The 56,809-nt window shown below is 53.6% G+C and carries 56 protein-coding genes, 1 other RNA gene and 1 riboswitch (2 of these 58 cut by a window edge); of the genes, 44 read left to right on the top strand and 13 right to left on the bottom strand.

All coding sequences use genetic code 11. The features are described from left to right. The 13 genes from G5332_RS04920 to G5332_RS04860 form a co-directional block, all read left to right on the top strand. Positions 1-707, top strand: the 3' portion of a protein-coding gene (locus tag G5332_RS04920; protein WP_216951762.1) for a PTS system mannose/fructose/sorbose family transporter subunit IID. It extends 196 nt beyond the left edge of the window; only the last 707 of its 903 coding nucleotides appear in the window; its start codon lies off the left edge, out of view; its stop codon occupies positions 705-707. Between the two features lie 61 nt (positions 708-768). Then, on the top strand, positions 769-1,209 hold the full coding sequence (agaF, locus tag G5332_RS04915) for a PTS galactosamine/N-acetylgalactosamine transporter subunit IIA (RefSeq protein WP_167566946.1): 441 nt from the start codon (positions 769-771) through the stop codon (positions 1,207-1,209). Between the two features lie 169 nt (positions 1,210-1,378). After that, positions 1,379-2,209 carry a 5-dehydro-4-deoxy-D-glucuronate isomerase gene (kduI, locus tag G5332_RS04910; protein WP_421230732.1) on the top strand — a complete coding sequence of 277 codons (831 nt, stop codon included), beginning with the start codon at positions 1,379-1,381 and terminating at the stop codon, positions 2,207-2,209. 65 nt (positions 2,210-2,274) lie between these two features. Then, complete coding sequence (gene kduD / locus G5332_RS04905) at positions 2,275-3,030, top strand: 2-dehydro-3-deoxy-D-gluconate 5-dehydrogenase KduD (protein ID WP_213393752.1); 756 nt, start codon at positions 2,275-2,277, stop codon at positions 3,028-3,030. Positions 3,031-3,045: 15 nt separating this feature from the next. Continuing rightward, a complete protein-coding gene (locus tag G5332_RS04900) occupies positions 3,046-4,092 on the top strand; it encodes a glycoside hydrolase family 88/105 protein (protein WP_421230731.1) in 1,047 nt (348 codons plus the stop codon). A 180-nt stretch (positions 4,093-4,272) separates the two neighbouring features. Further along, on the top strand, positions 4,273-5,508 hold the full coding sequence (locus G5332_RS04895) for an anaerobic sulfatase maturase (RefSeq protein WP_421230730.1): 1,236 nt from the start codon (positions 4,273-4,275) through the stop codon (positions 5,506-5,508). Between the two features lie 97 nt (positions 5,509-5,605). Beyond that, positions 5,606-7,078, top strand: a complete 1,473-nt coding sequence (locus tag G5332_RS04890) for a DUF2264 domain-containing protein (RefSeq protein WP_421230729.1) — start codon at positions 5,606-5,608, stop codon at positions 7,076-7,078. Positions 7,079-7,332: 254 nt separating this feature from the next. Continuing rightward, positions 7,333-8,286: a sugar kinase gene (locus G5332_RS04885; protein WP_216951757.1), complete on the top strand. Its 954-nt coding sequence runs from the start codon at positions 7,333-7,335 to the stop codon at positions 8,284-8,286. Then, positions 8,283-8,924, top strand: a complete 642-nt coding sequence (locus G5332_RS04880; protein ID WP_421249115.1) for a bifunctional 4-hydroxy-2-oxoglutarate aldolase/2-dehydro-3-deoxy-phosphogluconate aldolase — start codon at positions 8,283-8,285, stop codon at positions 8,922-8,924. Before G5332_RS04885 ends, G5332_RS04880 begins: the two co-directional genes overlap by 4 nt. After that, positions 8,921-9,517 (top strand): DJ-1/PfpI family protein, encoded by a 597-nt coding sequence (locus G5332_RS04875; RefSeq protein WP_216951756.1) that lies wholly within the window; start codon positions 8,921-8,923, stop codon positions 9,515-9,517. Before G5332_RS04880 ends, G5332_RS04875 begins: the two co-directional genes overlap by 4 nt. A 289-nt stretch (positions 9,518-9,806) precedes the next feature. Further along, a complete protein-coding gene (locus tag G5332_RS04870; RefSeq protein WP_421249116.1) occupies positions 9,807-11,360 on the top strand; it encodes a sulfatase-like hydrolase/transferase in 1,554 nt (517 codons plus the stop codon). Positions 11,361-11,400: 40 nt separating this feature from the next. Further along, positions 11,401-12,120 carry an oligogalacturonate-specific porin KdgM family protein gene (locus G5332_RS04865; protein ID WP_101150273.1) on the top strand — a complete coding sequence of 240 codons (720 nt, stop codon included), beginning with the start codon at positions 11,401-11,403 and terminating at the stop codon, positions 12,118-12,120. 70 nt (positions 12,121-12,190) lie between these two features. Then, on the top strand, positions 12,191-14,647 hold the full coding sequence (locus G5332_RS04860; protein ID WP_421249117.1) for a polysaccharide lyase 8 family protein: 2,457 nt from the start codon (positions 12,191-12,193) through the stop codon (positions 14,645-14,647). A gap of 145 nt (positions 14,648-14,792) precedes the next feature. Here G5332_RS04860 and fdhF read toward each other — a convergent pair whose 3' ends face one another. Next, positions 14,793-18,959 (bottom strand): formate dehydrogenase subunit alpha, encoded by a 4,167-nt coding sequence (fdhF, locus tag G5332_RS04855; protein WP_421249118.1) that lies wholly within the window; start codon positions 18,957-18,959, stop codon positions 14,793-14,795. A gap of 481 nt (positions 18,960-19,440) precedes the next feature. Next, a complete protein-coding gene (locus G5332_RS04850) occupies positions 19,441-19,875 on the bottom strand; it encodes a hypothetical protein (RefSeq protein ID WP_216951753.1) in 435 nt (144 codons plus the stop codon). A gap of 361 nt (positions 19,876-20,236) precedes the next feature. On the opposite strand from G5332_RS04850, the gene G5332_RS04845 reads away from it, so the two are divergent. The 9 genes from G5332_RS04845 (at position 20,237) to G5332_RS04805 (ending at position 26,321) form a co-directional block, all read left to right on the top strand. Continuing rightward, positions 20,237-20,827, top strand: coding sequence for a class I SAM-dependent methyltransferase (locus tag G5332_RS04845; protein ID WP_421230726.1), 591 nt, complete (start codon positions 20,237-20,239; stop codon positions 20,825-20,827). After that, positions 20,811-21,254 carry a hypothetical protein gene (locus tag G5332_RS04840; RefSeq protein WP_421230725.1) on the top strand — a complete coding sequence of 148 codons (444 nt, stop codon included), beginning with the start codon at positions 20,811-20,813 and terminating at the stop codon, positions 21,252-21,254. The genes G5332_RS04845 and G5332_RS04840 overlap by 17 nt, the downstream gene beginning before the upstream one ends. Positions 21,255-21,365: 111 nt before the next feature. Then, entirely contained in the window at positions 21,366-21,872 is a 507-nt protein-coding gene (locus G5332_RS04835; RefSeq protein ID WP_421249119.1) for an HNH endonuclease, read from the top strand. Between the two features lie 302 nt (positions 21,873-22,174). Beyond that, the gene (locus tag G5332_RS04830) at positions 22,175-23,314 is read left to right on the top strand and encodes an SDH family Clp fold serine proteinase (RefSeq protein WP_421311152.1); all 1,140 of its coding nucleotides are present in this window, start codon (positions 22,175-22,177) and stop codon (positions 23,312-23,314) included. A gap of 263 nt (positions 23,315-23,577) precedes the next feature. After that, the gene (locus tag G5332_RS04825) at positions 23,578-23,796 is read left to right on the top strand and encodes a S8 family serine peptidase (protein WP_421311151.1); all 219 of its coding nucleotides are present in this window, start codon (positions 23,578-23,580) and stop codon (positions 23,794-23,796) included. A 277-nt stretch (positions 23,797-24,073) separates the two neighbouring features. Next, positions 24,074-24,655: a recombinase family protein gene (locus G5332_RS04820; protein ID WP_236663618.1), complete on the top strand. Its 582-nt coding sequence runs from the start codon at positions 24,074-24,076 to the stop codon at positions 24,653-24,655. Positions 24,656-24,792: 137 nt separating this feature from the next. Further along, a complete protein-coding gene (locus G5332_RS04815; RefSeq protein WP_236663880.1) occupies positions 24,793-25,113 on the top strand; it encodes a hypothetical protein in 321 nt (106 codons plus the stop codon). Then, on the top strand, positions 25,110-25,601 hold the full coding sequence (locus tag G5332_RS04810) for a hypothetical protein (protein ID WP_076495482.1): 492 nt from the start codon (positions 25,110-25,112) through the stop codon (positions 25,599-25,601). The genes G5332_RS04815 and G5332_RS04810 overlap by 4 nt, the downstream gene beginning before the upstream one ends. 165 nt (positions 25,602-25,766) lie before the next feature. After that, on the top strand, positions 25,767-26,321 hold the full coding sequence (locus tag G5332_RS04805; RefSeq protein WP_128835309.1) for a hypothetical protein: 555 nt from the start codon (positions 25,767-25,769) through the stop codon (positions 26,319-26,321). Between the two features lies 1 nt (position 26,322). On the opposite strand, the gene G5332_RS04800 is transcribed toward G5332_RS04805, so the two are convergent. Continuing rightward, positions 26,323-26,535 carry a hypothetical protein gene (locus G5332_RS04800; protein WP_076495488.1) on the bottom strand — a complete coding sequence of 71 codons (213 nt, stop codon included), beginning with the start codon at positions 26,533-26,535 and terminating at the stop codon, positions 26,323-26,325. A 56-nt stretch (positions 26,536-26,591) separates the two neighbouring features. Here G5332_RS04800 and G5332_RS04795 point away from each other — a divergent pair, with 56 nt between their 5' ends. Beyond that, entirely contained in the window at positions 26,592-27,746 is a 1,155-nt protein-coding gene (locus tag G5332_RS04795) for a hypothetical protein (RefSeq protein WP_412780726.1), read from the top strand. Positions 27,747-27,838: 92 nt separating this feature from the next. On the opposite strand, the gene G5332_RS04790 is transcribed toward G5332_RS04795, so the two are convergent. From G5332_RS04790 to smpB, 4 genes are all read right to left on the bottom strand, one after another. Then, complete coding sequence (locus tag G5332_RS04790) at positions 27,839-28,159, bottom strand: hypothetical protein (protein WP_412780725.1); 321 nt, start codon at positions 28,157-28,159, stop codon at positions 27,839-27,841. Beyond that, positions 28,156-29,889 (bottom strand): tyrosine-type recombinase/integrase, encoded by a 1,734-nt coding sequence (locus G5332_RS04785; protein WP_421311150.1) that lies wholly within the window; start codon positions 29,887-29,889, stop codon positions 28,156-28,158. Before G5332_RS04785 ends, G5332_RS04790 begins: the two co-directional genes overlap by 4 nt. A 73-nt stretch (positions 29,890-29,962) precedes the next feature. Further along, positions 29,963-30,322, bottom strand: a transfer-messenger RNA (tmRNA) gene (gene ssrA / locus G5332_RS04780). A gap of 166 nt (positions 30,323-30,488) precedes the next feature. Next, entirely contained in the window at positions 30,489-30,977 is a 489-nt protein-coding gene (gene smpB, locus G5332_RS04775) for an SsrA-binding protein SmpB (protein WP_005334498.1), read from the bottom strand. Between the two features lie 169 nt (positions 30,978-31,146). On the opposite strand from smpB, the gene G5332_RS04770 reads away from it, so the two are divergent. After that, on the top strand, positions 31,147-31,581 hold the full coding sequence (locus G5332_RS04770) for an SRPBCC family protein (RefSeq protein ID WP_005334496.1): 435 nt from the start codon (positions 31,147-31,149) through the stop codon (positions 31,579-31,581). After that, on the top strand, positions 31,574-31,921 hold the full coding sequence (locus G5332_RS04765) for an RnfH family protein (protein ID WP_005334494.1): 348 nt from the start codon (positions 31,574-31,576) through the stop codon (positions 31,919-31,921). Before G5332_RS04770 ends, G5332_RS04765 begins: the two co-directional genes overlap by 8 nt. An 81-nt stretch (positions 31,922-32,002) precedes the next feature. On the opposite strand, the gene G5332_RS04760 is transcribed toward G5332_RS04765, so the two are convergent. Together G5332_RS04760 and fadE are read right to left on the bottom strand one after the other, a co-directional pair. Further along, on the bottom strand, positions 32,003-33,277 hold the full coding sequence (locus G5332_RS04760; RefSeq protein WP_236371193.1) for an amidohydrolase: 1,275 nt from the start codon (positions 33,275-33,277) through the stop codon (positions 32,003-32,005). A gap of 179 nt (positions 33,278-33,456) precedes the next feature. Further along, the gene (gene fadE, locus G5332_RS04755) at positions 33,457-35,913 is read right to left on the bottom strand and encodes an acyl-CoA dehydrogenase FadE (protein ID WP_421311149.1); all 2,457 of its coding nucleotides are present in this window, start codon (positions 35,911-35,913) and stop codon (positions 33,457-33,459) included. A 255-nt stretch (positions 35,914-36,168) separates the two neighbouring features. On the opposite strand from fadE, the gene lpcA reads away from it, so the two are divergent. From lpcA to G5332_RS04740, 3 genes are all read left to right on the top strand, one after another. Beyond that, entirely contained in the window at positions 36,169-36,747 is a 579-nt protein-coding gene (gene lpcA, locus G5332_RS04750; protein WP_421249123.1) for a D-sedoheptulose 7-phosphate isomerase, read from the top strand. A 164-nt stretch (positions 36,748-36,911) separates the two neighbouring features. Next, a complete protein-coding gene (locus G5332_RS04745) occupies positions 36,912-37,721 on the top strand; it encodes a class II glutamine amidotransferase (RefSeq protein ID WP_421249124.1) in 810 nt (269 codons plus the stop codon). A 291-nt stretch (positions 37,722-38,012) separates the two neighbouring features. Further along, a complete protein-coding gene (locus tag G5332_RS04740; RefSeq protein WP_005353511.1) occupies positions 38,013-38,348 on the top strand; it encodes an Hpt domain-containing protein in 336 nt (111 codons plus the stop codon). A 39-nt stretch (positions 38,349-38,387) separates the two neighbouring features. On the opposite strand, the gene G5332_RS04735 is transcribed toward G5332_RS04740, so the two are convergent. Next, positions 38,388-39,302, bottom strand: coding sequence for a gluconeogenesis factor YvcK family protein (locus tag G5332_RS04735; RefSeq protein WP_216951738.1), 915 nt, complete (start codon positions 39,300-39,302; stop codon positions 38,388-38,390). 113 nt (positions 39,303-39,415) lie between these two features. On the opposite strand from G5332_RS04735, the gene G5332_RS04730 reads away from it, so the two are divergent. Both G5332_RS04730 and G5332_RS04725 read left to right on the top strand, forming a co-directional pair. Beyond that, positions 39,416-40,600, top strand: a complete 1,185-nt coding sequence (locus G5332_RS04730) for an FIST signal transduction protein (protein WP_421172030.1) — start codon at positions 39,416-39,418, stop codon at positions 40,598-40,600. A gap of 17 nt (positions 40,601-40,617) precedes the next feature. Further along, positions 40,618-42,714: an ATP-binding protein gene (locus G5332_RS04725; protein WP_421249125.1), complete on the top strand. Its 2,097-nt coding sequence runs from the start codon at positions 40,618-40,620 to the stop codon at positions 42,712-42,714. A gap of 249 nt (positions 42,715-42,963) precedes the next feature. Here G5332_RS04725 and G5332_RS04720 read toward each other — a convergent pair whose 3' ends face one another. The 3 genes from G5332_RS04720 to narQ all read right to left on the bottom strand — a co-directional run bounded on the left by G5332_RS04720 (position 42,964) and on the right by narQ (position 45,993). Beyond that, on the bottom strand, positions 42,964-43,539 hold the full coding sequence (locus G5332_RS04720; protein WP_005334473.1) for an LON peptidase substrate-binding domain-containing protein: 576 nt from the start codon (positions 43,537-43,539) through the stop codon (positions 42,964-42,966). 103 nt (positions 43,540-43,642) lie between these two features. After that, positions 43,643-44,281 carry a two-component system response regulator NarL gene (gene narL / locus G5332_RS04715; protein WP_204420481.1) on the bottom strand — a complete coding sequence of 213 codons (639 nt, stop codon included), beginning with the start codon at positions 44,279-44,281 and terminating at the stop codon, positions 43,643-43,645. Then, complete coding sequence (gene narQ, locus G5332_RS04710) at positions 44,281-45,993, bottom strand: nitrate/nitrite two-component system sensor histidine kinase NarQ (protein WP_201937096.1); 1,713 nt, start codon at positions 45,991-45,993, stop codon at positions 44,281-44,283. The genes narL and narQ overlap by 1 nt, the downstream gene beginning before the upstream one ends. 78 nt (positions 45,994-46,071) lie before the next feature. Continuing rightward, a riboswitch (molybdenum cofactor riboswitch) is annotated at positions 46,072-46,212 on the top strand. Between narQ and moaA the strand changes: the two genes are divergently transcribed. The 14 genes from moaA to modB form a co-directional block, all read left to right on the top strand. Then, positions 46,200-47,195 (top strand): GTP 3',8-cyclase MoaA, encoded by a 996-nt coding sequence (gene moaA / locus G5332_RS04705; protein ID WP_041202199.1) that lies wholly within the window; start codon positions 46,200-46,202, stop codon positions 47,193-47,195. (Overlaps the previous riboswitch by 13 nt.) 238 nt (positions 47,196-47,433) lie before the next feature. After that, positions 47,434-47,976: a ferredoxin-type protein NapF gene (napF, locus tag G5332_RS04700; protein ID WP_139430237.1), complete on the top strand. Its 543-nt coding sequence runs from the start codon at positions 47,434-47,436 to the stop codon at positions 47,974-47,976. A gap of 29 nt (positions 47,977-48,005) precedes the next feature. Further along, the gene (locus G5332_RS04695) at positions 48,006-48,260 is read left to right on the top strand and encodes a chaperone NapD (protein WP_031227438.1); all 255 of its coding nucleotides are present in this window, start codon (positions 48,006-48,008) and stop codon (positions 48,258-48,260) included. 101 nt (positions 48,261-48,361) lie between these two features. Next, positions 48,362-50,851, top strand: coding sequence for a nitrate reductase catalytic subunit NapA (gene napA, locus G5332_RS04690; protein ID WP_064336553.1), 2,490 nt, complete (start codon positions 48,362-48,364; stop codon positions 50,849-50,851). 16 nt (positions 50,852-50,867) lie between these two features. After that, positions 50,868-51,602, top strand: coding sequence for a ferredoxin-type protein NapG (gene napG, locus G5332_RS04685; protein ID WP_421311148.1), 735 nt, complete (start codon positions 50,868-50,870; stop codon positions 51,600-51,602). Beyond that, positions 51,599-52,474 carry a quinol dehydrogenase ferredoxin subunit NapH gene (napH, locus tag G5332_RS04680; protein WP_213386468.1) on the top strand — a complete coding sequence of 292 codons (876 nt, stop codon included), beginning with the start codon at positions 51,599-51,601 and terminating at the stop codon, positions 52,472-52,474. The genes napG and napH overlap by 4 nt, the downstream gene beginning before the upstream one ends. Then, on the top strand, positions 52,474-52,929 hold the full coding sequence (locus tag G5332_RS04675) for a nitrate reductase cytochrome c-type subunit (protein WP_005334452.1): 456 nt from the start codon (positions 52,474-52,476) through the stop codon (positions 52,927-52,929). Before napH ends, G5332_RS04675 begins: the two co-directional genes overlap by 1 nt. Before the next feature lie 11 nt (positions 52,930-52,940). Then, on the top strand, positions 52,941-53,531 hold the full coding sequence (locus G5332_RS04670) for a cytochrome c3 family protein (RefSeq protein WP_005353459.1): 591 nt from the start codon (positions 52,941-52,943) through the stop codon (positions 53,529-53,531). Between the two features lie 242 nt (positions 53,532-53,773). Then, on the top strand, positions 53,774-54,280 hold the full coding sequence (gene moaB, locus G5332_RS04665) for a molybdenum cofactor biosynthesis protein B (RefSeq protein ID WP_064340970.1): 507 nt from the start codon (positions 53,774-53,776) through the stop codon (positions 54,278-54,280). Positions 54,281-54,289: 9 nt separating this feature from the next. Continuing rightward, a complete protein-coding gene (gene moaC, locus G5332_RS04660) occupies positions 54,290-54,814 on the top strand; it encodes a cyclic pyranopterin monophosphate synthase MoaC (protein WP_421207955.1) in 525 nt (174 codons plus the stop codon). Next, complete coding sequence (moaD, locus tag G5332_RS04655; RefSeq protein ID WP_323913156.1) at positions 54,811-55,056, top strand: molybdopterin synthase sulfur carrier subunit; 246 nt, start codon at positions 54,811-54,813, stop codon at positions 55,054-55,056. The genes moaC and moaD overlap by 4 nt, the downstream gene beginning before the upstream one ends. 2 nt (positions 55,057-55,058) lie before the next feature. Continuing rightward, positions 55,059-55,532 carry a molybdopterin synthase catalytic subunit MoaE gene (gene moaE / locus G5332_RS04650; protein WP_076495514.1) on the top strand — a complete coding sequence of 158 codons (474 nt, stop codon included), beginning with the start codon at positions 55,059-55,061 and terminating at the stop codon, positions 55,530-55,532. A gap of 87 nt (positions 55,533-55,619) precedes the next feature. After that, on the top strand, positions 55,620-56,348 hold the full coding sequence (gene modA, locus G5332_RS04645; protein WP_421311147.1) for a molybdate ABC transporter substrate-binding protein: 729 nt from the start codon (positions 55,620-55,622) through the stop codon (positions 56,346-56,348). Between the two features lie 111 nt (positions 56,349-56,459). Further along, positions 56,460-56,809: the 5' portion of a molybdate ABC transporter permease subunit gene (gene modB, locus G5332_RS04640; protein ID WP_005361814.1), read on the top strand. It continues 331 nt past the right edge of the window; only the first 350 of its 681 coding nucleotides appear in the window; the start codon lies at positions 56,460-56,462; its stop codon lies off the right edge, out of view.

Raw genomic sequence — 56,809 nt, 5'->3', positions numbered from 1 at the left:
GTGGTGGTTTTGCGTACTCCATTATTCCTGCTTTAAAAAAGATTCATGGTAATAATAGAAATGATCTAGCCAAAGCATTGAAAAATCATCTGCAGTTCTTCAATGCAAGTCCGAAATTATTTACCTTCCTGCTAGGTACAGCTATCGCAATGGAAGAGAATAAAGAAAAACCGTCTACTGTCAACGTAATGAAAGTGGCTGGTATGGGCCCTACCGGTGGTATTGGCGATGCGATCGACCACATGACGTTGATGCCATTGACATTAGCACTGGGGGCGTCGATTGCCATTGAAGGATCGATTGCTGGTCCGTTTGTTTTCTTCCTGCTGTATCAGATTGTGCACTTTTTTGTTTATTTTGGTTTGATGTTCATGGGATACCGTGCTGGTACTGCAGCGATGGTAAACATGAGTGATGCAACAGAAAAGTTGGCAAAAGCTGCCAATATCATGGGTATTTTCGTAATCGGCGCACTATCGGCAACATTTATCAAGTTACAGACGACAGCATCCTTAGAGCTCGGTGGTAAAACGGTAGAGCTTCAAGCTTCGTTGTTTGACAAAATCATGCCTAATCTATTGCCGTTAGCATTGGTATTTTTTATGTTCAAGATGGTTAAGGGGACCGGGTTCTGGGCGAAGCCACCAGTGCTTATTTTCTCAACCTTGGCCGCTGGGGTAGTCGGGCATTACCTTGGGATTATTTAAATACGCTGATAAATACTAATGGGGTGGGATATCCCCCACCTATTTAAGAGGGATAAATTACATGATCGGTATTGTAGTGTCTGGACATATCAACTTTGCATCCGGAATGCAGTCTGCAATGAAAGCGATTGTGGGGGAGCCGGAGCAGATGCGCTTCGTCGACTTTGTCGAGTCCATGTCGACGGATGATTTGGAGACTGCTCTGAGAAATGCAGCTCAGGAAGTTAACTCTGACGATGGCGTACTGTTTTTAACAGATATTCCTGGCGGTTCACCAGCAAATCGAGCATCCGTCATTTTAATGGATTCTGATCAGGTAGAGGTATTGTCTGGGGTTAACTTACCAATGATTGCAAATGCCGCATTTGAACGTGACGGTGCATCATTGCATGAGCTGGTCGATATTCTTCAAGATATTGGTAAAAGTACAATTCAGGATATGAGAAAGGCACTGGAGGCTGCCATTGTTGAGGAGTGCATTAGTGAGGAAGAGGGTCTTTAATAATGCTCTTCATTCATTATTACGTGGGAGTCTTATAAGGTGTTTGCCCCTGCATTATAAGGAATTAGTTTTCACGACTTCTTTGTCATGAATGAACAGTCAGTAATGCACTGATGGCTAGTTATTTTCATCGATGTCAGTGGCTGTGGTTATAACTTGAGGTTTTAAAATGGAAATTCGTCAACCCATACACAGTGAACATGCGAAACACTTAGATACAAGTGGCCTGCGTCGCCATTTTCTGATCGAAGAGATGTTCCAGCAGAATAAAATCAATCTTACCTATAGTCACATAGACCGTATCATCGTTGGTGCCGCTGTACCGCTTGGTGAGCCTCTTTCCCTGGAAGGTGGGAAGGAGATCGGGGTTGAGTTCTTTCTACAACGTCGTGAGTTGGGTGTGATCAACATCGGTGAGCCAGGTTTGGTGACTGTTGATGGTAAGACTTTTGAGATTGGTGCTCGTGAGGCTCTCTATGTTGGCATGGGGGCGCGTGAAATTGTATTTTCTAGCGTAAAACCGGAGCATCCTGCACGTTTTTATCTTAATTGTGCTCCGGCTCATCATGCTTATCCGACACGCAAAATTTCTCGTGAAGAGGCTGCTCCGGAATCTTTGGGAAGTCAGGGAAATTGTAACGTTCGCACCATCTATAAATACTTGCATCCTTCGGTACTGCCGACTTGCCAGTTGCTGATGGGAATGACAGAACTCGCTCCAGGCAATCTGTGGAATACCATGCCTTGTCATACCCACGAACGCCGCATGGAGGTTTATCTCTATTTTGATATGAGTGAGAACAACCTGGTTTTCCACTACATGGGGGAACCTCAGGAGACTCGGCATCTGGTGGTACGTAATGAACAGGCGGTAATCAGTCCGAGTTGGTCTATCCACTCTGGTGTCGGTACTTCGGCTTACACCTTCATTTGGGGCATGGTCGGTGAAAACCAGACTTTCCACGATATGGATCATGTTGCCATGAGTGATTTGAAGTAAACCCTACCAATTAATTTATGCGGGTTGCTTGACGCAAGCCAATCCGCCTTGTCGCAGGAAGAAATATGAACATGTTTGATCTCATGGGTAAAGTCGCTATGGTGACCGGCTGTAATACCGGTCTTGGACAGGGCATGGCATTGGGTCTTGCGCAGGCTGGGGCTGATATCGTTGGTGTCGGTTACGAACCTGCTGCTGAGACACAGGCAGCCATTGAAGCAATGGGCCGGAAATTTCACTACATCACAGCAAATTTGATGCAACAGGACTTGCTGGGTGCAATTGTCTCAGAAGCTGTCGAAGTAATGGGTGGTGTAGATATTCTAGTGAATAATGCTGGTATTATTCGCCGTCAGGATATTCTCGAGTTTACAAATAAGGATTGGGATGACGTGATTAATATCAACCAAAAGACGGTATTTTTCTTGTCACAGGCGGTAGCCAAGCAATTTGTTAAACAAGGTCGGGGTGGCAAGATCATCAATATTGCCTCAATGCTCTCGTTCCAGGGCGGTGTGAGAGTTCCTTCCTATACAGCCAGTAAGTCTGCGGTAATGGGTCTGACGAGAGCTCTGGCCACTGAACTTGCTCATCACGGCATTAATGTTAATGCCATTGCGCCAGGCTATATGGCAACAGATAACACAGCTGCTTTACGTGCAGACGAGGCTCGTAACAACGCAATATTGGAACGGATCCCAGCGAATCGTTGGGGTGCACCATCTGATCTGGCTGGCCCTGCGGTATTCTTGGCATCTGCTGCCAGTGACTATGTGAACGGCTACACATTGGCCGTTGATGGCGGCTGGCTGGCTCGTTGATAAGGAGAGCTGACTATGTCATCAGTAGCTAGAGCTGAGGTGCTGGCAGCGATGAAGCGTGTATATCGCTATCAAGCGGCCCATCAGACCCGTAGTGTGATTCGTCGTAGTGGCAAGGTTCGATTTATTAAAGATACAGATTGGGAGCGGGGGGTATTTTGGTCTTGTGTTGCGAATGCATGGCAAGCAACGGATGACACGGAGTACCTGGACGGGGTGATGAACTACACCCTGCATACCGGCTTTCGGGCCGGCCCCAACCCACGATTTGCTGATGATCACGTGTGCTGCCAGGCCTACCTGGATGTCTATCCATTGGTCAACCAGATTGAAGCGCTGGAGCCGACCATCAAGGCCCTCGATTTGATGCTGGAGTCACCTGCTCCTGGCCGTCAGGATTGGTGGTGGTGTGACTCTTTATTTATGGCCCCCCCCGTGTTTGCTGGGCTCTCCCAACTGACAGGTGATCACAAGTATCTGGATTATATGGAGCCTGCATTTTGGGATGCGGTGGATCATTTATTTGATCCACAAACCGGCCTTTTCTTTCGTGATCATCGCTATATCCCTGATGGAAAAGGGGGGGAGTTGCGTGAAGCAAATGGAGAGCTGGTTTTCTGGAGTCGAGGGGTGGGTTGGGTACTGGCCAGTATCCCTCGCTTGCTAGCACGAATGCCTGATGACCATCCCTCACGGGAACGTTACTTGACACTGTTTTGCGGCTTGGCCAAGACAATATGTCGTTATCAACAGCCGGATGGATTTTGGCGTACCAGTTTGCTTGATCCGGAGCATTTCCCCGCTCCAGAAAGCAGTGCAACGTCATTGTTTTGTTATGGTTTGGCCTGGGGGATCAATCAGGGGATTCTGGCTCGTGATGAGTACCTCCCATCTGTACTTTCATCCTGGCAAGCATTACTCGGTTGCATTCATGAAAATGGCATGATGGGTTGGGTGCAGTTGCCTGCATTTAATCCCCGTGATGTTCAGCGAGACCATAATATTGACTATGGTGCTGGCGTATTTTTGCTTGCTGCCACAGAGGTGATGCAACTCATATAGTGTCGTGGCGTACATAAGTCGCAATGATATGAAAACCCAGTTCAGTTGGCTGGGTTTTTTCTTTTATGTGTTTTCATTTTCTTTTTGCCCGTTGTGTTAATTGTGAGTCGACACAACAAATACTTTCATATGGTTTCGTATACTACGGTTACAGCTTCAATTTTTAAAGTATCGGTATCAATGAGCATTATTCAAAAGAGTCAAACAGCATTTCATATGATGGCGAAGCCAACAGGCTATCGCTGTAATCTCAAGTGTGAGTACTGTTTTTATCTGGAGAAAGAACACACCATTCATCAGGATAGTCCCACTGCATCACAGACTATGTCAGATGCGACCCTGAAGCGTTACATCCGGGAATATATCCGCTCTCAACATAGCCAGCAGATAGACTTCTCATGGCAGGGGGGAGAACCGACTCTCGCAGGCTTGGATTTTTATCGCAATGTGGTTGCGTATCAACAGCAATATGCGGATGGAAAGCATATTACCAACAGCTTTCAAACCAATGCGATCGGGATTAATCGCCAATGGGCCGATTTTTTTGCCAAGCATAATTTCTTGGTTGGTGTGTCAGTAGATGGACTACAAAGTGTGCACGACGCATATCGTGTTTCAGTGAATGGTAACCCAACATTTGAGCGGGTACAGCATGCGATAGAATTACTGACGGAGTTTGGCGTAGAGTTTAACACCCTGACTGTAATTAATGATAAAAATTGGGATAAGGGGCGTGACACCTATCTTGCGCTGAAAAAACTGGGGGCAAATTTCATGCAATTTATTCCTTTGGTTGAGTTGTCACCTGCTAGTCAGGCTGATAATAATGGCCATTATACACCTATGCCAAATCCAAAATTAATGGATTTCTCTGTGCCTGCACATGGATATGGTCGCTTTATGAATGATGTATTTGATGAGTGGTGTAGGGCTGATATTGGTAAAGTTTTTATTCGCATATTTGACAGTATATTAGCTGTATGGATGGGATATCCCGCTTCTCTATGCATTCACTCAAAAGAGTGTGGGCAGGCAATCGTCATTGAGGCCAATGGTGATCTTTATTCTTGTGATCATTATGTATATCCGGCCAACAAACTGGGCAATATCCATCTACATTCACTTGTCAGTATGGCTACGGGCAAGATGCAAAAAAGATTTGGTACCGCAAAGTCACAGAAATTGACCGAGCAATGCAAGCGATGTGAGGTCTATTCACTTTGTTATGGTGGATGTCCAAAACATCGAGTGTTATCGATATCCGGAGAGCGGTATCGTCATAATTATCTCTGCACATCATATCGCCAAATATTTTATCATACTGCTCCCAAAATGCAGATGATGGCTGAGGAGATACAACGTGGTGGAATTGCAGCGAATGTTATGCATAGGCATTGGGTAATGCTAGAGACATAATTAAAGCATTGCTTTACCTCAGCATTGATAATATGAGTATACATAATATTTTATCTGTTAGATAGCCATGTAATTATTTGAATATGAGAGGGTTTAAATGAGTGACATTAAAATAACTAAACGACCAATTGTCCCGTATGAAAATCCGGACTGGGCCATGTATTTTCATCTTTTTCAAGAAAACTTACTAAGATTTTTTCACAAAAAACGTTCATATACACACAATGATAATCATATAGCAAAGGTTTTCTCGATACCTCAGGCTGGATTAAAATATCAGTGTAATGAGTTAGTAAAATATGTGGCTGAGGCGTTTGATCATTATGCTGTTTGGGATTATACCCATGCTTATTATCCCGGACGACCAAGCCAGCAGAGTGCTCGAACTGATGCCATGGAGGGGGCTAGCCGGTTGTTACCTACTTTGGCTGCCTGGTTATATTCAAAGGGGCCAAATGAAAGCAATTTAGCCTTGGCAGATGGTCGGCAGTTATCGCCGGCAGATATCATTCATGCAGCTTTTCTTGCTGGAACAGACCCAAATCACCCAGGCTTTTGGGGAGTGATGCATGACTGCGATCAACGTATCTGTGAAAGTGCGGATTTAGCATTGACTCTATGGTTGAGCAGGGAACATGTTTGGATAAGATTTAATCATGATGAACAAGCTAGAATAGTAGCTTGGTTTAGTCAGGTAAATACATTAATTACTGTTGATAATAATTGGCATTTATTTCCACTGACCGTTCAGTTTGTCCTGAAATCGTTAGCTGGTGTGGATCATGTAGACCATGATAAATACGAAAGGATTAAAGAGTTTCATGTTGGCGCTGGGTGGTTTCGCGATGGTGCATTAGGTAACTATGACTATTATAATGCGTGGGGTTTTCATTACTCATTTTATTGGCTAGACCAAATCCTTCCTGATTTTGACCCTGAGTTTATTCGTGGCACTCTAGCTGAATTTGTTGCTTCCTATCGTTATTTTTTCACTACGCAGGGATTACCCTTTTTTGGCCGTAGTGCTTGCTATCGACTAGCTGCAGCAGCCCCTCTGATTGCAGCTGCAGATCACGGCATCTTGCCACCAGGTGAAGTGAAGCATGCTTTTAGTTCTTCGCTTTCTTATTTTATTTCGAATGGGGCATTGGAAGCAGGCCTTCCAACCCAAGGAGTATTTGGGTGTGATGATAGGTTAATAGATAACTACAGTGGCCCAGCAAGTAGCCTCTGGTCTTTGCGGGCCTTGAATATGGCTCTCTATTGCGGGGATCGAAGTGGTCTCTGGGAGGCGAAACCATTACCACTACCGGTCGAGCAAGGTGATTTTACTCTTGCGATACCTGCTATTGGACTCCAGCTGCAGGGTGTAAGGGAAACAAATGAAGTGGTTGCGCTGTTTCGTTTTGATTATACCGCGCAGCAGAGTCCTTTGACGCGACGTTTGGAGCAGCAACGCTGGTGGAATCGTTGTAAAGAATGGGTCATAGGAAGGGCAGAAAGACCGAAAAACAATCTGCTTCGAAAGGGAGTTACCTGTTACACCTCAAAAATGTTTCATTTTTTCTAGTGTAACTTACGATTCTTTTTTATTTTATGTGATCAAGATCTTTGCGATTGTCATTTCGTTTCGTTATTCTTCCATTGTAGTTTAAATCGAAACTATTGGGGCATGATGTGTTCCAGTGCCAGTAAGATACTTGCAACATGGAACGTGTTTGCTCGTTGCAAACTTATGAACTGGGTATGCGGGAATGCGTCAACTCTTTCACTGATAGTAAATGGTGACTCATATGTACCTTACGATTAAGGTGAATAACTCAAATGGATAAACAACCTGATGGTATCGCGCTTCTCGGTGAGTGCATGGTTGAATTGAGCGGACCTGCATTCGGCATTCAGCAGCAAGCGTTTGGGGGCGATACCCTGAATACCGCTATTTATCTCTCTAGATTATTACCAGATCTATTTCCTCGTTATGTTACTGTACTGGGCCATGATCATTACAGCAATGGTATGTTGGAACGTTGGAAAGAAGAGCAGATAGATTGCTCTATGATATTGCGAGATCAGAAGCGGCTTCCTGGCCTGTATGCCATCGAGATAGATAAGCAGGGGGAGCGTTGTTTCCATTATTGGCGTAATGAATCCGCAGCACGTTTTCTCTGTCAGCATGAGAAATTTACATCATGTATGGATAAACTACATAGTTTAGAGTTGCTTTACCTCTCTGGGATCAGTATCGCTATTTTACCTGAAGAGGATAAGGAGATATTGATTTTGGCTTTACAGTCACTTAAAGCCGCTGGTGTCACGATTGTATTTGACTCAAATTATCGTCCTCGTCTCTGGAATAATCATGCTCATGCGGCAATGTGGATTAATCGGTTATATCAACTGTGTGATATTGCGTTGGTAACTGCAGATGATGAAAGTTTGCTGCTGGATGAACCTCAGAGTTCAGAGATGATTATTGAGCGTTTGCACCATCTTGGTGTTAGCCAAGTTATTATCAAATTGGGTAAAGAAGGTGCTATGTGGTCCGTACTGAATGTTGGCTGTGGATTGAGTCGAGGTGAACAGGTCCAGAATGTGATCGATACGACAGCTGCTGGTGATTCGTTTAACGCGGGGTTTTTGGCTGCTCGACATCATAAGCTATCGGTAGCGGAGTGTTGCCGATGGGGTAACAAGGTCGCTGCAGAAGTTATACAGCATCGAGGCGCCATCATTGGCCGCCACTATATTGAGACGTTAACGAAGGAGTTGAAATCATGATGAGCAGGTGGCAAGAGCGGTTGGGGAAATTAAAAGTAGTCCCAGTGATTCAGATCGACAATGCCATGGATGCAGCCATGTTGGGTTCAACTTTGGTTGAAAATGGTTTGCCTGCTGCCGAGATCACCTTTCGCACTCCAGCAGCAGCAGAAGCTATTCGTCAAATAAAGGCAACAATCCCTGATATTATTCTTTGCGCTGGAACAGTATTGACACGGGAGCAAGCGGATCAAGCTATTAGTGCCGGTGCTGACTTTGTGATCAGTCCCGGATTGAATCCAAATATTGTTAAATACTGTCAGGATGCAGAGATCGGGATTATTCCAGGTGTAAATAATCCTAGCCAAATAGAACAGGGGTTGGAGCTGGGACTTCAACTATTGAAATTCTTTCCCGCAGAAGCCTCTGGTGGTGTAGCTATGCTGAAGTCGCTGGCAGGACCATATCCCCAAGTTAGATTTATGCCTACCGGAGGAATTAACTTGAGTAATTTGCTGAGCTATCTGGCATTGCCGCAAGTATTAGCCTGCGGTGGTACTTGGATTGCCACTCCGTCAGCTATTAATGGTCATGATTGGGACTCTATTGGTCTTAATGTGAAAAATACTATCAGTTTGATTTCTAAGGGTTCCGTATGAATGGTTTTAAACATGTGGCGGTGCTATTGGCTGATGGATTCGAAGAGGCTGAAGCGGTCGTATTTATCGATATAATGCGAAGGCTGGATATTAAAGTAGATGTACTCTCATGCATGGCAATAACAAAAATATCAACATATTTCGGTACCAGAATTGAGGCTGATGCTCTTCTGGATGAAAGGGTAGATTTTCTGTATGACGCCATTATGATGCCTGGTGGCCCCAAAGGAACCGACAATCTTTTTGGTTCTTTATATGTTCACAAGTTCATTACAAATCATATTGCTAACAATAAATTAATTTGTGCGCTTTGTTCTTCAGGTGCAAAGGTTCTTGCTGCACATAACTTGTTACAACATCATCAATATACCTGTGGCAGCGGATTGGAGAAGAAGTTTTCTGATGGTGCATATGTTGATAAAAAAGTTGTTGTGGATGGGCAGTTCATCACAGGCAAGGGCCTCGGTGTCAGTTTTGAATTTGCATTTACTGTTGCCCATCACTTATTAAGTGACAATCAAGCTAAGGTAGATTGGCAAGCACAACATATCTATTTTGAACATTGGCCGCTGTCTGAATTGGATAATGGTTAGTTTTGGCAAGGTGCTGATGGTTTATTGGGAATGTAAAAGTCATCTCTTCGGGGATGATTTTTTACATCTATTCTCACTTCACTTCACTTCACTTCACTTCACTTCACTTCACTTCACTTCACCTGATCTGCCACTGTCTTTTTTTGAAATAAAAAGCACACACCTGCGCTTTCATTTTGTTTGTGTGATCTTGGGCACTATGCCTTTCCTTTCTTTTGGTTATCATTCAACTGTTGGCAAGAGTTGAAAGCAAAGGTATCGAAATTTTCTATCATTTCTGGAGTGAAACATGTCCATCTCTCGGCGTGATTTGCTGAAGGGACTAGCGGCAACCGGCGCGGTCGCTATGACTTCATCAATTTCAGGGTGTCAAACATCACTAAGTGGAGGCGCATCCACTGGGCGTATCAATGGAAAAACAAATCTATTAGTTGTATTTCCAGATGAGATGAGAGCTCATGCTCTTGGATTTATGGGGCAAGACCCATCATATACCCCTAATATAAATAGATTTGCGAAAGAGAGTGTTGTTCTTCGGCAAGCTGTATCCAATTTTCCGCTTTGTACCCCATTTCGTGGTATGTTGATGACGGGGCAATATCCATATCGTAATGGTATACAAGGTAACAGCCATACTGGTATGCCTGGCCAGTTTGGCGGAAAAGACTTTGGTATTGAGTTGAAAAAAGGCTCGGTGACTTGGTCAGATATTCTGAGCCAGCAAGGCTACTCAATGGGGTATATTGGTAAATGGCACCTCGATGCCCCCAGTGCGCCTTTTATTCCAAGTTATAATAACCCAATGGAGGGGCGTTATTGGAATGATTGGACGGCACCGGATCGTCGACATGGTTTTGATTTTTGGTATTCATATGGTACGTATGATAAGCATATGTCACCTATGTATTGGGCCAATAATACTCCTCGTGATAATCCGATAAAAGTAAATCAGTGGAGTCCTGAACATGAGGCCGATATTGCGATAAAATATCTCCGTAATGAAAATGGGTCTTATCGCGATAAAGATAAGCCATTTGCACTTGTAGTATCAATGAATCCCCCCCACTCCCCATACGATGAGATACCCAAAAAATATCTAGATAAGTTTGATGGGAAGACATCGAAAGAATTGAATAGTAGGCCAAATGTTCAATGGAATAAAGAGTATCTAGAAGGATATGGTCCCCAGTATTTCAAAGAATACATGGCTATGGTTCATGGTGTTGATGAACAATTCGGAAGAATATTGGATGAGTTGGATAGCCTAGGGTTGAAAAATGATACATTAGTTGTATTTTTTTCAGATCACGGTAGTTGTATGGGTTCAAATGGTGAACCGACAAAAAATGTTCATTATGAGGAATCGATGAGGATTCCAATGATTTTTAGGTTGCCAGGGAAACTAAAACCAAAACAAGATGACTTACTTTTTTCTGCTCCTGACATATATCCAACAATATTCGGGTTACTCGATTTTGAAGCATTAATACCCGATACGGTAGAAGGGAATAATTATGTTAAAACCCTGAGGGGGGAAGCTGGTGATGTTGTGCCGACATCACAGTTTTATACTTTCATGCCATATGGTGCGCAATCATATGGCCGACGTGGAATTAGAACTGAACGCTATACGATGGTTATCGATCGGAAGATAGGTAAGTCGTTGACATATATTTTGCATGATAATCATAACGATCCTTATCAATTGCATAATATTGCTAGTAATAACATGGATTTGATTAATCAATTAACAGAAAACGAACTAATCCCATGGTTAGAGCATACTGGTGATCCATGGCGTCCAACAGAGGTGCCTGTTGGCGTATTGAAAGCATATTCATAACATATTGTAAAAATAATAATTGGAAACAGGAGTTATTTAAATGAAAGGCTATGTCAAATTTTTACCTATTGCTTTGCTTTCTCTTTCGATTAGTCAGGCATGGGCAAATGATTATAAGACAACGGTGGAATATCGTCATGGTTATGCTGATGGCTCGAAAAAACATGACGATAGGTTTAAGGTTTATGTTGATACGGGGAAAAATATAGGATTTGAGCTTGATGCTCGATATGGTAACAGTAATCCATCCCAAGTTTTTGATTCTACATATCTTGACGGCTCTGAGTTATGTGCATTTTATTATAAAGCCTTAAATAAAAATTTGACGGGCTTGGTTGGCTCTTCATTCGATGTATCATCAAATGGTGCTGTTCATATTCCATTTGTAAGGTTGAATTATAGCTTCGATAATGGTTTTAGAGTTCAAGGTCGTTATAAATGGAAGTTTTGGGATTATGAAACGATAAATCCAGTCACAAATTATGGGTATCGTTCTAAAATACAAGAATTTGATGCATGGGTTGGTTATAAATATAATGATTTTGACTTTGAATATCAGCTCGATTTGTTTAAGCAAATGGCGAGTGGTGCAATGCCAGAATTTAATGGGAAGGAGTATGATACTCAGCATAATATTAAAGTTAGTTATGCAATAGATAAAAATTGGAAACCATTTTTTGAGGTTGGCAATCTTAGAGAAGATCGTTATTCAGATAACCGGCAAACTCGCTATCGTATTGGTATAAAATATACATGGTAAGGTGATTAATATGCATAAATAAAGCTGGTGGTTAATTTCTTCAGCTTTATTTTTAATTGAAAGGAGTAAGATGATGGGTTCTATAAAAAAAATTGCACTGCTTACATTTTTTATGAGTAATCTAACCGCAGCTCATGAGTTGGCACCGGATTATAAGGTTTTGGCTGATAAATGGACTGAGGCCATTATTGGTGTGTCAGGTCAAGAGTATGATAGCTATCAACTTGGCATGATCAATAAAATTAATCAGGATGCGGTAAAGTACCTCAATTCCTTGATTGTAACTGATACTAGGAATTCGCTTTGGAGCGATCTTCCATTCGATTATGCTAATGGTGGCAAGGTTGTTGGCCCGAATATTAGAGCATCAATGCTCAGATTGCTCACTATGGCAAAGGCATATCACTTCCCAGGTGAATTACAAGGAAATAGTATTTTGCTATCAAGCATTATCAGTTCCTTGGATTATTTGGTTAAGGAACACTATAAAGTTGGAGCGTTGGAATATGGCAACTGGTGGGATTGGGAGATTGGTATACCAAAAACGACAAATGATATATTGACCTTGATTTATCCTGATCTTACATCTGAACAAATTAAAAATTATACAGAGGCCAGTAGATATTTTTCGCCATTGCCAGACCGGAATGGTGTTAGTGAAGGGGCTAGCGCTTCCAGCAATCCTGTTAATCGTGAAGCTACAGGTGGCAACCGTACTGATATGGTACAAATTGTACTTGTGCGTGGAATAATTTCGGAAAGAGAAGACGAGATTAAAAACGCACTAAATGTATTACCTCAAGTTCTGGATCCTGTAACAACGGATGATGGATTTTATCATGATGGATCCTTTATCCAGCATGGTGATATTCCATACACTGGTACTTATGGTAATGTTTTACTTGAAGGTGTTGGTAAGGTGATGAATCTAATGGCTAATTCAAAATGGCCTGCAGACGATCCAAAGCTATTAAGAGTGTATAATATTCTGTATAAAAGTTTTTTCCCTTTTATGTATTCTGGACAAATGCTGGATATGCAAAATGGTCGAGCTATTGCCAGAGGTGAGCGGCAAAATCATGTAGAAGGTCATGCAGTTTTGGCATCTATGTTTAGATTCATTGATGCAGCAACCATAAATGATAGAAATAAAATATCAGAATTTATAAAAGGGCAAATCATTTCAGATAATACAAAGGGTTTTTTGCAAGGGCAGCAAGATTTCGTTATTTATAATAAAGCAAAAAAATTAATTGAAGATACAAGCATACATCCTGTAGTTCAATCTCCTCAGGCATCTTATTTTCCAGACATGGACCGATTTGTTTATCAAGGAAACGGTTATACTTTTGCCCTGGCATTGCATTCTGCCAGAGTCGGAAATTTTGAGTGTATGAATAATGAGAATAGAAAAGGTTGGTTTACTGGTGATGGTGCGACCTATCTATATAATGCAGATCTTCTGCAATATACTGACTATTGGCCTTTGATTAACCCATACCGGGTTTCTGGTACTACCATTGATTTAACCGAATCGTTGGGTGATTGCACAAATAATAATAAAGTCGCATCGAGAGTTGGTAAAAACAAGCAGGTTAATATGCAGAGAGTTGGTGGTGCTGCATACAAAACATTAGCTGCTATTGGTGCTGACTTCCATAATCATAATGATAGTATCAGTGCATTGAAGTCTTGGTTTGTTCTTAATAACAAAATTATAGCTGTTGGCTCAGATATTCGCAGCAATGAGAATGTCGAGATGGGAACGATAATTGACAGTAGGAAATTAAATGCAAATGGAACTAATAAAGTAGAGGTAAATGGTGTTTCTATTTCGCCTGATGTAAAGGAAGAGTATAACAATGTAACTTCATTTCTTGTTGAAGGGAATGTTCATGGGGCTAATGTAGGTTATTGGTTCCCGAAAGGGACAGACATTGTAATGGAGAAAAAACGCGTCTCTGCTAATTGGTCGGATATAGGTACAACAAAAAAAGCGGTCAATGGGTATACGTTAGCGTCATTTATTCCACAGGACGAGCATGTGTCTGGCTACCAGTATGTTATTTTAAATGGAGTCAATAGCCATGAGTTAAATGAGTATGCCAATAATCCAGATATTAGAGTGACTCGCTCAGATAATAAAGCACATATTGTAGAGGATACCAATCGGGAAAACATATTAGCCAATTTGTGGGGTAATGATGAGGTTTCTGTTGGAGGTATTAAAATATCATCTCCAGTATCTATTATATTAAATAAAGACTTTGATACATTGACACTAAGCCTTAGTGATCCAACAAGAACATTAACACAAGTTGAATTAATCACAGATGCTAACTTTAATGTTAAAGTTGATCCGGAAGGACGAATTAGTGTTAAAGGTGATACTGTGACTGTTAATCTTGAGTCGTTAAGCGGAAGCACTTACCATTTTGCACTTGAGCGTGATAATAGTACCTATATTGACAGCTATCGAAGTGATGATAAGAGTGGTGGTGCAACCGTCGATGCTCTCACCAAGTAGTTCCTTGGCATATTTGGATTATGGAGTATGCACTAGGAACAATTAGTTATGTGAGTGTAAATGGATCTTGATTTATGTAGAGAGCCACCCTTTGGGTGGCTCTTTTTATTGTGATTTATCCAGCTGATTGCGTAGTTTATTCCGGTCAGATGGTCTCCATCTCATGTTTGTCTGCTGAGGACAGGTGGCACTTTACCTTGTCGATGCGCACCGCTGCGACCTTGAACTCGGGGATTTTGGCGTGGGGGTCGGTGGCATTGATGGTGAGCCGGTTGGCCGGGGCTTCGGCAAAGTGGAACGGGATAAAGACCACGCCCGGTTGCATCCGCTTGGTGACGAAGGCGGGCAGTTCGATATGGCCGCGGCGGCTGGCGACCTTCACCCGCTCGCTGTTGCTGATCCCCAACCGCTGCGCATCCACCACGCTCATCATCACCCGTGGCCCAGCCAGCTTGTCGAGCCCCTTGGTCTTGCGGGTCATGGTGCCGGTGTGGAACTGCTCCAGCAGGCGGCCGGTGGTGAGCACGATGGGATAGGTCTCATCGGGCAGTTCGGCGGCATAGCGGAACGGGGTCGCGACCATCTCCCCCTTGCCACGGGTGAACTGCTTGCCGTGGAGCAGGCGAGTGCCTTCGGGCGCCGCGTCGTTGCAGGGCCACTGTAGCCCTTGTGCTCCCACCTTGTCCCACTGGATGCCGGCGTATTGCGGGGTGACTTGGCAGATCTCGGCGGTGATCTCCTGCGGGTGTTGATAGCGCCAGTCGCCGCCCATTGCATTGGCAATCTGCTGGATGATCCACCAATCCTCCCGTGCTTCCCCCGGCGCCTTGAGGGCGGGGGAGATGCGCTGTACCCGCCGCTCGGTATTGGTGAAGTGGCCGCTCTTCTCGGCAAAGGAGCAGGAGGGGAGCACCACATCGGCTAGCTGGGCAGTTTCCGAGAGGAAGATATCCTGCACCACCAGAAACTCCAGCTGCTTGAGCCCCTCGATGACGTGATGCTGATCCGGATCGCTCAGCACCGGGTTTTCACCCATCACATAGAGCCCCTTGATGCTGCCCGCGCAGGCGGCATCGATGGTCTCGGTGAGGGTAAGGCCGGGCGTGCGCGGCAAGTCTGGCTGCTGCCAGGCTGCCACGAAGCGGGCATGCACCTCGGGGCTGGCCACCTTCTGATAGCCGGGCAGGCAGTTGGGCAGCGCCCCCATGTCACAGGCGCCCTGCACGTTGGATTGGCCCCGCAGCGGGTTGATGCCACCCCCTTCGATGCCGATGTTGCCGCACAGCAGTTGCAGGTTGGCGATGGCCCGCACGTTGTCGTGGCCGGTAGTGTGCTGGGTGATCCCCATCGAGTAGTAGATGGCGGTGCGTTCGGCGGTGCCGATAAGGCGCGCGAGCTCGATCACCTGCTCGGCCGGTACGCCGGTGACGAGGGCGACCTTGTCCGGTGCATAGGCGGGGGAGAGCACCTCCGCTTGCAGCGCTTCGAACCCTTCTACTCGTGCGGCGATATAGGCCTTGTCGTGCCAGTCGTGCTGGATGATCTGCTGCATCAGGCCGTTGAGCAGCATCACGTCGGTGCCGGGTCGGTGAGCCAGATAGAGGCTGGCATGGTCCGCCATCTCGATCCGCTTCGGATCGGCCACTACCAGCCGCGCCTTGCCCGTGGTGACGGCTCGCTTGATATGGGAGCCGATGATGGGGTGGGCGGCCGAGGTGTCGGAGCCGATGATGAAGATGAGATCCGAGTGGTCGATGCTCGGGATGTCGTTGGTCATGGCGCCACTGCCTAGCGACGCCTCCAGCCCGGTAACGGTGGAGGCGTGGCAGAGCCGCGCGCAGTGATCCACGTTGTTGGTACCAAGCTCCCGGCGCATGAACTTCTGGAACAGGTAGTTCTCTTCGTTGGTGGTTTTGGCCGACGAGAAACCTGCCAGCGCATCGCTGCCATAGCGCTGGCGCAGGGCGGTGAAGCGCTCGGCGACCAGAGCGATGGCCTCCTGCCAGCTGGCAGGCACCAGCTCGCCATTTTTACGGACAAGCGGGGTAGTGAGGCGCTCCTCGCTCTGGATAAAGTCAAAGCCGAAGCGCCCCTTGACGCAGAGCAGCCCCTGATTGACCGGTGAGTTGCGGTTCCCCTCCACATAGCGGATACGGTTGCGCGCCTCATCGACATAGAGGGTGACACCGCAGCCGACCCCGCAGTAGGTGCAGATGGTATTGACCGGCGTGAGCAGCTCGGTGCGCCCCTGTGACTTGTCGCGGGCATCCACCAGGGCGCCGGTGGGGCAGACCTGTACACAGGCGCCGCACTGCACGCAGTGGGAGTCGCCCATTGCCAGCCCGGCATCAAACTGCGGGCGGTTTGAGAGGGTGCCATCGCTGTTTTTGGCAAAGTGCAGCACCCCTTGTACCGCCTGTTCGCCACAGGTCTGCACGCACTGGCCGCAGCCGATGCAGCGGTTGGCATCGAACACGATAAATTCGCTGCTGTTATCCACTGCAAACTTCTGGCACTGGCTGGTATCGAGGGCGCGCTGGTCGACCTTGTATTCAGTGGCGTAGTCGCGCAGGGCACAATCGGTGTTGGCCTGACAGCCGCACTCCAGGCAGCGGCTGGCTTCGCTGCGGGCATCCTGGTCACTGATGCCGCGCTCTACCTCGGCAAAGCTGCCCTCGCGATCCTTATCTGCCAAATGAGGCATGATGCTGCGGGCGACTTTTTTCAGGTGAGCAAACTGGGCGGGATCCACCTGCTTGAGTTTGGGTGCCTTGCAGGCGTTGAAGGGGTGCACCGGATCGACCATATCCCCATGGAGGAACTGGTCGATGGCCAGTGCGGCCTTGCGGCCATCGGCGACCGCCTCGATGGCGGTCGCCGGTCCACGGCGCAGATCGCCGATGGCAAACAGGTTGCCGTGACCGCTGTGCATGGTCTCGGGATGGGACTCCAGCGTCTGCCAGCGGGTGAAGGGGAGGGTGAGGGGCTCCCCCTCCATAAAGCTGAGATCCGGTTGTTGGGAGACCGCCGCAATCACGGTATCGAACTCTTCGACAAGGTACTCGCCGGTGGGCTCCGGGCGGCGGCGACCGGAGGCATCCGGTTCGCCGAGGGCCATCTTCTCGAGACGCACCTGACAGACGCGACCACGGCTGTCCGGCAGATTCTCCACCGGATTGGTCAGCATCATGAAGCGCACCCCTTCGTGCTCCGCCTCGTCGATCTCGTACGCTTCGGCGGGCATCTCGGCGCGGGTGCGACGATAGATAAGGGTGGTTTCCGCTCCCAGCCGAATGGCGGTACGGGCGCAGTCGATGGCGGTGTTGCCACCACCGATCACCGCCACCCTCTTGCCGGTGGTGAGCCGCTTGGCCAGCATCCGATCCTTGAGGTAATCGACCCCGAGATAGCAACCGGCCAGGGTGCTGCCCGGGTAATCCATCGGCACCGCCTTGGAAGCGCCAACCGCCAGACAGACCGCATCATAGTCGCGGCACAGCTCCGAGAGGGTGATTTGGTGGCCCAGTCGCTGCCTGGTGTGGATCCGCATGCCACTTTGGCACATCAGGTCGATCTCCTGATCGAGGATCGCCTTGGGCAGCCGGTATTCAGGGATGCCGTAGCGCAGCCAGCCACCCGCTTCGGGCATCGCCTCGAACAGATCGACCTCGAACCCTTCGTAACCCAGATAATAGCCGCAGGTGAGACCGCCCGGGCCGCTGCCGATAATGGCCACCCGCTTGCCCTTGGCGGGCTTCTTTGCCGGTTGATAGGGGGCAACCTCGGCCAGATCGAGATCGGCGGCATGGCGCTTGAGCTGACGAATGGCCAGCGGCTCATCCACCAGCGCACGGCGGCACTCCGCTTCACAAAAAGCGGGGCAGATCCGGCCAATGGAGAGGGGCATCGGCAGGGTCTGCTTGATGACGGCCATCGCCGCCTCGTGCTCCCCCATGGCGAGGTGGTGCAGATAGGATTGAATGTCCACCCCGGCCGGACAGGCGCGTTGGCAGGGGGCTTCGCAATCGGCGTAGTGATCTGCGAGGATGCGGCCGAGCGCCTGCTGACGGTGCGCGCGCAGGGCATCGCTTTGGGTCGTGACCATCATCCCTGCCTTGGGGCGCGTCTCGCAGGCGCACCGGATGCCGAGCCCGGCAATCTCGACCACGCAGAGATCGCACGGCGTTTTGGGAGCGCTGGTGTTGTCACTGCACAGGGAGGGGATATCGATCTGGTGCTGTTTGGCTATCTGGAGCAGGGTTCTGGTCGGGTCAACCGTCAACTGAGCCCCATCGAGGGTGATGGTGATCATGGCGTCATAAACTCGCTTTCAAGGCGCAGAAAATGCTGCATCTGGCAGAGCCAGCAGGGGAAGCGACAGGGAGGATCGCTTGGTATCTTCTCACCATACCAAAGACGGCATTCAACTTTATTTGATTTAACTCAGGTTCTTTGCCTAAAAAGAAAACGATTTCAATGGTGGTGATATCCGTGGAGGACGCTCTGGACTTTGACTACCTATGTTGAGTTAAAACATCGCATTTCCTGCACTTTTATGGCCATTAAAGCAACCGTAAGCTGTATGTGATATGGAGATTACTCATGATGGCACGATGAGGGATATCCTAAAATATGCAACTTTTGTTTCGGTTTGTGGCGCAGGGCAAGCGACATTGGAAATAGCCGAACTGGCTGCACCTTGCGATCGGCAAAATGAATACAGATATGGCTCTGGATGGGCCATCTGATGAAAATTGCCGCTGGTCACCGTTTTGCTGTACTGAGACCTGATGTTACAACTCCAACTCAATGATTGGGATCTCCCAGCGCTCGATGCATATCTGGGGTTGATACTCTTCTTTCTCCTGTTCTTTACGTCGTTCCACCAGAGCAATCACTCGGGCTTCACGGATGCTATTCATGTCGAATTTCCAGGTCTCTTCGCCGAGCAGGGAGAGGCGAGCTATTTCGTGATTCTGGTGATACACATGAAGCTTGTTGTTTTTATCGGGAGCGATACGCACGGCATCGCCAACCTTTATCTGACTGAGCAGGCGGTGGATAGGATGAGTCTCGCTACTGCGTCCGGCATAGCCCAACACCAGTTGCGACATACCCATCATGGCGAAGCGGCGTAGTCTGTCCGGTCGGGTTGCGTTAGGTCTCTGCACGTAGCAGTGGGAGGCGATCAGTGGAATATGGGGGTTACGTTGATCGTGGCGAGCCATGAGAACCAGCCTTTCGATAGCACGAGTCATCCCCAAACAGGGCCACGACATCAGTCGAGTTCATTAATAGCCATCTCCATCTGGCGTTGACCTCTCATGGCGATAATAAGTGCCAAGAGATCAGTGAGTTGGACAAATATTACCCGAAATGTTGAGCGGTGGCATCATTCAGAGCCCTCTGGCCGCGCTTCTTTTGGCTGGCATCCCGTTTTTGTAAATGCCTCTGCCCCCTTAATCGTTCATGTGTGGAAAGTGTCGTCCTTGTCATGGTCAACCCACTGATCTTGTTGGACTATTTCTCTTACTTCTCCGATCGGAACGCATAGTGTCCCTCGATTACTAGCAGCGCCACGCCACCGAATTGGCGACCCGTTACCAGCAGGTATCTGCGCGCACTGTTCATTGCGACTGGCTCACTCTGCTGGAGCCTTGGCTTTTGGCTGCACCGCGCAGGGTGTTTGATGTGGGGGCTGGCAGTGGTCGGGATGCCGCGTTTTTAGCGGGGCTCCATCAGGGCAACACTGTGGTCGCTGCCGAGCCCTGTCAGTCACTCGCTCTACAAGGTCAATGTCATACCTGTGAGGCTGCAGTTGCGTGGGTCAATGACGCTATGCCGGCTCTCTCTCGCGTGACCGGTACTTTTGATCTGATTTTGCTCAGTGCTGTCTGGATGCATCTCCCCCCGGAGTCTCGTCCCTTGGCGCTGGCACGTCTTCATGAGCTGCTCTCACCAGATGGTTATCTGGTATTGAGTCTTCGTTTGGTTATCTCGGAGCAGGATATGCGGGAGCGAGCCATGTATCCGGTAGCTGTCGATGAGGTGGAGCGGCTTGCATTGGAGGAGGGGATGACACTGCTCCATGTGTCAGAACCACAGGAGGATGCCTTGGCGCGTAGCGGCTTGAGTTGGCAGAGTCTGATCCTTGGGGGTGAACATGCACGCCTCCCCTGAGCAACAACTCGCTTTTATTGCCTATCTGCAACGCATCTTTACCGAAGGCGATTTTGTGGCCACTTACAAGTGCGCCTTGCTTCACGGGATTGCAGATATCGCGATTGAACGCAGTACCGAGACCCATGATCTGACCGCGGCGCGCACTATTACGCTGGACGAACTGGCCACCAAGTTTGTGGAGCTTTATTGGCAGCACAGTCTGCCCTACTCGGCGACGGGAGAAACGGCTACCTTGCTCAAACAGAGCAGCGGTCGTCAGGCCATCATGCTGACGGAGTTGTCCCGGCTGCGTGCAGAGGGGGTCCGCTCGGTAACTGCACTGCGTCGTCACGACGCCTGGCGGCCTCTTCTTGCCCGAGTTCGGCGCATCCTTGTTGAGGGGCCCTTGTGGCGTCTGCAGATATTGGGTGGGCGAGAGGAGTGACACCTCTATCCTCATCAAAGGGGCGCGGATCATATCTGCCTGAACCCCGGCATTCTCTACTGTCTCCACCGCTTTTACGATCTGGTGGTCTCCCTCTCCCGACAGCATTGGTTGCAGCTTATCTGCGACATCAAGGGGAATCAGCCACTGATTGGCCCCAGTGTAGGGCTGGAGAATTTTCTCTTTGGTTCAAGCCGTCAGGCGCTGGGGCGAGTGGGGGAGGTTTTGAGGGACTTGCAGGCGGGAACCTGTTTTTACTGTAACAAGGCGATACACGGGAATGGCGAGGTAGACCATTTCATCTCCTGGCGTCGTTATCCAATCGATTTGGGCCACAACTTCGTACTGGCACACGCCAACTGTAACCGGAGCAAACGGGATTTTCTCGCCGCTCCCGAGCACAGGGATGCCTGGTACGAGCAGAATATCCTGACTCACGGGGCGTACCTCACTGACGAGCTGGCCCCTCTGGTGAGCGTCGACGCCGTGCGTTCTACCGCCATCGCCACTTGGGCCTATCAGCAAGCACTCCGTGAGCATGCTAGGTTGTGGCGTGGTATTGACCAGTTTGTTGACGTCACAGCCCCCAGTGTGAATATTCCCCTGCGCTTTCTGTGAGACGTTGAGGCTTTCACGCTAGATAAACTCGATAAAAAAGGGCCACCTCTTGCGAGGTGGCCCTTTCCAAACGTTTGGTGGAGCTGGGGTGAGTGACAACCAATTTTTAGTTTGTCATTTAAGATCAATCAGTTAGATGACCTGTTCCAGCGAATCATTTCTGTGACCCTTCGGTATGACACCAAAATTTTGACTCCGGTTCAACTTCCAAATGAGACTTTTATATAATGAGATGCCAATCTCTGATCCTGACTCTTAATTTATGTATATTCGTACAGATTAAGATTCTTTAGGAGCTGAAGATGAAGAATTCTCGTGGGGTGCTTGATATCTCACTCAAGGTGAAAGACATGACTCTGGATGAGTCTTGCGAGCAGGGTGACATTGATGCCCAACCTGTTCCGATTCCACAGCGGCTTGGTGAGTTAGCTTTAGAGATAGAGCGCCAGCTTGAGGCTGATGTAGTTGTATATTCTGGGGGGATAGGTTCTCCTGCTGATGTCAATTTTCGCAATATTATTAACCAATTCAGTAAGAATGATCATGTCATTCTCTGGGTGTCAACATACGGGGGAATCCCTGATAGCGCCTACAGAATGGGGAAAGCACTTCAAAACGCCTACAACCGAGTAACGGTGTTTGTTGATGGTTACTGTAAAAGTTCTGGCACACTTTTGGCGTTATGTGCGAATGAGATTTGGATGACTGATAGTGGGGAGTTTGGACCGCTAGATATCCAGTTGATGAATAAAGAGGAGTATTACGAAAGAAACTCAGGTCTAGATTCATTTCAAGCACTGAGTACTCTCGCTGAGCGTAGTAACGAGCTCATGAGAACCCAATTTATGGACTTACGAATGGGGGCTAGGTTAAGTACTAAGCAAGCACTAGAAGCTGCAACCAAGGTGACAATTGGACTTCTGAGCCCGATCTATGAACAGCTAGAACCAATGCGTCTAGGGGAAGTTAGTCGTTCCATGGAGATTGCATTTGAGTACGGTAAGAGACTGAACAAAGGGATCTTAAAACATGGGGCAATAGAACATCTGATCGCTAAGTATCCCTCACATTCATATGTGGTTGATCGCTCGGAAGCGGAAGATCGACTGTTCAATAATGTCAAAGAACCCCACGAACTATTGCTAGATTTAACTGGCATATTGGGACAGTTTGTTGCCGAGCGTATCTCTGGCTCAGAACCCCTTCTGCTTCACCTCAATCAATTCTTACCTGCTGAATCGCTAGGCGATGAGCAGCTGAGTCACTCTGGTCATGATTGTGGTGCCTCAGAGGGTCTCACCATTAAAGATCATCCAGAACCTGAGTCTGAAGATGATGTCAATGGAGTGGACGATGCCGAGCAGGTTGAGGAGCAGGCTGGTAACACTACTGATGATGAAGCAGAGCATCATGAAGGTGAAGTCACCGCATTAAAAGCATGATGGTTCTCGTTTGCGGCTTGATTTGTGTGCTTGAGATGTTATTGTCACAACATAATAGAAACAATGCTAAGCCGTCAAAAAGCAGTGAGCACATGAATGTAATATCCCGTTTCAGCCAGCCATAACCTTAGGAGCGTAACGGGATTAACCTATAAAATAGGTACTTATGACGGTGTTTTTTGTGCATCATTAGCAAGGACTTTACTTGGCGCACAATATGCATGCTTATATAAGCGGCATTCTATTAGACAGGAGATACAGCCATGTTTCCTACTCGGCCTGATCTGTGTGTAAAAGTGGAGGGTGAGCAAGTGGATCTCGCTAAAGTTTTACAAGAGTATCAGATGGGTTCTGTGAAGCGTTGGGACCAGATAGATATTCTGCCCATCCAAGTTAAAGATGAAAAAAATGCAGAGAAAGCAACTAAAATAGCTAAAAAATCCACTAAAGACCAAGTTTTTTTCAAAACTGTCTTTGGTTGACTGTATTTTGACACAGCAAACGAAAGACTAGAGGCGCCAAGTGGGTGCCTCTACTTTTTTATATATCTAGCTGCTGATAGGCATACTCATAGATGTACATTGCACGATCTAAACGCCATAAACCTTAACATTGCAGAAAGTTTAAAGACCGCTGCTTAACTCTATGGGATGGCTCACAAATTGTACCTTTTGAGCCTCCCAACCCCCCCCACTGAAAAGGGTGGCTCAAAAGTGTTGATTTCATTATGAGCCACACATATATTGTGAGCCATAGTTTATGAGCTATTTATGGGGGATCGGTATGGCGGTTATCGGGTATCTGAGGGTGAGCACTGGTGAGCAGAGCGTAGAGGCACAGCGACACAGCATTGAGCAGATCCACAAGGTAGAAACGTGGTTCTCAGACGAGGGCATATCTGGCGCAGTGAAGGCACTAGAGCGCCCGGAATTCTCCGAGCTGTTCAAGTTTGTGCGGAAGGGGGATACGCTAATTGTTCCCGCCGTTGACCGTCTTGGGCGCGACACTATCGACGTTTTGCGCACGGTTGAGGCGTTGCAAGCTAAGGGTGTGTCGATTATCAGCTTGCGGGAAGGGTTTGATCTGTCCACGCCAATCGGGAAGGCAATGCTAACCATGCTGGCCGCTGTCGCAGAGTTGGAGCGCTCAAATATCAAGGCTCGTCAGATGGCCGGGATCGCTAAGGCCAAGGCAGAGGGTAAGGTGCTAGGCCGTGAGAAGGTGATCGATGATACAGCAGTTGCTAAATGGCGTAAGGAAAACGGTGCAAGTATTCAAGCGACCGCCGAATACTTTGGAATATCTACCGCGAGTGTAAAACGTGCCTGTCGGGCAGCTTAGCGGCGAATTAAGATCACTTACAGACATGAAGTCCATACCGGCTACGAGCCGGTTTTTTTTATCAAATTATGGTGAACGGGTATCTATTTGTGTAACATGGTTACATAGCTAACATTATGAAATATAAGGGCTTATACATGAGGTTTAGCGAATTAAAACGCCAGCTCGCTGTACGGCTGGGTGAGGACGCGCACTATCTGGAAGGCAAGGACAAAGCGTTTTTAGCTGAGCTTGCCGATTTACCGATTGAGCGGATTCAAGATGATGAGATCGTCACTGGTGAAGTGAAAACAGGTTGGATTGATGAGCTTGATTCCCCTCTCGATCGGACGGACAGGATGCGCATGGAGGTTAAGGAGGAAATCGAGAAGCAGCGCCAACACACGATCGAACTAGGCAACCTTGGCGGTGCTTATCGTATTGCAGCGGCGCTGGCTCGTAATGGAGGTAAGGTATGATCCCGGAAACTCGCTTTGAACAGGCTCATGGTGTTACTGCTAGTAAGCTGTCATATGCACTCACACTGATGGATAAAGGTGACTTGGAGGCGGCTCGCGATGTGATCCTTGATGTTCAAAAGACCAATGAAGAACAAGCGCGTGTTATTGATGCCCGTGTTTATGGTGCAGTTCGCCATATCTGTGAGAGTAGAAAAATTGATAGTCGTCGATTCTTTGCAATGCAGCAGGTGTTGGGACTACGTGAGTTTATCCGCTCCTTGATGATGGCCCCTGTCGGGATGGATATGATTTCGATGCATCTATCGATTGAGAATGACTTCTTTGGTGCTTTGTTATCTCAAGTACCGCAGTCACCGGAGCTCACCCCTCTAAGTTGTGACAATGTGCGAGCTGTCCAAGGCACTTATCACAATGGCAATGCTCGTTTATGGACGCTGTTTTGCGAAGAGCAGAAAGGTTTAGGGAATGAGGGGGGACAGGTATGAAGCCGCAAAAGACTGTGCAAGTTATCCGGCTCTCTCGCCCTGTTGCTGAGCGTGTGTCGATATGGGCAAGCGCCCTGAATATGTCACCAACGCAACTGGTAGAGCTGGCAATTATCCGATGGGAGCAATTAGTCCCGTCTGATGCGCTCGGGATCAAGGGGTTGCATGATGCGCAGGACACCCCCTGAACTTGAATCTCAGGCTGCTGCTGCGATTGCTGCTGGTTGGCCTATAACGGCAATTTCTCAGCAGACAGGATTATCCCCGGCGACTCTTCGACGGATTCGGGCGCGAACAAAGACTATTCCCGGCTCGCTTCGAGCTGAGCTGATTGAAGAGGCCAGAGCTTCTCTGCTTGATAGTCTTGGTGTTGAATTTGTGCGTATGGAGGCAGCTCGCCTTGTTCGGTCTCAGGCAGCAATATGCGAGCGGATCCTGAGCCAATCCTGGGAGCTTCTGGAAAGGTTGGGAAAGGAGGATAAAACTGATCCATTAAAAGTTGCGAGGGCAATTTCCAGTATCGCCACAGCATCCAAGCTGGCATCTGATAGCTTGCGGCAGGTGCTCACTTTAGGGGCTGACCCTGAAGGGCTGGAAGAGTTGCCAGAGCTTATTGTACGAGACCTGACAGCTGAAGAAGTTGAAGCAATCAGAGAGGATGTTGATGCGGCATGGTTGGCCGTTTCAGAGGGGAAGGAACCGCCCATTGACGGGCTTTAGTTCACCGATCAAAAATGACGGCAATCACTTCGTCTAGTTGAGTGTTGTCATTTTGCTGCTGGTGTGGTCGTTTCTCACCAGATCTTTGTTTTCTTTTCGCTGGAACCCTATCGCTCATTGTGGTGCTGCCAAGGTGCAGTAGACCGCCGTTTTGGCGTATCTGCTCGGCTAGGCTGGAAGGTAGATTCACAAGTGTTGCTTTGAGTTGTGTCATTGCAACCTCAATAAGAAAAGCCGCCGTAGGGCGGCATAAAGGAATATCTACAGATTATGAGCATACCAGTTGCAGATCCGGCACACAATGACCGGTCATCAAAATTAGCATTATCCCCCCGCATCATCCTTAAGCGTGTAGAGCTTCGCAGACCACTTATTGAGAGAGACTCATATGCTAGTGGTGAGCAGCGGCGTTTCTGGTATTTGACTAACCAAGTCATGGCTGATTTGGGAAAGCGAGCTGTATCAAAAAGTGCTCTCCAACAAACGGGAAAAAGTGGAAAAAAAAGAGTTACCCAAAGGCGCAAAATATCCCGAGTAGTGTCAGTGTTGGCGGCACTTTTTAGCCCTGTTGCTCTGGTTCAAGTAGTGAGAGCCGTGGTTACGGGTGTTAACCCTGATCCTACTCGAAACCCTATTCAAATCGAAGTCGTCAAAGGCTGGAAGAAAAACCCATTACCAGAGTGGGACGATCTTTCCCTGCCTGAGCGTTGGGCGTTCGGAGTGGTCTATTACCTACAGGCTAGTAAGGGGACGTATTCTACCGTCAACTTGAATTTGTCTGAATCGAAGTCCAAGCGTCCCCTTGAAAACCTTAAAGAGATAGCGAGGAAGAAACTCCCCGAGATCTTCGGCCTTAGCGTCCCTTTCTGCTTTGAATATGACGAAAAAGGTCGTGCCCACATGCACAGCTTTGTTCCCGGCGACGTGACCGACAAGCAGCGTAAACAGCTCAAGAGCTTTGGGGGTAAGTGGGATGGTTCCAATCCCAAGCACCAACTGGTTATCAAACATTGCACCGGGATTCAGGGGGCAATCCAATGGGCATCCGGCTACATGCTCAAAGATGTGGTGAAGGGCAATGCCGTTTGCTATACGCCTCGTATCATGGCGCAGTCTGGGAGAGCACATTATGAGCATGTTGCCGCCATCGTTCGTGATTTATGTGTTCAAGCCCGGAACCAGTCCACCAGCCTCAGCAATAAAACAAAAGTCCTAGAAAAAACGAGTGGTAACGAGTCCCTAGGCGAGAAAATCGATACTGCGATTTTGAAATCTAGGTCATATCAAAATAATCGCCTCCAAACGCTCTCTGATGCGCTAGAAGGGCACCGTGATACTTTGGGGGAGACCTATAGGGTTAGTGAAATGACGTTTAATCACGAATCGAGATGCTTACATCCGGTGAGCGAAGTTGATCGGGGTTAGATGGTCGAACATTGACCAAAGATTGGTTCGGTTGGTCTGTGTAAGTGGCGCTATGAAAGCGCCACATACTAATTACGATTTTGAAAATTCCGTCAGGAATTCAAACGACGCTTTTTACCGAGTAGCAGATTCCCGAGTTGTAAGACTTGTTTGAGCTGGGTATCGTCCACCAATAGCCCTTCAAATGGCTCAAGATGAGTTGCAAGCTCAGAGGGCGATAATTCCCCTAGATCCGTGCCTTCTTCAGCCAAGAAAGCCCAAACAAAGTGCCATCCTGCTCTGACCAATTCTGATTCGCTCCAGCTAAAGCCATCGCAAGGTGCCATACAGTGCTCCCGGTATCCCTCAGTGATCAGGCAACCACAGGGAAGATATAGGCGTAGTTGTGTGCCATTGAAGTCGATACGAGTCATACGTGCTCCTTCATTTTTTTGGCCTTACGCCAATCAAGCCAATTGATCCCGGTTAGGTCGATGCCAAAATCCACACGGTTGATTGCGTCACGAAGAGATCTGCAAGCCTCCTGCATCCTTGGGCTATAGCTGACATTTGGCTTGATATAGTCCACCGTCGCGCCTAAATCCCTAGGGGCTGGCAAGCCGTAGGTTTTCCGCAAATCGGAGCCGTGTCCCAAGATCATCTGTATCTGTTTCAGGTCTGTGTCTGCATGGTGGGCGCATGTGGCGAAGGTATGCCGCAGGCTGTGAAAGCTGACTTGATGATCGGTTTGCCAAATGTCGAGCTTCGCCAGAAGTCCTGCACCCTGTTCGTAGTTGAACCACTTGCCCAGTGAGGCCGAGTAATTTTTTGCACTCTTGCTGCCACCATGCAGCCAGTTCGGAAACAGTCGCGCGTTGTCACCAGACATCCGCGCCCAGTCTACTAACTGCATAAAACCCGCGTTTAAGACCACGATAGGGAGCGGGATTATGCGCTCGGCGTTGTCGGTTTTGGTGCCCGGTACGTTGAGCATGATGATGCCGCCCACGTCCATCACATCCGCCACGGTGAGCCGCCCTAGCTCGTCACCACGCATCCCGGTAGTCAGGCCGAGCAATGGTGCCCAGAAATGCCAATCTTTCGGCTGTTCACGGGGGGATTTACCCTCGGCTCTCCAAAGTCCATTGACGAGTTTGTCCAGTTGCTCTGGAGTGAAGGGGCGCCCGCGCTCCTGATAATCGGCATCGTTCTTCACCGGAGTCAGCATATCGCTGAAATCCTCGGTGACATATCGCTCGGCCCTGAGCCATCTGAGGAAGGGCCTGACATCGTTGAAGTGGGTCTTCTGTCCTTGTTCGGACAGAGAGGGAAGGCCCCGCTTGCCTAAGTCCAGATACCAGTTACGCCGCAGCACGGGATCCTCGGGGCGCTCCTTCCAAATTGGTTGTTTCGGGAGATTCTTAGGGATCGTGCGGATAACCTCTCGATAGTGGGCAATATCTGCGGCACTAAGCGTCGCGCTGTCAAGCGGGCCGAGAATATCGAGAAAACGCGCAAGATTGCCCTTGCGATCTTTTAGCGTGGAGGTGCTCAACTTCAAAACTGTTGCGCTGTGTTCGTTGAATCGGGCCACCAGCCATTCCAACGATTGACCACATGTAGAGGGGGCAACCAAGGCTCCACCGACGGGTACAGGCTCGGCGTTGATCGTTGTTGGCAACGTGGCGAGAGCGTTTGCCGTCCGCCGGGATTCGATGAGCTGACCTTGTGTCCGTTGGGCAATGCCAACCGCTTTTCGGGCCAGCGCCTTTGCCTTCTGAGTCACTGCCTGAGACGTCTCCAGCTCTTTGCGAGAGCGTAGTGCTTCAAGACGTTGCTTGTTAATCTCATCTTGCAGTATGGCCAACTGCTCCCCGAGTCGGATTTGTTCTCTTTTCGCGGCGATCTTCGCCTTCATGATTTCTGAGATTTCGGCCATGTCTACTTCCTGATCGACTTCCTGAACTAATTCCAATAATTCGTCGAGCAGGAGCCTGCCAATTTTGAAAGCATGGATCCACAATTCTCCCGTTTTAGCGCGATTTTTTGTGCCGAGTGAAAAACGGGTCTCACGAGGAGCGCCGTACTGGCGGAGGGCCGGGGGGAAGATCAGGCGGTAGCAGTAGACACCACAGCGGTTTTTGATGAGACCGGGATAGAGCATATGTGACACCTCAGTGTGTCACTCCCTGACCAGCCATAAAGAAAAAGCCCTGACGAATCAGGGCTTTAGAAGGTGGTGGAGCTGGGGGGATTTGAACCCCCGTCCAAAATTACTACATCCTTGGCACTACATGCTTAGTCACTCTTTACATTCGCCAACCCGCTGCGGAGAGACACGCCACGAATTGACTAGCTCGATTGGTTTTAATGCTTCCGCCCCGAGCAGGACTTCCACACGATCCTGTGAAGGATGACCTTCCGATTCCCTAGGACACAGGCAAGCTAGGGTAGAAGGGCTCTATGCAGGTTATTAAGCTGCTAGTGCGTAGTTTTCGTCGTTTGCGACTATTTTTTTGCGGTTTATTAACGAGGCCTACCGCACCTCGGCATGCACCTTGGGTTTCGTGAATCTTGTCGAATCCAGAATCAGCCCCAAGTTGTTAATTGCGATTGTACGCAAAAATGCTGTCATAGCAAGGCGTTGATACCCATTCCCTCTGGCAGCCAGTCTGTTTGCCGATTTATTGTACGCAGCTGAGCCTGAAGAGCCAGCTGCGCCGGGGGAAGGTGAACTGACGTCCTGATCCTGCCAGTAGCAGGTTAGCCGCGATGCTTGTTCTTCATGATGCGAGCTTTTTCCCGATCCCATTCGCGGGCCTTGGTATCTTCGCGCTTGTCGTGCTCTTTCTTGCCCTTCACCAGACCGATCTCGACCTTGACCCAGCACTGTTTCCAGTAGAGGGCGAGGGGAACTATGGTGTAGCCCTGACGGGCGATCAGGCTTTCGAGCTTGTCGAGTTCACGACGGCTCAGCAGCAGTTTGCGGGTGCGGGTCGGGTCACATACCACGTGGCTGGAGGCCGCTTGCAGTGGCAGGAAGCTGGAGCCGAACAGATAGGCCTCGCCATCGCGGAAGATGACATAGGCTTCGCTGATGTTGGCCTTGCCCGCCCGCAGGGATTTGACTTCCCACCCTTGCAGGGACAGACCCGCTTCGATCTTCTCTTCGATGAAGTATTCGTGGCGCGCGGTTCTGTTGAGTGCAATGGTGCTGGACCCGGCTTTGTTTTTACTGTTTTTTTTGCTCATGACGGGCGATTTCCGGCAATGACTAGGAGGCTCGTATTATACGTAGGCAGGGACGGCTGTAAAACGCGCAGCAGGTCAAGTGGTGGCTTTCTGAGCGGTTTGGCTGAGGTTTTACCTCCACAACCCCAAACATGGTGATAAAATCGCGCCGATTGGATGAGGAAAAGCCATGCCCCGAATTACGCGCAGTGCCCTGGTGATGTTCAGTGCAGAACAGATGTTCAAGTTGGTTAACGATGTGGATGCCTACCCGCAGTTTTTGCCCGGCTGTGTCGGCAGCCGTGTCCACGAGGCTGGCGATGACTACATGATGGCGTCGGTCGATGTGGCCAAGGCGGGGATTGCCAAGACCTTTACTACCCGCAATCAGCTGGATGTGAACCGCCAGATCAGGATGGAGCTGGTGGATGGCCCGTTCCGCAAGCTGGCGGGCTGGTGGACCTTTACCCCGCTTGATGTCGACGCCTGCAAGGTGGAGTTTGATCTCGATTTCGAGTTTACCTCCAAGCTCATCGAGGTGGCCTTTGGTCAGGTATTCCGCGATCTGGTGAGCTCCATGGTCTCCGCCTTCTCCAACCGGGCGAAGGAGGTCTACGGTGTCTGACCAGCTCAATATCGAGGTTGTCTATGCCTTGCCGCAGCAGCAGACGGTGATTGCCCTGCGGGTGGCGCCCGAGACCTGCGTGCTGGCGGCCATCGAGCAGTCCGGCATCGTGCAAAAGCACCCCGAGATTGACTTGTCGGTCAACAAGTTCGGCATCTACAGCCGCCCGGTGAAAGGGAGCGAGCCGCTGCACGACGGCGATCGTATCGAGATCTACCGCCCGCTCATCGCCGATCCCCGCGAGATGCGCAAAAAGCGGGCCGAGAAGGCCAAAGAGGAGGGGAGAGCCGATAGCGTGACCGGTGGTCGCCCCGATGTGCATCGCAAGCACCGCGAGTAGCGCTCAGGTTTTTCTTGCAGAAAAAAGGCGCCGAGGCGCCTTTTTTTGATCCCGTTAGCTGGTGAGCTGGCCGAGGGGATATCAAGAGAGGGCTGCTTCTGTCACGCCCAGCCGGGCGCGTGCCCAGGCGGCCAGCAGCTCGACCCCGCTTTGCATCACCCGCTCATCGAAATCGAATTCGTTGTGATGGTGCGGCGCCGCCAGATCGGCCCCCAGGATGAGGTAAGCCGCTTCGCCCCCCTGCTTTTGCACCCGCTCCATCAGAAAACCGGCATCTTCGCTGGCGCCAAAGCGGCGAGTCTGGATGGTGGCAAGCCCTTGCTTGCGGGCCAGCGCCGCCAGCTCGGCCTGCAGCGCTGGGCTGTTGTCGAGCGCAATGGCCTCACCCTGCTTGATGATGCGGTAGGTGACGCCGTGGGCTAGGGCGGTACCTTCGACGATGCGCTGTACCTGACTGAACATGTAGTCGTTGAGCGCGCTGTCGGCGCCGCGGGTCTCACCGCGTAGCTCGGCATGATCGGGGATGACGTTGCGGCCGCTGCCAGCGTGAAGCTGGCCGACGTTGATGCGGGTCATGCCGTCGCGGTGGCGGGGGATGCCTAGCATGGCGGTGGTGGCCATGCAGGCGGCGGCCAGCGCATTGCTGCCGGCATTGGGCTCGAGCCCTGCATGGGCGGCGGTGCCCATAAAGTGGACGTCGAACTTGGTGGAGCAGAGAAATTCGGTGGGATTGATCACCAGCTCGCCGCTGCCAGCGTGAATACCGATATGGAGCGAAAGCAGGGCATCCACGTCATCGAGTGCACCACCGGCCGCCAGCGCCTTGCCACCGCGGCACCCCTCTTCGGCCGGCTGGAAGAAGAGCTTGATGCGACCACACAGCTGCTCTTTCATCGCCATCAACTGGCTGGCCAGCCCCATGCCGATGGCGGTGTGGCCATCGTGAGCGCAGGCGTGCATCCACCCCTTGTTGTGGGAGGCAAAACCCTCTTGCTGCGGCTGGTGCTGTTCGGCGTCGGACTCTTCCACCTCCACCGCATCGATGTCGAAGCGAAAGGCCAGGGTCGGGCCGGGGCGGCCGGTATCCAGCTCCCCCATCAGCCCGGTGACATCGCCGATCCGTTCCAGCCAGTCGGGATGGGCCCCCTGACGGCGGGCGCGAGCCTTCTCGGCCGCCACATCCACATCACGGCCCATCATCAGATTGCTGGCCAGCAGTTTGTCGCCGAGCACGATGCGATAACCGAGCTCGCTCAGGTGGTGGGCAATCAGGCTGGTGGTGCGAAACTCTTTCCAGGCGGCTTCCGGCAGGCGGTGCAGGTCGCGGCGCCACAGGATCAGGTGCTCAAGGGTCATCTTGGCTTCCTTGGTGATTCGATTTGTCAGCTATTGTGCCTTTTTTCCCAGCTGACCACACGGGGCCCGCAGCTGGTCGGGGGAGCTGTGCGTGCGAGTGGTGACTGTTCGGGCCGTGAATAGTGGTGAGCGCCCATAAAAAACGCCTCCACAAGGGAGGCGTTGTCGATAGCTGGTTATCAGGCCGCGTGATGGTAAGCGGAGGCTTCAAACAGCTTCTTGTTGGCCACCAGATCGATGGGGTCAAAATCATCGACGTTGATGGTGCGCAGGCGACTTACCTCGGCGCGGCGCAGCAGCTCGGCTTCGCTCTGGGTCAGCACACCAGCGGCCAGGCCGATGTCGGCCACCTTGTCCAGCGCCATGAAGGGACGCTTGATGCCATCGCTCTTGCAGACTTTCTCGAACAGCGGCTCGGCGGCCAGCACGTCATCGAGCGCCTGCTCCAGCAGGCCGAAGGGGTTGCCCTCTTCGCGCGTCAGGTATTGGCCCTTGGCCAGGCGGCTGCGGGTCTCGCTCGGGGTTTGCAGCAGACGGGCAACCTGTTGGTCCAGCTTGTCGCACGGACGGTTCAGGTCACGGCCAAGCGGCAGCACCACGGCGCGAAGGGCCAGACCAATCCAGCGGTTCGGGAAGTTGCGAAGCAGCTCGTCGATCGCCTCTTGTGCCTTGAACATGGCATCTTGCAGTGCCCAGTGCAGCAGCGGCCGATCGGCCTGCTGGCGTCCCTCATCCTGATAGCGCTTGAGGGCGCTGGAGGCCAGATAAAGCTGGCTCAGCACGTCGCCAAGACGGGCGGAGACCCGCTCCTTGCGCTTGAGCTCGCCACCCAGGGTGCCCATCGCCATGTCTGACAGGAACGCCAGGTTGGCCGAAAGGCGGGAGAGCTGCTGGTAGTAGCCCTTGGTCTGATCCTTGTACGGTGAAGCGGCAAAGCGGGCGCCGGTGATACCGAGCCAGAAGCTGCGCACCAGGTTGCTGATGGCAAAGCCGACGTGGCTGAATACTGCCTTGTCGAAATCTTTCAGCGCCTGCTCTTTATCCGGGTGGCTGGCAGCCAGCATCTCCGGCAGTACATACGGGTGGCAGCGGATAGCGCCCTGACCATAGATGATCATGCTGCGTGTCAGGATGTTGGCCCCTTCTACCGTAACGGCGATGGGCGCACCCTGATAGCCACGGGCCAGATAGTTGTTGGGGCCCATGCAGATGGCTTTGCCGCCGTGGATGTCCATGGCATCGATGATGCACTTCTGGGCACGGTCGGTGAGGTGGTATTTGACGATGGCGGAGATGACCGAGGGCTTCTCGCCAAGGTCGATGCCGGTCACGGTCAGGTTGGCTGCGGCGCCCATGATGTAGGCGTTGCCACCGATGCGGGCCAGCGGCTCTTCAATCCCTTCCATCTTGCCGATGGGCAGCTTGAACTGGCGACGGATGCGGCTGTAGGCGCCGCTTGCCAGGGCCAGCATCTTGACGCCACCTGTGCTGTTGGAGGGCAATGTGATACCGCGGCCAACCGACAGACACTCGACCAGCATGCGCCAGCCCTGACCAGCCATGGCCGGGCCACCGATGATGAAATCGAGCGGGACGAACACATCCTTGCCCTGGGTCGGGCCGTTCTGGAACGGCACGTTGAGCGGGAAGTGGCGACGGCCGATGCCGACCCCCTTGATGTGAGTGGGAATGAGGGCGCAGGTGATGCCAAGCTCTTCCTCATCCCCCAACAGGTGTTCCGGATCACGCAGTTTGAAGGCGAGACCCAAGACGGTGGCGATAGGGGCGAGCGTGATGTAGCGCTTGTTCCAGGTGAGGCGCATACCGAGCACCTCTTTTCCTTCCCACTCACCCTTGCAGACGATACCGAAGTCGGGGATGGAGCCGGCGTCAGAGCCCGCTTCCGGGCTGGTCAGGGCGAAGCAGGGGATCTCTTTACCTACCGCCAGGCGGGGCAGGTAGTAATCTTTCTGCTCGTCGGTGCCATAGTGCTGCAGCAGTTCGCCCGGGCCCAGCGAGTTGGGCACGCCGACGGTGGAGGCGAGCACGGCGCTGGCTCCGCACAGTTTTTGCAGGACGCAGGACTGGGCGTAGGCCGAGAACTCCAGACCGCCATATTTCTTCTTGATGATCATGGCGAAGAACTTGTTGTCCTTCAGGTATTGCCACACCTCGGGGGAGAGATCCGCGCGCTCGTGGGTCACTTCCCAGTCGCTCACCATGCGGCACACTTCCTCGACCGGACCATCCATAAAGGCCTGTTCTTCGGCAGATAGGGTGCTGACCGGAATGGCGTGCAGTTTTTTCCAGTCCGGGTTGCCCGCGAACAGATCGGCTTCCCACCAGGTTGTGCCCGCTTCGATCGCTTCTTTCTCGGTGCGGGACATCTCCGGCATGATCGATTTGTAGATCTTGAACAGCGGCTTGGTTATTTGATTGCGGCGAAATTCCACCAGATTGAGCGGGATGGCGATCACCGCGAACAGCGCCCATACCAGCAAGGGCACATGACCATAGATGGCGCCAAGCGCCAGGGCGGCGCCGGTGACCAGGGTGGAGATGAACAGGGATGCCCGGCGATAGGCCAGGGCTCCGATAACCAGGATCACCCCGAGCAGAGTGAGGGTCGTCGTCATTGCTTGCTCCTTGCGTGGTTAGGTTGCCAACGTGGCGTAACTGATCCAGAGGTCTGACCTGTTGGATATGGCCCCTGTTGTAATTCATACGCACAAAGTTATCAAGCTGTTTACATCTTCATTACCTTCTCTCTGTGATCCCCATAACGCTCACGCGCCGCCAGCGCTGTGGCTCGCAGGGGGGCGACTGTGCGATTCGCTTGTGCGAGAATAGCCGGGATCTACACGCACACTAAAAACAGTGGAAGAGACATCATGTACCAAGAATTGATCCGCAATGAACTGACCGAAGCTGCCAGCGTGCTGCAGGCCTTCCTGGCTAATGAGCAGAACCTGAAAAACATCGAAGCGGCCGCCAAACTGCTGGCCGACTCTTTCAAAGAAGAGGGCAAGGTGCTCTCTTGTGGCAATGGCGGTTCCCACTGTGACGCCATGCACTTCGCCGAAGAGCTGACCGGTCGTTACCGCGAGAACCGCCCGGGTTATGCCGGTATCGCCATATCCGATCCGAGCCACCTCTCCTGCGTCTCCAACGACTTTGGCTATGACTATGTCTTCTCCCGCTACGTAGAAGCGGTTGGCCGTCGTGGCGACGTGTTGCTTGGCATCTCTACCAGCGGCAACTCCGGCAATATCCTGAAAGCCATCGAGGCGGCCCGCGCCAAAAGGATGAAAGTGATCGCCTTGACCGGCAAGGATGGCGGCAAGATGGCAGGTCTGGCGGATGTCGAGATCCGCGTGCCGCACTTTGGCTATGCCGACCGTATTCAGGAAGTGCACATCAAGGTGATCCACATCCTGATCCAGCTGGTCGAAAAAGAGATGGCCAAGTAATCAGGCTGTCACTACCAGACAAGGGCAACGCCGGTAGCATGGTTCGCCATCGGCCGGTTGTTGCCAGTCACAGGGGAAGGGATTGCGCCTTCCCCTGCTGTCTGTCGAACCAGCGTGCTGGTCGAACATGACACAAGCCAAATCATGAAAGGAGTCTGCCGGATATGTGCGAACTGCTCGGCATGAGTGCCAATGTGCCGACCGATATCTGCTTCAGCTTTACCGGGTTGATGCTGCGCGGCGGCAAGACCGGGCCCCACAAGGATGGCTGGGGGATCACCTTTTACGAAGGGAAGGGCTTTCGCACCTTCAAGGATCCCGAGCCCAGCGCCCAATCTCCCATCGCCAGACTGGTACAGGCGCTGCCCATCAAGAGCTGCGCTGTGGTCAGCCACATTCGGCAGGCCAATCGTGGCTGCGTGTCACTGGAAAATACCCACCCCTTTACCCGTGAGCTGTGGGGCCGTTACTGGACCTTCGCCCACAACGGTCAGCTGACCGGTTACAAGAAGCTGCAAACCGGTCGCCACCGTCCGGTAGGGGATACCGACAGCGAACACGCCTTCTGCTGGCTGCTCGACCGGTTGGAGCAGAAGTACCCCAAGCGTCCTGCAAACTTTCCCGCCATGTTTCGCTATATGGCCACCTTGTGTGATGAGCTCAGAGCATTCGGGGTGTTCAACATGCTGCTCTCGGACGGGGAGTATGTGATGAGCTACTGCAGCAACAACCTGCACTGGCTGACTCGCTGCGCGCCATTTGGCGAGGCGAGTTTGCTGGATGAGGAGGTGGTGATCGATTTCCAGAGCGAGACCACACCCAACGATGTGGTGACGCTGGTCACGACGCGGCCGCTGACCGGCAATGAGAACTGGATCAAGATGGCCCCCGGCGAATTCAATCTGTTCCGGCTTGGGGAGCGGGTGGCGACCAATCGGGTTGCGCTTGGGCAAGATAAAAAAATACCAGGGTAGATACCTACCCTGGTTCTTCGCAGCAGCCATAAAAGGCAAAAGGGATGAGAGGTGTTGCTGAGCATCATCACTCTGACGGCATTGAGTGTTGATCAATTGTTAATTTGTGGCAATCAAGTTGTTGTCTTGACGGGCGTTTGAGCATCGCTATTTCGATACTGATCACATTTTTTGCCACTTTATTCCCTGAGCCATCCAATCGGGTGCTTCATCACTGCCTGGTCGTGAGCCACGACATCGAAAACTATCTATAGTATGGTCTGTTTGAATACCGTTCTGGAGGAGCCTCGCATGGAGTGGGTGGATCGCAAGGTGTTGCAGCAGCTGGCAGAGGATATCGGTCCGGATATGCTGCCCGTGGTCATCGCAGTCTTTATTGAAGAGGTGGGCGAGCAGCTGAGTCAGCTCAGACCCCTCTATGAACAGGGAGAGTGGGAGGCGCTGGCTCGGGTGGCGCACAGCATGAAATCATCCTGTGGCAGCTATGGCGCCATGCCGAGTTATCAGCAGGTGATGGCACTTGAGATGGCCAGCAAGCAGGCCGATGTGGCAGAGGCAGAGCGCCAGTTGCAACTGTTGGAGGCCTCCTTGCCCCAAGTGCTCGCGTTTCTTGCCGATTATCAGTAACGGCGCCATGCAGGGGTGCCGGGGCGCAGTGACCGTTGCCTAACGCTGGTTGAGCAGTTGCTGGATGATCCGGTCCAGCGCCAGTTTAAGCTTCAATCGATCGTGCCGATGGGGCAGCTCAAGCTCGCCCAGCTCGGCTTCGATCACACGCCCTTGCCAGCCCCCCGCATCACTCGAGCCCTGTGGGGCCAGGATGGCATCCAGCCGACCCTGACCGACCCGGGATTCCAGCCAGCGACACTGACTCATCAGATCCAGCTGGCTGGCAGGGCCGTTTTCCGCCACCAGATTACAGACGAAAACCAGCATGGCGCTGCTCTCGTTGATGGCCTGGGCGATCTCGGCCAGCAGCAATGGCGGCATGATGGAGGTGAGGAAACTGCCCGGCCCCAGAATGATCATGTCCGCCTGCTGCAATGCCAGCACCGCTTCGCGGGTCGCTTGCACCTCCGGCATCAGGCCGAGGGAGAGGGGGGGTGTTGCCAGTTGATCGATGGATACCTCTCCCAGGATCTGGGTGCCACACTCCATATGGGCGCAGAGATCGGTGGGAAATTCAGACATGGGTAGCAATTGTGACTCTATTTTGAGCATGTCACTGATCAGCTTGATAGCATCAAGAGGACGGACACAGAGATTATCGAGTGCCAGCAGCATCAGGTTGCCAAGGTTGTGGCCCGCCAGCTCGCCTTTGCCGGCAAAGCGGTATTCGAACAACAGGCTGCCGATGCTGGGATCGGTGACCAGCTGGTTCAGGCAGTTGCGCAGATCGCCCCAGGCGATGCACTCCTGACTCTTGCGCAGGCGTCCGGTCGAGCCGCCATCATCTGTGGTGGTGACGATGCCGGTGAGCCGTTGACCGAGAAACGAGAGGGACGAAAGCACTCGCCCCATGCCATGGCCACCACCGATGGCAACGACCCGATCGAAGTCATTGATGTTTTTTTGCCACATATGGGCGTCCTGTCATTGGTCTCAGTTGACCGCTATGTTAGCAAGCGAAGCGAGATAATTGTTTGATAAAGGTATGATTTTTGCTTGAGGCTGCCATTCGATAAAACAAGGAGATGGTGTTGAAATTTCTGACCGTTCACTCCCTCGCCCAGAATTCATCGCTGGCGGCCCAAGATATCTGCGCGCAGCTGCGCCACCATGCCGATCAGGCCCCCTCCCTGCTGTTGCTCTATTTTACCCAAGCCCATGAGGGGGCGATACTGCGCGACGCGCTCAAATGCCAGTTCCCGACGACCCGCCTGCTTGGGTGCAGCTCTTGCGGTGGTGTCATGACCGATATGGGACACCACGCCCGAGACGGATATGGGCTGGCGGTTGCTGCTCTGTACGATGAGAAAGGGGCATTCGGGGTAGCCGGTGCCAGCGGTGACGGGGTGGATGTGCGGCAGTTGCTGCGCCGAGCCATGAGCGACTGTGGTCGACCGGGCGAGCTGCCCCAGCTGATCCTGTTTCATGCCAGTCCCGGCAAGGAGGAGGGGCTGCTGGCCGGAATCGAGGCAGAACTCGGTGCCTCGGTGCCGGTGGTCGGTGGATCCGCGGCTGATAGCAGCGTCAGCGGTGACTGGCAGCTCTGCTGGGATGAGGCGGTGGCTCAGGATGGCATCGGTCTGGCGGTGCTCTATCCCGATTGCCAGCTGGCTTTTCAGTTTCACTCCGGTTATGTGCCTGCCGAATTCAGTGGTGAGATCACCGCCTGCAACGGGCGGGAGGTACTCACCATCGATCACCAGCCTGCTGCCGAGGTCTATGCCCGCTGGTGCGGTCGCGAGCAGCCCTGGCCGGTGGGGGCGATTTTGCGGGAGACCACGCTCACCCCGCTGGCCCGTCAGGTGGGAGCGCTGGATGGTATTCCTTACTACAAACTTTCCCATCCTGAAGCTGTGACCGAACAGGGCGGGCTGCGGCTCTTTACCGATGTGGTGCAAGGGGAGCGTCTGCTGTTGATGTACAGCAGTCAGGAAGGGTTGTTGCAGCGCAGCCTCAATGCCATGCGCGTCGAGCCAGGGTATGGGGTCGATGTGGAATTGCAGCCTATCGGCGCTCTCATCATCTTTTGTGCTGGTTGTCGTTTGGCGCTAGGTGATATGTTGTGCCAATTTGTCGAACAGAGCCAGGCTCGCCTCGGCAAGATCCCTTTTATCACCCCCTTTACCTTCGGCGAGCAGGGGCGGCTGCCCAATGGCGAGCTGGCCCACGGCAACCTGATGGTATCGAGTGTGATCTTTCTGACCGCTTGAGCAGAGCAGGATACAAGATGATTGGCAACAGTGAATTGGAAGCCCTTGGCGACAAACTGCAGGCGACCCTGGTCGATCTCATGCGCTGTCGCGAGCGCGAGGCCAAGTATCGTCATGAATCCCATACCCTGCTGAAAGGGGTGGCCACACTGGCTGATGCCAAAACGCTGGAGCAGGTGCTGGAGAGCCTCATTCAAGTGCTCAAGCCCTTTATTGGATTTGAACATGCGGATGTGGTGGCCTGGAGTGGGGAACAGGGCATCACCCACCTCAGTACCGAGCCGGAACAGTGCGGTCGCAGCTGGTTGATGACCCCGGCCTTTGCTCGTGCCATTGCCGGAGAGACGTTGGTGATCTATGACCCGTTCCAGTTGCCTGAGCTGGCACCGCTGGCGAGCGAGCCGGGCTGGGCCAGCCTGATGCTGACCGGGCTGCAGGCCCCCGGCTTTACCGCCGTTATCCTCTGTCGGCACTCACTGGCCGGCTCCTTCGATCTGACCAGCAAGGCGGCTATGCAGCGCTGCCGTCCGTTGATTTCACAAGCGCTGGTCAACATTGCCTATCGGGCCCGCTTGCAGGAGCAGGTCGATTTAAAAACTCAGGCCCTGCAGGCCAGTGAACGCCGTTTTCGCAGTTTTGCCGCCATGGCCTCCGACTGGTTCTGGGAGACCGATGCCGAACACCGGCTCAGCTATGCTTCCGAGCCCGGTTACCTTGACGAGATGACCCCGCTGGCAACCCGGCCGACCCTCTATGACTATGTCTGCAACAAGCAGAGTACCGAGTCACAGGCATATCTCGACCTATTGGAGCAGCGTAAACCGGTTCGGGCTGTACGCATGCAGGTTGCGATGCTCGACGGCCCCCGCTGGATGGAGGTGAGTGCCGAACCCTGTTTTGATCATGGGGGGGCTTTTACGGGATATCGCGGTACCGCACGCGATATCAGCCACCAGATCCATCGTGAAGAGGAGCTGGCGCGGGCACGGGACGATGCGGAGGCGGCCAACCGTGCCAAATCCCAGTTTCTTGCCATGATGACCCACGAGATCCGCTCCCCCATGAATGCGGTGCTGGGGATGCTCGACCTGGTGCTACACGCCGAGCTGGCACCCGAGCAGAAGCAGTTGCTACGTCATGCCACCCACTCTGCCAGATTGCTGCAGACCATCATCGACGATGTGCTCGATTTCTCTAAAATCGAGTCCCAGACCCTGGTGTTCCATTGCGAGACCTTGCAACCGATCCAGTTGTGTCAATCCGTGATCGAACCGTTGCAGAACCGTGCCGACGGCAAGGGCATAACACTGAGCTATCGGGTAGATGAAGCTGTCCCTGCCGAGCTGCAGGGAGATCCGGTGCGTCTTACCCAGGTGATGGGCAATCTGCTGGACAACGCCCTCAAATTTACCGAACAGGGAGAGGTCACTCTCCATCTGGGTTGGCAGGATGAGAAGCTGCTGATCTCGGTCTCCGACACCGGGATCGGGATCGCTGATGCGGATCAGGCGCTGCTGTTTGAACCCTTCTCCCAGGTCGACAACTCGGCCACCCGGCGTTTTTCCGGTACCGGCCTCGGTCTTGCCATCAGCAAGCGTCTGGTGACGCTTATGGGGGGAGAGATCCACCTGAAGAGCGAGCCGGGCAAGGGAAGCTGTTTCTGGTTCGAACTGCCCGGCATGGCGCTACCCTGCCATAGCCAGCCGCAGCGGGAGGAGGGGGCTTCGGCACGGTTGCCACTGGATGTGCTGGTGGTGGAGGACAGCCCGGTGAATCAGCTGGTGGTGTCGCTGATGCTGCAAAAACTGGTGGGCAAGGTTCGGCTGGCTGCCAATGGTCTGGAAGCGCTGGCGCAGGTGGATGAGCAGCTCCCGGATCTGATCCTGATGGATATGCGGATGCCCCTGATGGACGGACTGGAAGCGACCCGACGCTTGCGTGAGTTGGGATGCACCATGCCTATCGTCGCCCTGACGGCCAATGCGATGGCGGAGGACAAGGCGTGCTGTCTGGCGCAGGGGATGGATGACTTTCTCGCCAAGCCTATCACCTTGTCACGGTTGAGAGAGTGTTTGCAGCGTCACTTTGGTCAGCGGTTGCCGACGCGCGGATAAAAAAAATGGTCAACTTTGTGGGTTGACCAGTTCTTCAGCAAATACTGAAGAGAGCACGGGATAAATCGGGTTGTATCAATCTATATGAAAAATCTGTGCCAACTTTTTCAGGACTCTTTTGTGTTCAATTTTGGCCGTTTAGCGCAGCGGCTCTCTCTTGTTATGGCGTTTTGCGTTCCTACTTACTCGCAAAATGCGAATTTCACATTTTCATTGTTGGAATAATTGCATTTTGCAACGCTGTTTTTGTCATTGTGAAATCAGGCGATGCAGAAATTTACGGGCCGCTTCGCTGTTTTGTTTGGCAATCAGCATCTGCTTTTCATAAATCGGCATCGGCAATATCTCGAGCCAGCGCTGGCAGAGCCAGGCGGCATCTTCAAAGCGCTTGTCCGGATAGAGCTCATCAAGCTCCGGATACTGCTCGAACACTTCCCGCAGGCGATTGACCAGCAGCTTGTCGTTGAAATCTGAGTGGGTGCTCGGCCAGTTGGGCAGCATCTCCACCTTGGCCCGGCGCAGGCCCATCTCGTCTGTTTCCATCTCGTGGATGCAGAAGCGCTCCAGTCCCAGCACCGTCACACCCAGCAGGCCATCATTGAGGGTGTAGAAGTCGGTCACCTTGACCCGGGTGCCCACCGGCAGAATGCGGCCGGATTGTCCCGAGGTGGTCGACTCTTCCATCACGATGCCAAAGCCCTGATCGTTGATGAATGACTCCTTGAGCATCTGCAGGTGGCGTGGCTCGAACAGACGCAGAGGAAGCTTGCCGCCCGGCAGTATGTGGGAAGGCAAGGGGAACAGTGCCAAAGGTTGTAGTTTCATGTTCCATCCTCCATTGAGTAGTTGCTGAATATGACAATGCAGCGACTGTGCCAGAGAATGAAAAAAGCCACCGGAGGGTGGCTTTTCGGGAGGTTGAGGGCGCTTAGTTGCGCTGCTCCAGATACATGACAGCCGCTTCCACGCGGCTTTGTGCCTCGAGTTTCTTCAGCAGGCTCTTCACGTGAACCTTGACCGTTCCCTCGGAGATATGGAGTACCGAGGCGACCTGTTTGTTGGAGAGGCCTTTTGCAATTTCGCGCAGGATTTGCATTTCGCGACGCGTTAAGCTTTCCAGCTTCTGCTGCAGGTGATCCAGCTCGTAGATGTTTTCGAGATAGGGGCGCAGCGGCTCGCTCAGGATCTGTTTACCCGTCATCACGTCGGCCAGCTGGGTCAGCAGCAGATCAGGTTCGGTATCCTTGAGCAGATAGCCATCGGCACCGGCCTTAAGCAAAGCCACCACATCCTGACGGGCATCGGAGACGGTGAGGATCACCACCCGGGAGGTGATCTCTTCGGCCCGCAGCGCCTTGAGGGTATCGAGGCCGGAGAGCCCCTTCATGTTGAGGTCGAGCAGGATCAGATCCGGCTCGGACTCTTTGGCCAGCGCCACGGCATCTGTGCCGTTGGAGGCTTCACCGGTCACCTCCATGTTCTCTTCCAGAGCCAGCAGCTGCACAATCCCTTTGCGCATGAGGGGATGGTCATCTACGACCAGAACTGTGTATTTCATCTCGTCCATCAGGCGTCTCTCGTTAGACTGGTGGGAAAGGTCAGATGCACGCAGGTGCCTTGTGGTTGCTGCTCGTTGATGGTCAGCAGACCGTGCAGTTTGCTGGCGCGCTCGTTCATGATGCTCAACCCGTAATGGTTGATCGCCGAGCTGGCGAGTCCGATCCCGACACCGTCATCTGAAATCTGAACCTCAATGTTACCACTGGCGAGGGTCTCACAGCTAACATCAATCACTTGCGCGTTGGCATGTTTGATGGCATTGAGCACTGCCTCACGGATCAACTGCAAAATGTGGATATGCTGGCCCGCCTCCAAGTCGTTGTCGGCCAGTCCGTAATGGAACCGGATTTCGGCCTGGGTCTGAGGCTGCAGTTGATCAAGCATGACGCGGATCGCTTCCCCCAGATTGGCATCGCCAATGGTGAGACGGAAGGTACCGAGCAGTTCGCGCAACTGGGTATAGGCATTGCTAAGCCCCTCGTCGATCTGCTGCATCGCCTCCTGCGCCTTGTCATGCTGCCCCTTGGCGTAAGAGCGCTTGAGCAGGGTGGACTGGATCTTGAGATAGGAGAGGGCTTGCGCCAGCGAGTCGTGCAGCTCGCGGGCGATCACCGCCCGCTCCTCCATCAGCAGCAGTCGCTGCTGTTGCAGCAGGGTCTGGTCTTTGTGCAGCACCTGAGCCAGCAGCATGGTGAAGTTTTTAATCAACCGCTCATCGATGGGGTGTTGGCTGATGATGTCGAGGCGGCCGAACTCCTGCTCATCCATCTGCAGATAAAAGCTGGCGACCGCATCGAGATCGCCGGGCCAGCCGGTGCGCCCAGAGATGTAGACCGGCATGGCGTTGTGCTCGAAGCGGGTCAGCCGGATATGGTCGATATGCTGGTGGGCGGCAGCGCGGTCCAGCAGTTTGATGAGGGTACGGGTACTGAGCGGGGCAGCATGCAGCTTCTGGGCGGTCGAGTAGAGAAACGAGAGCGTGTCGTTGGCCTGTTGCAGCTTGGCGGTTTTCTCTTCCACCTTGTTTTCCAGCTCCCGATAGAGCTTGCCCAGCTCGTCTGCCATGGTGACGAAGGCGCGCGAGAGCTCCCCCAGCTCGTTTTCGCCGTGGGCGGGCAGCTTAAGATCGAAATCCTGCCGCTGGATCTGGCGGGCACAGTAGACCAGCTGGTTGAGGGGGGCGACCACCTGCTGACGGGTGAAGCGCACCGTGAACCAGGCGATGGTGATGATGGCCAGCAGGCCGAGCCCCTCCGCAAGCGCCAGCATCCGCACCTTGAATTCCACGTGGTACTGCATCTGATTGACGAAATTGTCGATGGCCGCCACAAACTGCTCGGTGTTATCGGTGTACCGTCTGGGGGTACGATCCTCGATGTGCTGGCGCATCACCTGCCACTGGCCGAGCACCTCGCCATAGGTGCGACGCAGGGAGGCAGGAGTGATCCAGCGCTGGGTCTCCTGCAGCTCTTCGGCGTGCAGGGTCTCTTCAAACTGGGAGAGGCGCCCCAGCACGCTGTCGCCCCGCTCGATTTCGTAGGCCATCCGGTAGGCCTGCATCCGCAGCGAACCGGAGAGGTTGATCGCCTTGGCATCGGGTACCGAGTAGAAGAGGGTGACCATGGCGACCAGCGCGATCAGGCTGGCCATGAAGAGGATCAACACCATGGCGCGGCCAATGGCACTGCTGACCGAATGGACCCTGAACCGTTTTCCCATACTGATGCGCACCTCTGAATAGTGATAAGGACCCCGCAAGATGCGTGGGAGTGTACTCCAACTTGTGTTAGCATCGAAAAACTAGATGAACTCCGAGCGGTTTTGCCTAAGTCCTAGCGATAGGGGAAAACCAGCCGTCAGCCGACGTTCGAGCTGTAAGGGTCAGGAAAGAAATGCCCTGGCCTCCCGTATTTGGAAAGGTGTTTATGTTGCCACTTGAAGATGGTTTTTCCCGTCGTTTTTACTATTTGCGTCTGTCAGTGACCGATGTGTGCAATTTCCGTTGCACCTATTGCCTGCCTGACGGTTATCGTCCCCCCGAAGGTCACAAAGCGGGGCGTCAACCCTTTCTCTCGATTGACGAGATCCGCCGCGTGGTCAGCGGTTTTGCCGCCATGGGTACTCGCAAGGTGCGCATCACGGGGGGCGAGCCCTCCCTGCGCCGCGATTTCACCGAGATCGTCAAGGTGATTGCCACCACCCCGGGTATCGAGAAGGTCGCCATGACTACCAACGGCTATCGCCTCAAGGAGCGGGCTCAGGAGTGGTTTGATGCCGGACTCAACGCGCTGAATGTCAGTGTCGACAGTCTCGACCCGCGCCAGTTTCACCAGATCACCGGTGAGAACAAGCTGGCCGAGGTGATGGAGGGGATCGAAGCAGCACTGGCCGCCGGTTTCAAATCGGTGAAGATCAATGCTGTGCTGCTCAAGGGGCTCAACGACTACCAGCTCGATGCCTTTCTGGGCTGGATCAGGCACAAGCCCATCGAGCTGCGCTTTATCGAGCTGATGCAGACCGGCGAGATGGATACCCTGTTTCGTGACCACCATGTCAGCGGGGAGCAGATCAAACAGCGCTTGCTGGAGAGTGGCTGGGTGCAGCAGTTGCGGGGCACGGATGACGGTCCGGCGCAGGTCTTTATGCACCCCGATTCGCAGGGCGGGGTGGGGCTTATCATGCCCTACAGCAAGGATTTCTGTGCCGGTTGCAACCGGCTGCGGGTCTCCTCGCTGGGTAAGCTGCATCTGTGCCTGTTTGGCGACAACGGCATCGACTTGCGGGATCTGCTCGGCGCAGATGGGCAATCTGATGAGCTGCAACAGCGTATTCGCGCGGCACTGGCGGGCAAGAGTGCCACCCATCGTCTCCATGAGGGCAATGCCGGTATCACCCCTCATCTCGCCTCGATCGGCGGATAACCGCAAAAATCGCCAACGATTAAATAGCAATCCTCACATGGAGGTATTTTAACCGACACCTCCTTTTTTATTGCGCTGCAAGGCTTTGATCTGGCGCAAGAATCCCCCCTGTTTATCTCCCTGGTGGTATATCCCTTACCTTGTCAGGGCCGCAATATACACCCACTCTTATAATTGGTATCAAGAATGCCAATCATGGACTCGCACTGTCCCCTTTTTCACCAGAACAGGAGTCAACATGCCGGATGAGATCGATCTTGCCCGCCGCGGCCTGTTCCGGGGGCGGCTGAGAACCGCCGAACCGCCGGTGCAGTTGCCCTGGTCAGTCAACTGGTCGGCATTTGTCGCCGACTGTACCCGCTGCGGGGACTGTCTGGCCGCCTGTCCGGAGCAGATCCTGGTGAATGGCGAGGGCGGTTTTCCGGTGGTCGATTTCCAGCGTGGCGAATGCACCTTCTGCACCGAGTGCGTCACGGTCTGCAAGGTGCCGCTGTTTCGCCCGACCAGCGAGTCCCCCTGGCACTACAAGGCCCATATCGAGGCCAACTGTCTGGCCAATGGTCAGGTGTTTTGCCAGCGCTGTCAGGACAGCTGCGAGCCCAATGCCATTCGCTTTATTCCGGTGCTGGGGCGTGTGCCCACCCCGACGGTCGAGCCGGATCGCTGTAATGGCTGCGGCGCCTGTGTGCAGGATTGTCCAGTTGGCAGCATCAAGGTCGACGGGCGAGCCGCCCCATCCGGTGGTGCGAGCCAGCCCACCCTCAAGCAGGAGTCAGAATGAGTCAGAAGCCGTGTGACACAGAAGCCACAATGGATCAGGAGTTCCATGTATCGAGTCTGGTGGTGCTGACCCAGCCCCCTTTGCGCCATCAGCTCGCCGAGCAGATTGGCGCCCTTGAGGGGGCCGAGATCCACGCCGTCAGTGACGAGGGCAAGCTGGTCGTGACCCTGGAAGGTCCGAGCCAGCGGCCGATCATGGCGGCCATTGATGCGATACAGGCGATGCCGGGCGTGCTCTCAGCCGCCCTGATTTACCACCAGTTCGATGAACTGGGCGGTCACTGAAAAGAGTGATGGGATGCCGGGCGCGCCCTCTGCCGCTGATGGCTGGCTCCCGTTCGACAGATTCGACAACTATTACGCGATAAGCAATGTGAGGATATGCCATGAAGCTGAGTCGACGCGACTTTATGAAGGCCAACGCGGTGGCAGCTGCCGCTGCCGTGGCCGGTGTCAGTGCCCCCACGCTGGCAGCCAATCTCATCACCAGTACCGACAAGACGGCCATCCATTGGGATAAGGCTCCCTGCCGCTTCTGCGGTACCGGCTGCTCCGTGCTGGTGGGCTCTCAGGATGGTCGGGTCGTGGCGACTCAGGGCGACCCCGATGCACCGGTCAACCGTGGCCTCAACTGCATCAAGGGCTACTTCCTCTCCAAGATCATGTACGGCCAGGATCGCCTGACCCAGCCGATGCTGCGGATGAAGAACGGCCAGTTCGATAAGGATGGCGACTTTGCCCCCATCAGCTGGGATCAGGCGTTCGACATCATGGCCGAGAAGTTCAAGGCGACCCTGAAAGAGAAGGGGCCGACCGCCGTCGGCATGTTCGGCTCCGGCCAGTGGACCGTCTGGGAAGGCTATGCCGCCGCCAAGTTGATGAAGGCCGGTTTCCGCTCCAACAACATTGACCCCAATGCCCGTCACTGCATGGCCTCTGCGGTCGTTGGCTTCATGCGTACCTTCGGTATGGACGAGCCGATGGGTTGCTACGACGATATCGAGCAGGCCGATGCATTCGTGCTGTGGGGCTCCAACATGGCCGAGATGCACCCCATCCTCTGGTCGCGGATGTCTGATCGCCGTCTCTCCAACCCGGATGTGCAGGTGCACGTGCTCTCGACCTTCGAGCACCGCAGCTTCGAGCTGGCGGACAATGGCATGGTGTTCACCCCGCAGACCGATCTGGCGATCCTCAACTATGTTGCCAACTACATCATCCAGAATGACAAGGTGAACTGGGACTTCGTCAACAAGCACACAGTGTTCAAGAAGGGGGCCACCGACATCGGTTACGGCCTGCGCCCGACCGATCCGCTGCAGCAGAAAGCTAAGAACCCGGACAGTGGCGATGCCACGCCGATGACCTTCGAGGAGTTTGCCAAGTTCGTGGCGGATTACGATGTGGAGTCGGTCTCCAAGCTCTCCGGCGTCTCCAAAGAGAAGCTGGAAAAGCTGGCCAAGCTCTATGCCGACCCGAGCAAGAAGGTGGTCTCTTACTGGACCATGGGCTTCAACCAGCATACCCGTGGCGTCTGGGCCAACAACCTCTGCTACAACATCCACCTGCTGACCGGCAAAATCTCCGAGCCGGGCAATGGTCCTTTCTCACTGACCGGCCAGCCCTCTGCCTGTGGCACCGCGCGTGAAGTGGGTACCTTTGCCCACCGTCTGCCTGCCGACATGGTGGTGACCGAGCCCAAGCACCGCGCCATTGCCGAGCAGATCTGGAAACTGCCAGAGGGGACCATTCCCGACAAGGTGGGTTTCCACGCCGTGCTGCAGGATCGCATGCTCAAAGATGGCAAGCTCAACGCCTACTGGGTGATGTGCAACAACAACATGCAGGCTGGCCCCAACATGAATACCGATCGCCTGCCTGGCTATCGCGATCCGCGCAACTTCATCGTGGTCTCTGACCCTTACCCGACCGTCACTGCCCAGGCCGCTGACCTCATTCTGCCCACCGCCATGTGGGTGGAGAAAGAGGGGGCCTACGGCAACGCCGAGCGCCGCACCCAGTTCTGGCACCAGCAGGTGAAAGCGCCGGAAGGGGCCAAGTCCGACTTGTGGCAGCTGATGGAGTTCTCCAAGCGCTTCAAGGTGGAAGAGGTGTGGCCAGCTGAGCTGATTGCCAAGATGCCGGAAGTGAAGGGCAAAACCCTGTTCGACGTGCTCTATGCCAACGGTCAGGTCAACCAGTTCCCGAAAGAGCAGAGCAAAGGGCTGCTGAACGACGAAGCCGAGCACTTCGGTTTCTACGTCCAGAAGGGCTTGTTCGAGGAGTACGCCACCTTCGGTCGCGGTCACGGCCACGATCTGGCGCCGTTCGATCAGTACCACGAAGCGCGCGGTCTGCGCTGGCCGGTAGTAGATGGCAAAGAGACCCTGTGGCGCTATCGCGAAGGGTTCGACCCCTATGTGAAAGCGGGCGAGGGGGTGCGTTTTTATGGCAAGCCCGATGGCAAGGCGGTCATCTTCGCCCTGCCGTTCGAGCCCGCCGCCGAGTCGCCCGATAAAGAGTACGATCTGTGGCTCTCCACCGGTCGCGTGCTGGAGCACTGGCACACCGGCACCATGACCCGTCGGGTGCCCGAACTCTATCGCGCCTTCCCGGATGCGGTGCTCTTCATGCACCCGGACGATGCCAAGGCTCGCGGCGTGCGCCGTGGTGAAGAGGTGATTGTCTCCTCCCGCCGTGGCGAGGTGAAGACCCGTGTCGAGACCCGTGGTCGCAACCGTCCGCCGAAAGGACTGGTCTTCATGCCCTTCTTTGATGCGAGCCAGTTGGTCAACAAGCTGACCCTGGACGCCACCGATCCGCTCTCGAAAGAGACCGATTACAAGAAGTGCGCCGTCAAGGTGATGAAGGCTTAAGGCGGGGGAGCGCGAGATGAGTCGTAGTCGTCGCCAGTTTCTGGCCGACATGGCCAAGGGGGCCTGCGGTGTGGGCCTGCTTGGCGTGGGGCTCGGTGGCGTGGCCCGCCAGCAGGCACAAGCTGTGCCTGCCCAAGCGCTGCGTCCGCCCGCCGCTCTCGATGAAACAGAGTTCCTCAGCGCCTGCGTGCGTTGCGGGCTCTGCGTTGAGGCCTGCCCCTACGACACCCTCAAGCTCGCCCGGCTGTTTGACCCTGTGACCACCGGCACCCCCTATTTCAAGGCGCGTGCCGTGCCCTGCGAGATGTGTGATGACATCCCTTGCGTGGTGGCCTGCCCGAGCGGGGCGCTGGATCAGCAGATGACCGACATCGATCAGGCCCGGATGGGGGTGGCAGTGCTCATCGATCACGAGACCTGCCTCAACTATCTGGGGCTGCGCTGCGATGTCTGTTATCGGGTCTGCCCGCTGATTGACAAGGCGATCACCCTGGATCTGCAGCACAACCAGCGTACCGGCAAGCACGCCATGTTCCTGCCCACGGTACACAGCGATGTCTGTACCGGCTGTGGCAAGTGCGAGCATGCCTGCGTGCTGGAGGAGGCCGCCATCAAGGTGGTGCCACGCCAGCTCGCCAAGGGGGCGCTGGGTCATCACTACCGGCTCGGCTGGGAAGAGAAGGCCAAGGCGGGCAAGTCGCTGATTGGCGACAGGCTCACCCTGCCCACCCGCAAACCGGAGGGGTTATGAGTCATTATCCGGGGGAAGAGGCTCGCATCAAGCTGGGGTGGTGGCGTGCTCACCGCTTCCTGCTGCTGCGTCGGCTGAGTCAGTTCAGCGTGCTCACGCTGTTTTTGCTGGGGCCGCTGGCGGGCATCTGGATCCTCAAGGGCAACCTCTCCAGCTCACTGTTGCTGGAGACGGTGCCGCTGACCGATCCCCTCACGTTGTTGCAGTCGCTGGCGGCGGGTCACTGGCCCATCATCACTCTCTGGCTGGGGGCTGCCATTGTGCTGACCGGCTACTGGCTGGTTGGGGGACGAGTGTTCTGCTCCTGGGTCTGTCCGGTCAACCTCATCACAGATGCCGCAGCCTGGCTCCGGGGGCGCCTTGGTCTCAAGGGCAACGGCCAGTTCAGCCGTGCGACCCGCTACTGGCTGCTGGCCATGGTGCTGGTGGTGCCTGCTGTGGTCGGCGTGATGGCGTGGGAGCTGGTCAATCCGGTGTCGCTGGCCATGCGCGGCCTGCTGTTTGGCATGGGGGCGGGCTGGGCCCTGCTTGCGGCGCTGTTCCTGTTCGATCTTTTCGTGGTTGAGCGGGGCTGGTGCGGTCATCTCTGTCCGGTGGGGGCCTTCTATGCCCTGGTCAACCGGGTCGGATTTATCAAGATTTCTGCCAAGGGGCGCGAGCGGTGCAACAACTGCATGGATTGTTATGCGGTCTGCCCGGAGCGTCCCATCCTGCGCGGGCCTGTTCACGGTGCCAAGCGCGGTCACGGGCCCTTGATTGCGGCTCAGGAGTGTACCAACTGTGGCCGCTGCATCGATGTCTGCGCGGAACAAGTTTTTGAAATCACTGTAGGTTTTGCCGTCAAGGCAGAAAAAACGTCGGAGAACAAATAATGAAAAAGCTGATTGGAGCAATGCTGGCCTGCCTGATGGCGGGATCCTTGATGGCAGCGGCCCCCGAGATCACCAACAGTACCGGTGGCCTCAAGTCCGAGCGTGGCGCCACCGATCTGGTGACCGATGCCACCGCCGCGCCCCTGAAAAACTTCCGCAAGGATGGCGCGCCCTACGATCGCCAGTACATGCATCAGCCGCCGCTGATCCCCCACGACATTCGCAACTATGAGGTGGATACCAAGGTCAACAAGTGCCTGGCTTGCCACAGCTTCAAGAATGCCAGCGCCATGAAGGCCCCCAAGATCAGCCCGACTCACTTCGAGACCCGCGACGGCCTGACCCTGGGTGAAGTGTCGCCGCGTCGCTACTTCTGCCTGCAGTGCCATGTACCGCAAGCGGATGCCAAGCCGCTGGTGGAAAATACCTTTAAACCGGTTGAAGCGCTGAACTGAGGAATCCATAGATGAAATTACCCGGCTTTATCCAGCGTCTGTGGACCACCTTCAAGTCACCATCGAAGGCGGCTCTCTGGGTTATCTTGCTGATGGGCTTCTTCGGTGGCGTGATTTTCTGGGGTGGCTTCAACACCGCCATGGAAGCATCCAACACCGAGGCCTTCTGCACCAGCTGTCACGAGATGAAGGACAACGTGTTCGAGGAGTATCGCGATACCATCCACTACGCCAACCGCTCCGGTGTGCGGGCCAGCTGCCCGGATTGTCACGTACCCCATGAGTGGACCTACAAGATCATCCGCAAAGTGCAGGCTTCCAAGGAGCTGTGGGGCATGATCACCGGCAAGGTGGATACCCGCGAGAAGTTCGAGTCGCACCGACGCGAGATGGCGGAGCGGGAGTGGCAGCGGATGAAAGAGACTGATTCGCGCGAGTGCCGCAACTGCCACAACTTCGAGTACATGGACTTCTCCTTGCAGGGGCAGCGTGCCGCCAAGATGCACTCTACCAATCTGGCCAGTGGTGAAAGTACCTGCATCGACTGTCACAAGGGTATAGCTCACCAGCTGCCCGACATGACCGGGGTGAAAGGGTTCTGATCCTGCGACGACAGGCCGGGGTTGCCCGGCCTGCGTTTTGTTCATATATGGGACAAGCATCAGATTTGTGTGTCTTTTAAATCCCATATCTCGTGAAACCTTTGATAGAATCAGCCCGCCGTCACACGCTTGAGCAAGTTGGTCACCCCTGTCTGCGTCCGTTTTTGCGCCCTGACAGCTGGCCTCTCATACCCCTTCTCTTCCTGCCTCGTTGACGGCCCATAGCCACAAGGAGCTGCCCGATGGGACAGAAACACAACGCATTTATTCCCCTCAAGATCGCCGTGCTGACGGTTTCCGACAGCCGCACCGCCGCCGATGACAGCTCGGGCGACTATCTGGTCTCGGCCCTTACCGACGCGGGCCATCAGCTGGCCGATCGGGCACTCTGCCCCGACAACCTGTTTCGCATTCGAGCCCAGGTGAGCGAGTGGATCGCCGATGAAGGGGTGCAGGTGGTGCTGATTAACGGCGGTACCGGCTTCAATGAACAGAACCGGGTACCGGAAGCGGTCGGTGTGCTGTTCGAGCGCACCGTACAGGGTTTTGGCGAGATGTTCCGTCAACTCTCTTTTGCCGAGATTAAAGGCTCCGCCATGCAGAGCCGTGCGCTGGCGGGACTCGCCAATCGCACCCTGATCTGCTGTCTGCCGGGCTCCACCGGCGCCTGTCAGCTGGGTTGGGAGCAACTGATCCGCGATCAGCTCGATGCCCGCACCAAGCCGTGCAACTTTGTCTCCCACCTCTGAGAGCAAACGATGAACCAGACAGATACCAAGCAGACCCAGCCCAACCTGACGCATCTGAACCAGAGCGGTGAAGCCCATATGGTGGATGTGACCGACAAGCAGGTGACCGAGCGCGAAGCCCGTGCCGAGGCGTTTGTTGCCATGACCCCCGAGACGCTGGCGCTGATCCTGAGCGGCCAGCACCACAAGGGTGACGTGTTCGCTACCGCCCGCATCGCAGGCATCATGGCCGCCAAGAAGACCTCCGATCTTATCCCACTCTGCCATCCGCTGGCCTTGACCAAAGTCGAGGTGGAGATAGTGCCGCTGGCCGAGCAGAATCGGGTGCATATCCGCACCCTCTGCAAGCTCTCCGGCAAGACCGGGGTCGAAATGGAGGCGCTGACGGCGGCATCTGTTGCGGCGCTGACCATCTACGACATGTGCAAGGCGGTGCAAAAAGACATGGTGATCGAACAGGTGCGGCTGGTAGAGAAAAAGGGCGGCAAGTCCGGCCATTTTCAGCTGGGGTCAAATAGCGGGGAGCAAGCATGATCAAGGTACTATTTTTTGCGCAAGTAAGAGAGCTGGTGGCCTGCGATGAGCTGAACCTGCCGTGCGACTACGCCACCGCCGAACAACTGCGCGCAGCGCTCTGTGAGCGCGGCGACAAGTGGGCGCTGGCGCTGGAAGTAGGCAAGCTCTTGGTCGCGGTCAACCAGACCTTGGTGCCCCTCGATACCTCCATCAACGATGGCGATGAGGTGGCCTTCTTCCCACCGGTGACCGGAGGTTAAGGATGAGCGAGGCAACCATGACCGATCGCATTCTGGTGCAGCGGGAAGATTTCTCGCTGGCGGACGAATATGCCCGCCTCGCCACCCGCGCCGACAGTGGCGCCATCGTCACTTTTGTTGGCAAGGTGCGCGACTTCAATCAGGGGGAAGAGGTGAAGGGGCTGGCCCTCGAGCACTACCCTGGTATGACCGAGAAGGCGCTGGCCGATATCGTGCAGGAGGCCCGCCGCCGCTGGCCGCTGCAGGAGTGTACCCTCATTCATCGTATCGGCGAGCTGTGGCTTGGCGATCAAATCGTGCTGGTGGCGGTGAGCAGTGCCCACCGCGACGCAGCCTTTGATGCCTGCCATTTCATCATGGATTTCTTGAAAACCCGGGCGCCGTTCTGGAAAAAAGAGCTGACCGCCGAGGGTGTGCAACGCTGGGTCGAGGCCAAGGAGAGCGACAACGCCGCCGCTGCCCGCTGGCAAGCCTGACCTGTTCATCACGAGGGGCGCAGGTTCAACGGGAACCACGGCCCCGCCAAGGGGCGCGGATGTGCGGGCCCCATCAGGAGAAAGGGAATGAAACCGCTGTTATCTGTTGTCATCGCCGGCGTCTGCGCCGCCACCTTGCATACCGGTACCGTGCAGGCCGATGAAGTGAAAGTGGCTGTGGCTGCCAACTTCAAGGGAACCATAGATCGTATTGGCAAGGAGTTTACCGCCAAGACCGGCCACACCCTGGCCATCTCGTCTGCCGCCACCGGAGTGCTCTACACCCAGATCAGTCACGGCGCACCGTTCGATCTCTTCCTCTCCGCCGATGCGGCGACCCCCGAGAAGCTGGAAAAAGAGGGCAAGGGGAGCGATCGCTTCACCTACGCCATCGGCCAGCTGGGGCTGTGGAAGAAGGGGGGGCCGGCCCCTGACGAGGCGACCCTGCGTAGCTGGAAAGGCAACCTCGCCATCGCCAATGCCCGCACAGCTCCCTATGGTGCAGCCGCCATGGCGACCCTCACCCATCTCAAGATCGATACCAAGCAGTACCGGTTGCTGACCGGCGCCAACATCGGCCAGACCTGGCAATTTGTCGACACTGGCAATGCCGAGCTGGGCTTTGTCGCCTGGGCCAATCTGGTTGAGGCGGGCAAGACTGGTGAAGCCTGGGCAGTGCCTGCGAGCTTCTATCCCCCCATCGAGCAGCAGGGGCTGGTATTGAAGAAAGGTGCCGCGGTCGAGGCGCTGGTGGCCTGGCTCAAGGGGCCGGGTCAGGCGCAGATCAAGGCAGCTGGTTATGCCTTGCCCCAATAAGGGGATGGGCCTGATGCGATACCCTGAGTGGTCGGCCTTCGGGTCGGCCACTCTTTGCAATAAGGAGCGATACCATGCCGTTGGGGGCATTTATCAACCGGGAGGTCGGCAATGAGTGAAGGGGATCTGCTGGCGGTCTGGCTCACCCTGAAGCTTGCGGCTTGCACCACAGCGATTTTGCTGTTGCTGGCACCGCCGCTGGCCTGGTGGCTGTCGCGCAGTCAGAACCGGCTGCGGCCGCTGGTTGAGGCCTTGGTGGCACTGCCGTTGGTGCTGCCTCCCACGGTACTGGGTTTTTATCTGCTGCTCGCCTTCTCCCCCGAATATGGTTTCGGCGCTTGGTGGCGCGACACCTTTGGCGCCCCGCTCGCCTTCAGCTTTCTCGGCCTGCTGTTTGCCTCCATCCTCTATTCGCTGCCGTTTGTGGTGCAGCCGCTCACCTCCGCCTTCGTCAACATGGG

Source organism: Aeromonas sp. 603757 (assembly GCF_049171255.1).
Classification (GTDB): Bacteria; Pseudomonadota; Gammaproteobacteria; order Enterobacterales; family Aeromonadaceae; genus Aeromonas; species Aeromonas veronii_A.
This window is presented reverse-complemented; position numbering and strand designations above follow the sequence as displayed.

Bases quoted from the DNA above. Each gene is read 5' to 3' on its own strand.
- G5332_RS04795 (WP_412780726.1), top strand. From the start codon at position 26,592: ATGAGCATACCAGTTGCAGATCCGGCACACAATGACCGGTCATCAAAA.
- G5332_RS04810 (WP_076495482.1), top strand. From the start codon at position 25,110: ATGATCCCGGAAACTCGCTTTGAACAGGCTCATGGTGTTACTGCTAGT.
- G5332_RS04820 (WP_236663618.1), top strand. From the start codon at position 24,074: ATGAGCTATTTATGGGGGATCGGTATGGCGGTTATCGGGTATCTGAGG.
- G5332_RS04870 (WP_421249116.1), top strand. From the start codon at position 9,807: ATGTCCATCTCTCGGCGTGATTTGCTGAAGGGACTAGCGGCAACCGGC.
- G5332_RS04745 (WP_421249124.1), top strand. From the start codon at position 36,912: ATGTGCGAACTGCTCGGCATGAGTGCCAATGTGCCGACCGATATCTGC.
- G5332_RS04880 (WP_421249115.1), top strand. From the start codon at position 8,283: ATGATGAGCAGGTGGCAAGAGCGGTTGGGGAAATTAAAAGTAGTCCCA.
- moaC (WP_421207955.1), top strand. From the start codon at position 54,290: ATGAACCAGACAGATACCAAGCAGACCCAGCCCAACCTGACGCATCTG.
- moaD (WP_323913156.1), top strand. From the start codon at position 54,811: ATGATCAAGGTACTATTTTTTGCGCAAGTAAGAGAGCTGGTGGCCTGC.
- G5332_RS04865 (WP_101150273.1), top strand. From the start codon at position 11,401: ATGAAAGGCTATGTCAAATTTTTACCTATTGCTTTGCTTTCTCTTTCG.
- G5332_RS04875 (WP_216951756.1), top strand. From the start codon at position 8,921: ATGAATGGTTTTAAACATGTGGCGGTGCTATTGGCTGATGGATTCGAA.
- napA (WP_064336553.1), top strand. From the start codon at position 48,362: ATGAAGCTGAGTCGACGCGACTTTATGAAGGCCAACGCGGTGGCAGCT.
- napG (WP_421311148.1), top strand. From the start codon at position 50,868: ATGAGTCGTAGTCGTCGCCAGTTTCTGGCCGACATGGCCAAGGGGGCC.
- G5332_RS04670 (WP_005353459.1), top strand. From the start codon at position 52,941: ATGAAATTACCCGGCTTTATCCAGCGTCTGTGGACCACCTTCAAGTCA.
- G5332_RS04825 (WP_421311151.1), top strand. From the start codon at position 23,578: ATGTTTCCTACTCGGCCTGATCTGTGTGTAAAAGTGGAGGGTGAGCAA.
- kduD (WP_213393752.1), top strand. From the start codon at position 2,275: ATGAACATGTTTGATCTCATGGGTAAAGTCGCTATGGTGACCGGCTGT.
- napF (WP_139430237.1), top strand. From the start codon at position 47,434: ATGCCGGATGAGATCGATCTTGCCCGCCGCGGCCTGTTCCGGGGGCGG.
- moaA (WP_041202199.1), top strand. From the start codon at position 46,200: ATGTTGCCACTTGAAGATGGTTTTTCCCGTCGTTTTTACTATTTGCGT.
- G5332_RS04900 (WP_421230731.1), top strand. From the start codon at position 3,046: ATGTCATCAGTAGCTAGAGCTGAGGTGCTGGCAGCGATGAAGCGTGTA.
- narL (WP_204420481.1), bottom strand. From the start codon at position 44,281: ATGGACGAGATGAAATACACAGTTCTGGTCGTAGATGACCATCCCCTC.
- G5332_RS04860 (WP_421249117.1), top strand. From the start codon at position 12,191: ATGATGGGTTCTATAAAAAAAATTGCACTGCTTACATTTTTTATGAGT.
- G5332_RS04760 (WP_236371193.1), bottom strand. From the start codon at position 33,277: ATGACCCTTGAGCACCTGATCCTGTGGCGCCGCGACCTGCACCGCCTG.
- G5332_RS04675 (WP_005334452.1), top strand. From the start codon at position 52,474: ATGAAAAAGCTGATTGGAGCAATGCTGGCCTGCCTGATGGCGGGATCC.
- agaF (WP_167566946.1), top strand. From the start codon at position 769: ATGATCGGTATTGTAGTGTCTGGACATATCAACTTTGCATCCGGAATG.
- G5332_RS04725 (WP_421249125.1), top strand. From the start codon at position 40,618: ATGATTGGCAACAGTGAATTGGAAGCCCTTGGCGACAAACTGCAGGCG.
- fadE (WP_421311149.1), bottom strand. From the start codon at position 35,913: ATGACGACGACCCTCACTCTGCTCGGGGTGATCCTGGTTATCGGAGCC.
- G5332_RS04895 (WP_421230730.1), top strand. From the start codon at position 4,273: ATGAGCATTATTCAAAAGAGTCAAACAGCATTTCATATGATGGCGAAG.
- G5332_RS04740 (WP_005353511.1), top strand. From the start codon at position 38,013: ATGGAGTGGGTGGATCGCAAGGTGTTGCAGCAGCTGGCAGAGGATATC.
- modA (WP_421311147.1), top strand. From the start codon at position 55,620: ATGAAACCGCTGTTATCTGTTGTCATCGCCGGCGTCTGCGCCGCCACC.
- G5332_RS04695 (WP_031227438.1), top strand. From the start codon at position 48,006: ATGGATCAGGAGTTCCATGTATCGAGTCTGGTGGTGCTGACCCAGCCC.
- narQ (WP_201937096.1), bottom strand. From the start codon at position 45,993: ATGGGAAAACGGTTCAGGGTCCATTCGGTCAGCAGTGCCATTGGCCGC.
- G5332_RS04730 (WP_421172030.1), top strand. From the start codon at position 39,416: ATGGTGTTGAAATTTCTGACCGTTCACTCCCTCGCCCAGAATTCATCG.
- G5332_RS04800 (WP_076495488.1), bottom strand. From the start codon at position 26,535: ATGACACAACTCAAAGCAACACTTGTGAATCTACCTTCCAGCCTAGCC.
- smpB (WP_005334498.1), bottom strand. From the start codon at position 30,977: ATGAGCAAAAAAAACAGTAAAAACAAAGCCGGGTCCAGCACCATTGCA.
- napH (WP_213386468.1), top strand. From the start codon at position 51,599: ATGAGTCATTATCCGGGGGAAGAGGCTCGCATCAAGCTGGGGTGGTGG.
- G5332_RS04735 (WP_216951738.1), bottom strand. From the start codon at position 39,302: ATGTGGCAAAAAAACATCAATGACTTCGATCGGGTCGTTGCCATCGGT.
- G5332_RS04830 (WP_421311152.1), top strand. From the start codon at position 22,175: ATGAAGAATTCTCGTGGGGTGCTTGATATCTCACTCAAGGTGAAAGAC.
- fdhF (WP_421249118.1), bottom strand. From the start codon at position 18,959: ATGATCACCATCACCCTCGATGGGGCTCAGTTGACGGTTGACCCGACC.
- G5332_RS04890 (WP_421230729.1), top strand. From the start codon at position 5,606: ATGAGTGACATTAAAATAACTAAACGACCAATTGTCCCGTATGAAAAT.
- G5332_RS04850 (WP_216951753.1), bottom strand. From the start codon at position 19,875: ATGGCTCGCCACGATCAACGTAACCCCCATATTCCACTGATCGCCTCC.
- moaB (WP_064340970.1), top strand. From the start codon at position 53,774: ATGGGACAGAAACACAACGCATTTATTCCCCTCAAGATCGCCGTGCTG.
- kduI (WP_421230732.1), top strand. From the start codon at position 1,379: ATGGAAATTCGTCAACCCATACACAGTGAACATGCGAAACACTTAGAT.
- lpcA (WP_421249123.1), top strand. From the start codon at position 36,169: ATGTACCAAGAATTGATCCGCAATGAACTGACCGAAGCTGCCAGCGTG.
- G5332_RS04805 (WP_128835309.1), top strand. From the start codon at position 25,767: ATGATGCGCAGGACACCCCCTGAACTTGAATCTCAGGCTGCTGCTGCG.
- G5332_RS04790 (WP_412780725.1), bottom strand. From the start codon at position 28,159: ATGACTCGTATCGACTTCAATGGCACACAACTACGCCTATATCTTCCC.
- G5332_RS04815 (WP_236663880.1), top strand. From the start codon at position 24,793: ATGAGGTTTAGCGAATTAAAACGCCAGCTCGCTGTACGGCTGGGTGAG.
- G5332_RS04840 (WP_421230725.1), top strand. From the start codon at position 20,811: ATGCACGCCTCCCCTGAGCAACAACTCGCTTTTATTGCCTATCTGCAA.
- G5332_RS04785 (WP_421311150.1), bottom strand. From the start codon at position 29,889: ATGCTCTATCCCGGTCTCATCAAAAACCGCTGTGGTGTCTACTGCTAC.
- moaE (WP_076495514.1), top strand. From the start codon at position 55,059: ATGAGCGAGGCAACCATGACCGATCGCATTCTGGTGCAGCGGGAAGAT.
- G5332_RS04885 (WP_216951757.1), top strand. From the start codon at position 7,333: ATGGATAAACAACCTGATGGTATCGCGCTTCTCGGTGAGTGCATGGTT.
- G5332_RS04720 (WP_005334473.1), bottom strand. From the start codon at position 43,539: ATGAAACTACAACCTTTGGCACTGTTCCCCTTGCCTTCCCACATACTG.
- G5332_RS04770 (WP_005334496.1), top strand. From the start codon at position 31,147: ATGCCCCGAATTACGCGCAGTGCCCTGGTGATGTTCAGTGCAGAACAG.